Source organism: Bradyrhizobium sp. sBnM-33 (genome assembly GCF_032917945.1).
GTDB lineage: Bacteria > Pseudomonadota > Alphaproteobacteria > Rhizobiales > Xanthobacteraceae > Bradyrhizobium.
The window spans coordinates 3,604,853-3,662,523 of the sequence record NZ_CP136624.1 but is presented as its reverse complement, the minus strand read 5'-3'; the positions used below and the strand labels follow the sequence as shown (position 1 = coordinate 3,662,523).

At 60.8% G+C, this 57,671-nt stretch carries 50 protein-coding genes and 8 pseudogenes (2 of these 58 running past the window's edge); 28 read left to right on the top strand and 30 right to left on the bottom strand.

Annotation, left to right across the window (positions count from 1 at the left end; all coding sequences use genetic code 11):
- From RX328_RS16810 to RX328_RS16795, 5 genes and pseudogenes are all read right to left on the bottom strand, one after another.
- A pseudogene (locus RX328_RS16810) lies at positions 1–411 on the bottom strand (putative zinc-binding metallopeptidase); its annotated part reaches 426 nt to the left of the window's first position; the annotation flags it as partial.
- Between the two features lie 167 nt (positions 412–578).
- Positions 579–791, bottom strand: coding sequence for a hypothetical protein (locus tag RX328_RS16805; protein WP_213253575.1), 213 nt, complete (start codon positions 789–791; stop codon positions 579–581).
- Between the two features lie 379 nt (positions 792–1,170).
- Entirely contained in the window at positions 1,171–1,287 is a 117-nt protein-coding gene (locus RX328_RS43665; RefSeq protein WP_410734062.1) for a hypothetical protein, read from the bottom strand.
- A gap of 160 nt (positions 1,288–1,447) precedes the next feature.
- Positions 1,448–2,422, bottom strand: coding sequence for a hypothetical protein (locus RX328_RS16800; RefSeq protein WP_213253574.1), 975 nt, complete (start codon positions 2,420–2,422; stop codon positions 1,448–1,450).
- Positions 2,423–2,535: 113 nt separating this feature from the next.
- Positions 2,536–3,009, bottom strand: coding sequence for an ATP-binding protein (locus RX328_RS16795; protein WP_213253573.1), 474 nt, complete (start codon positions 3,007–3,009; stop codon positions 2,536–2,538).
- Between the two features lie 713 nt (positions 3,010–3,722).
- On the opposite strand from RX328_RS16795, the gene RX328_RS16790 reads away from it, so the two are divergent.
- A complete protein-coding gene (locus RX328_RS16790; RefSeq protein WP_213253572.1) occupies positions 3,723–3,968 on the top strand; it encodes a DUF2934 domain-containing protein in 246 nt (81 codons plus the stop codon).
- A gap of 241 nt (positions 3,969–4,209) precedes the next feature.
- Here the strand turns inward: RX328_RS16790 and RX328_RS16785 are convergent, their stop codons facing one another.
- From RX328_RS16785 to RX328_RS16740, 10 genes and pseudogenes are all read right to left on the bottom strand, one after another.
- Positions 4,210–4,392, bottom strand: coding sequence for a hypothetical protein (locus tag RX328_RS16785; protein WP_213253571.1), 183 nt, complete (start codon positions 4,390–4,392; stop codon positions 4,210–4,212).
- A gap of 87 nt (positions 4,393–4,479) precedes the next feature.
- Entirely contained in the window at positions 4,480–5,937 is a 1,458-nt protein-coding gene (locus RX328_RS16780; protein WP_213253570.1) for an aldehyde dehydrogenase family protein, read from the bottom strand.
- Complete coding sequence (locus tag RX328_RS16775; RefSeq protein WP_213253569.1) at positions 5,934–7,211, bottom strand: NAD(P)/FAD-dependent oxidoreductase; 1,278 nt, start codon at positions 7,209–7,211, stop codon at positions 5,934–5,936. The genes RX328_RS16780 and RX328_RS16775 overlap by 4 nt, the downstream gene beginning before the upstream one ends.
- 72 nt (positions 7,212–7,283) lie before the next feature.
- Positions 7,284–8,477, bottom strand: a complete 1,194-nt coding sequence (locus tag RX328_RS16770) for an alanine racemase (RefSeq protein ID WP_409410864.1) — start codon at positions 8,475–8,477, stop codon at positions 7,284–7,286.
- Between the two features lie 11 nt (positions 8,478–8,488).
- Positions 8,489–8,899: a hypothetical protein gene (locus tag RX328_RS16765; RefSeq protein WP_249726770.1), complete on the bottom strand. Its 411-nt coding sequence runs from the start codon at positions 8,897–8,899 to the stop codon at positions 8,489–8,491.
- Positions 8,900–9,048: 149 nt separating this feature from the next.
- Positions 9,049–9,255: pseudogene (locus RX328_RS16760) on the bottom strand (GNAT family N-acetyltransferase); the annotation flags it as partial.
- A 283-nt stretch (positions 9,256–9,538) separates the two neighbouring features.
- Positions 9,539–9,694: pseudogene (locus tag RX328_RS16755) on the bottom strand (oxidoreductase); the annotation flags it as partial.
- Between the two features lie 126 nt (positions 9,695–9,820).
- A complete protein-coding gene (locus tag RX328_RS16750; RefSeq protein ID WP_213253568.1) occupies positions 9,821–10,177 on the bottom strand; it encodes a cupin domain-containing protein in 357 nt (118 codons plus the stop codon).
- 392 nt (positions 10,178–10,569) lie between these two features.
- Positions 10,570–11,682: an alanine dehydrogenase gene (ald, locus tag RX328_RS16745; RefSeq protein WP_213253567.1), complete on the bottom strand. Its 1,113-nt coding sequence runs from the start codon at positions 11,680–11,682 to the stop codon at positions 10,570–10,572.
- Positions 11,683–11,728: 46 nt separating this feature from the next.
- On the bottom strand, positions 11,729–12,631 hold the full coding sequence (locus RX328_RS16740; RefSeq protein WP_213253582.1) for a GNAT family N-acetyltransferase: 903 nt from the start codon (positions 12,629–12,631) through the stop codon (positions 11,729–11,731).
- A 250-nt stretch (positions 12,632–12,881) separates the two neighbouring features.
- On the opposite strand from RX328_RS16740, the gene argE reads away from it, so the two are divergent.
- The 5 genes from argE (at position 12,882) to RX328_RS16715 (ending at position 17,768) form a co-directional block, all read left to right on the top strand.
- Positions 12,882–14,006: an acetylornithine deacetylase gene (gene argE, locus RX328_RS16735; protein WP_213253566.1), complete on the top strand. Its 1,125-nt coding sequence runs from the start codon at positions 12,882–12,884 to the stop codon at positions 14,004–14,006.
- Between the two features lie 16 nt (positions 14,007–14,022).
- Positions 14,023–14,946: a 2-hydroxyacid dehydrogenase gene (locus tag RX328_RS16730; RefSeq protein WP_213253565.1), complete on the top strand. Its 924-nt coding sequence runs from the start codon at positions 14,023–14,025 to the stop codon at positions 14,944–14,946.
- A 119-nt stretch (positions 14,947–15,065) separates the two neighbouring features.
- Complete coding sequence (locus RX328_RS16725; protein WP_213253587.1) at positions 15,066–15,239, top strand: hypothetical protein; 174 nt, start codon at positions 15,066–15,068, stop codon at positions 15,237–15,239.
- A 13-nt stretch (positions 15,240–15,252) separates the two neighbouring features.
- A complete protein-coding gene (locus RX328_RS16720) occupies positions 15,253–16,296 on the top strand; it encodes a tartrate dehydrogenase (protein ID WP_213253564.1) in 1,044 nt (347 codons plus the stop codon).
- Between the two features lie 14 nt (positions 16,297–16,310).
- Entirely contained in the window at positions 16,311–17,768 is a 1,458-nt protein-coding gene (locus RX328_RS16715; protein ID WP_213253563.1) for an NAD-dependent succinate-semialdehyde dehydrogenase, read from the top strand.
- Between the two features lie 67 nt (positions 17,769–17,835).
- On the opposite strand, the gene RX328_RS16710 is transcribed toward RX328_RS16715, so the two are convergent.
- Positions 17,836–19,110: an NAD(P)/FAD-dependent oxidoreductase gene (locus tag RX328_RS16710; protein WP_213253562.1), complete on the bottom strand. Its 1,275-nt coding sequence runs from the start codon at positions 19,108–19,110 to the stop codon at positions 17,836–17,838.
- A gap of 14 nt (positions 19,111–19,124) precedes the next feature.
- Entirely contained in the window at positions 19,125–19,793 is a 669-nt protein-coding gene (locus RX328_RS16705; RefSeq protein WP_213253561.1) for a haloacid dehalogenase type II, read from the bottom strand.
- Between the two features lie 302 nt (positions 19,794–20,095).
- Between RX328_RS16705 and RX328_RS16700 the strand changes: the two genes are divergently transcribed.
- From RX328_RS16700 to RX328_RS16675, 6 genes are all read left to right on the top strand, one after another.
- The gene (locus RX328_RS16700; RefSeq protein ID WP_213253560.1) at positions 20,096–20,935 is read left to right on the top strand and encodes a GNAT family N-acetyltransferase; all 840 of its coding nucleotides are present in this window, start codon (positions 20,096–20,098) and stop codon (positions 20,933–20,935) included.
- Between the two features lie 14 nt (positions 20,936–20,949).
- Complete coding sequence (locus RX328_RS16695; protein WP_213253559.1) at positions 20,950–22,323, top strand: aspartate aminotransferase family protein; 1,374 nt, start codon at positions 20,950–20,952, stop codon at positions 22,321–22,323.
- Between the two features lie 325 nt (positions 22,324–22,648).
- Complete coding sequence (locus RX328_RS16690; protein WP_213253558.1) at positions 22,649–24,259, top strand: ABC transporter substrate-binding protein; 1,611 nt, start codon at positions 22,649–22,651, stop codon at positions 24,257–24,259.
- 84 nt (positions 24,260–24,343) lie between these two features.
- Positions 24,344–25,294 (top strand): ABC transporter permease, encoded by a 951-nt coding sequence (locus tag RX328_RS16685; protein ID WP_213253557.1) that lies wholly within the window; start codon positions 24,344–24,346, stop codon positions 25,292–25,294.
- Positions 25,291–26,142, top strand: a complete 852-nt coding sequence (locus RX328_RS16680; RefSeq protein WP_213253556.1) for an ABC transporter permease — start codon at positions 25,291–25,293, stop codon at positions 26,140–26,142. The genes RX328_RS16685 and RX328_RS16680 overlap by 4 nt, the downstream gene beginning before the upstream one ends.
- 8 nt (positions 26,143–26,150) lie before the next feature.
- Positions 26,151–27,827, top strand: coding sequence for an ABC transporter ATP-binding protein (locus tag RX328_RS16675; RefSeq protein WP_213253581.1), 1,677 nt, complete (start codon positions 26,151–26,153; stop codon positions 27,825–27,827).
- On the opposite strand, the gene RX328_RS16670 is transcribed toward RX328_RS16675, so the two are convergent.
- Positions 27,824–28,303 carry an Lrp/AsnC family transcriptional regulator gene (locus RX328_RS16670; RefSeq protein ID WP_213253555.1) on the bottom strand — a complete coding sequence of 160 codons (480 nt, stop codon included), beginning with the start codon at positions 28,301–28,303 and terminating at the stop codon, positions 27,824–27,826. The genes RX328_RS16675 and RX328_RS16670 overlap by 4 nt on opposite strands.
- A 216-nt stretch (positions 28,304–28,519) precedes the next feature.
- Between RX328_RS16670 and RX328_RS16665 the strand changes: the two genes are divergently transcribed.
- Positions 28,520–29,845, top strand: coding sequence for an NAD(P)/FAD-dependent oxidoreductase (locus RX328_RS16665; RefSeq protein ID WP_213253554.1), 1,326 nt, complete (start codon positions 28,520–28,522; stop codon positions 29,843–29,845).
- Between the two features lie 590 nt (positions 29,846–30,435).
- Here RX328_RS16665 and RX328_RS16660 read toward each other — a convergent pair.
- From RX328_RS16660 to RX328_RS16650, 3 genes and pseudogenes are all read right to left on the bottom strand, one after another.
- Positions 30,436–30,582, bottom strand: a pseudogene (locus tag RX328_RS16660) (FAD-binding oxidoreductase); the annotation flags it as partial.
- 467 nt (positions 30,583–31,049) lie between these two features.
- A pseudogene (locus RX328_RS43660) lies at positions 31,050–31,446 on the bottom strand (hypothetical protein).
- Positions 31,338–31,946: a hypothetical protein gene (locus RX328_RS16650; protein WP_213253586.1), complete on the bottom strand. Its 609-nt coding sequence runs from the start codon at positions 31,944–31,946 to the stop codon at positions 31,338–31,340. The pseudogene RX328_RS43660 and the gene RX328_RS16650 overlap by 109 nt, the downstream one beginning before the upstream one ends.
- Between RX328_RS16650 and RX328_RS43655 the strand changes: the two genes are divergently transcribed.
- The 3 genes and pseudogenes from RX328_RS43655 (at position 31,915) to RX328_RS43650 (ending at position 32,805) form a co-directional block, all read left to right on the top strand.
- Positions 31,915–32,037, top strand: coding sequence for a hypothetical protein (locus RX328_RS43655; RefSeq protein WP_283772400.1), 123 nt, complete (start codon positions 31,915–31,917; stop codon positions 32,035–32,037). The genes RX328_RS16650 and RX328_RS43655 overlap by 32 nt on opposite strands.
- Complete coding sequence (locus RX328_RS16645; RefSeq protein ID WP_213253552.1) at positions 32,038–32,334, top strand: hypothetical protein; 297 nt, start codon at positions 32,038–32,040, stop codon at positions 32,332–32,334.
- Between the two features lie 160 nt (positions 32,335–32,494).
- Positions 32,495–32,805 (top strand): annotated as a pseudogene (locus tag RX328_RS43650) (DUF1304 domain-containing protein).
- 133 nt (positions 32,806–32,938) lie between these two features.
- Here RX328_RS43650 and RX328_RS16640 read toward each other — a convergent pair.
- The gene (locus RX328_RS16640) at positions 32,939–33,607 is read right to left on the bottom strand and encodes a TetR/AcrR family transcriptional regulator (RefSeq protein ID WP_213253551.1); all 669 of its coding nucleotides are present in this window, start codon (positions 33,605–33,607) and stop codon (positions 32,939–32,941) included.
- Positions 33,608–33,797: 190 nt separating this feature from the next.
- Between RX328_RS16640 and RX328_RS16635 the strand changes: the two genes are divergently transcribed.
- Positions 33,798–35,408, top strand: coding sequence for an AMP-binding protein (locus RX328_RS16635; RefSeq protein WP_213253550.1), 1,611 nt, complete (start codon positions 33,798–33,800; stop codon positions 35,406–35,408).
- Positions 35,409–35,549: 141 nt separating this feature from the next.
- Positions 35,550–36,779 (top strand): ABC transporter substrate-binding protein, encoded by a 1,230-nt coding sequence (locus tag RX328_RS16630; protein WP_213253549.1) that lies wholly within the window; start codon positions 35,550–35,552, stop codon positions 36,777–36,779.
- A gap of 159 nt (positions 36,780–36,938) precedes the next feature.
- Here the strand turns inward: RX328_RS16630 and RX328_RS16625 are convergent, their stop codons facing one another.
- Positions 36,939–37,238, bottom strand: coding sequence for a hypothetical protein (locus RX328_RS16625; RefSeq protein ID WP_317258750.1), 300 nt, complete (start codon positions 37,236–37,238; stop codon positions 36,939–36,941).
- A 146-nt stretch (positions 37,239–37,384) separates the two neighbouring features.
- Positions 37,385–38,607, bottom strand: a pseudogene (locus RX328_RS16620) (IS1182 family transposase); the annotation flags it as partial.
- Positions 38,608–38,733: 126 nt separating this feature from the next.
- On the opposite strand from RX328_RS16620, the gene RX328_RS16615 reads away from it, so the two are divergent.
- Positions 38,734–39,180 carry an SgcJ/EcaC family oxidoreductase gene (locus tag RX328_RS16615; RefSeq protein WP_213253546.1) on the top strand — a complete coding sequence of 149 codons (447 nt, stop codon included), beginning with the start codon at positions 38,734–38,736 and terminating at the stop codon, positions 39,178–39,180.
- Positions 39,181–40,138: 958 nt separating this feature from the next.
- On the opposite strand, the gene RX328_RS16610 is transcribed toward RX328_RS16615, so the two are convergent.
- Together RX328_RS16610 and RX328_RS16605 are read right to left on the bottom strand one after the other, a co-directional pair.
- Positions 40,139–40,903, bottom strand: a complete 765-nt coding sequence (locus RX328_RS16610; RefSeq protein WP_213253545.1) for a Crp/Fnr family transcriptional regulator — start codon at positions 40,901–40,903, stop codon at positions 40,139–40,141.
- A gap of 446 nt (positions 40,904–41,349) precedes the next feature.
- Positions 41,350–41,889 (bottom strand): DinB family protein, encoded by a 540-nt coding sequence (locus RX328_RS16605; RefSeq protein WP_213253544.1) that lies wholly within the window; start codon positions 41,887–41,889, stop codon positions 41,350–41,352.
- 1,106 nt (positions 41,890–42,995) lie between these two features.
- Between RX328_RS16605 and RX328_RS16600 the strand changes: the two genes are divergently transcribed.
- From RX328_RS16600 to RX328_RS16565, 8 genes are all read left to right on the top strand, one after another.
- A complete protein-coding gene (locus tag RX328_RS16600; RefSeq protein ID WP_213253543.1) occupies positions 42,996–44,780 on the top strand; it encodes a PHA/PHB synthase family protein in 1,785 nt (594 codons plus the stop codon).
- 596 nt (positions 44,781–45,376) lie between these two features.
- On the top strand, positions 45,377–45,571 hold the full coding sequence (locus RX328_RS16595) for a hypothetical protein (RefSeq protein ID WP_213253542.1): 195 nt from the start codon (positions 45,377–45,379) through the stop codon (positions 45,569–45,571).
- Positions 45,572–46,052: 481 nt separating this feature from the next.
- Positions 46,053–47,642 (top strand): ABC transporter substrate-binding protein, encoded by a 1,590-nt coding sequence (locus tag RX328_RS16590; RefSeq protein WP_213253541.1) that lies wholly within the window; start codon positions 46,053–46,055, stop codon positions 47,640–47,642.
- Between the two features lie 61 nt (positions 47,643–47,703).
- A complete protein-coding gene (locus RX328_RS16585; protein WP_213253540.1) occupies positions 47,704–48,636 on the top strand; it encodes an ABC transporter permease in 933 nt (310 codons plus the stop codon).
- A 67-nt stretch (positions 48,637–48,703) separates the two neighbouring features.
- Positions 48,704–49,525 (top strand): ABC transporter permease, encoded by an 822-nt coding sequence (locus RX328_RS16580; RefSeq protein ID WP_213253539.1) that lies wholly within the window; start codon positions 48,704–48,706, stop codon positions 49,523–49,525.
- On the top strand, positions 49,522–50,502 hold the full coding sequence (locus tag RX328_RS16575) for an ABC transporter ATP-binding protein (RefSeq protein ID WP_213253538.1): 981 nt from the start codon (positions 49,522–49,524) through the stop codon (positions 50,500–50,502). The genes RX328_RS16580 and RX328_RS16575 overlap by 4 nt, the downstream gene beginning before the upstream one ends.
- Entirely contained in the window at positions 50,495–51,532 is a 1,038-nt protein-coding gene (locus RX328_RS16570) for an ABC transporter ATP-binding protein (protein WP_213253537.1), read from the top strand. Before RX328_RS16575 ends, RX328_RS16570 begins: the two co-directional genes overlap by 8 nt.
- A 290-nt stretch (positions 51,533–51,822) precedes the next feature.
- Positions 51,823–52,305 carry a tyrosine-type recombinase/integrase gene (locus tag RX328_RS16565; protein ID WP_249726764.1) on the top strand — a complete coding sequence of 161 codons (483 nt, stop codon included), beginning with the start codon at positions 51,823–51,825 and terminating at the stop codon, positions 52,303–52,305.
- Positions 52,306–52,490: 185 nt separating this feature from the next.
- Here RX328_RS16565 and RX328_RS16560 read toward each other — a convergent pair whose 3' ends face one another.
- From RX328_RS16560 to RX328_RS16545, 4 genes are all read right to left on the bottom strand, one after another.
- A complete protein-coding gene (locus RX328_RS16560) occupies positions 52,491–53,474 on the bottom strand; it encodes a tripartite tricarboxylate transporter substrate binding protein (protein ID WP_213253536.1) in 984 nt (327 codons plus the stop codon).
- Positions 53,475–53,522: 48 nt separating this feature from the next.
- Positions 53,523–55,019, bottom strand: coding sequence for a tripartite tricarboxylate transporter permease (locus RX328_RS16555; RefSeq protein ID WP_213253535.1), 1,497 nt, complete (start codon positions 55,017–55,019; stop codon positions 53,523–53,525).
- A 13-nt stretch (positions 55,020–55,032) separates the two neighbouring features.
- Entirely contained in the window at positions 55,033–55,518 is a 486-nt protein-coding gene (locus RX328_RS16550) for a tripartite tricarboxylate transporter TctB family protein (RefSeq protein ID WP_213253534.1), read from the bottom strand.
- 318 nt (positions 55,519–55,836) lie between these two features.
- On the bottom strand, positions 55,837–56,370 hold the full coding sequence (locus RX328_RS16545) for a hypothetical protein (protein ID WP_249726762.1): 534 nt from the start codon (positions 56,368–56,370) through the stop codon (positions 55,837–55,839).
- A gap of 540 nt (positions 56,371–56,910) precedes the next feature.
- On the opposite strand from RX328_RS16545, the pseudogene lipA reads away from it, so the two are divergent.
- Positions 56,911–57,671, top strand: a pseudogene (lipA, locus tag RX328_RS16540) (lipoyl synthase); it runs 278 nt beyond the window's last position.

The window sequence follows — 57,671 nt, the reverse complement described above, 5'->3', positions numbered from 1 at the left end:
CTTGTAGTGGCGGCGTAAAGCCGCGCTGTAATCCATCGAATCGTCGCCAAAAATTCCTGAGAAGCATCCAGCTGCCCTCGATCGCGCACCAGCAGGTCCCAATAATGGTGGCCCACTTCATGTCTGAAGTGGCCGAGAAGGGTCCGGTAAGGTTCTCCCATCCGCAGCCGGCGCCGCGCTCAATGTCGCCCGCTTCCGAACCTTGCGCCTCCTTCATCAGCGAGGAAGTGGAATATCAGGCCGTGCTCCGGGTCCTCTACCGTGTCAGCGCAGTCTCCAACGCGTCAACGAATAGATCAGGCGATGCTTGGCATCCTCGATCTCGCGCCACGCCTTCAACCTCGCGGGGTCGGATAGATCGGGAATCGTCCCGTTGTGCCGACACGCTGCGCAAAGAACTTCTGCCGAGCCTGTGACGGGGACCGAGATCAGTAGCGAACCTAACAGCCCAGGCGATTCGAGAAAAAGAAGAACATGTTCGCAGTGCGGCTGCTTTAGATCCAATTTGAACCGGTATCCAAACCGGCCAATTCCGAAACTGTTCCAGAGCGATGCCAGTCGAGCCTACCTGACGCTCGTCAGTCGTTGACCAGAGTGCCGATCAACTGGAGTAGAGCCTGGTGTTCGGGACCGTTGGCGCCAGTTCGAAGGAATTTTCCGATTTCGATCAAGGACGTACGTCCCCCGGAGCTGGGGTTCGGCTGGTGCTCCACCATCGCGACACCTGATTGCGGATCGCGGACCAGCCGCCAGGCGTCACCGTTGGCGCTTTCGTAGAGAACTCTTGTCATGCTTTTCAACCACTTGATCTCCGTGGGGTTCCTGGAGGGGGCCGAAAGAACCAAAATCCCGGACGGACGTTGGATCCGCATGTCGGACGCTTTTCACTATTTCCGGGCCCATGCTGTCAGAGCCCTTTGCAAGGCTCGGGCAATGCCCGTCGGACGGATGAGGCATCTCCAGATCGTGGTAGGAAGGATTTATCACCTTCTGACGAAGGAGGCCGCATACGGCCCGAACCTGCATCACATGGATGATTTTCGGGCGGCACAAAATCTTGAGAAATCGCTCGACTGATGGGCCTGGCAAATTCGCGAATCGGAAGCACTTCGGCGCCACCCTGCTTCACGCAACAAGATCAGCGGATCACCTTGAGCAGCTTCGGGCGCGTCATTGCTCGCCAAGCACGTCGGCGGCCCAAGCGCGGTCGAACTTTGCGTCAGCCTCGCGCTGGACATTGCGTACGCTCGCCACATCCGCCGCATCGTACTCACAGACCATACACAGGCGATCGGCGGACCAGTAGCTGCGAATCCAACGTACGTTGTAGAGGTCCAGGCAGGTCCCATTCGAGCCTCGACCGCCCTTAGTTCCTCTTGGGTGAACGGCGTTTCGAAAGTTCGCTCAACAATGACGCGGGGCATGGAGTCTCCTGTTGCTTTTGTCTTCAATCCTTCGCGGTGTTGGCTAGCTGGCGCGCCTGCGTGGTCTCGTCGGCTGCGCGCCCGGCCTCGGCCGCGCGCAACGTACTTGTCTGCGCCCGCCGCACGTCGCCCGACTCCTGATGCAGCACCGAGAGCAGGTAATGCCCGGTGGCTGCCGCGGCTTGAAGGCCGAGCGCTTCAGCGGCGCTCGTCGCCTCGGCAATGGTGCCCGCCAGCGGCGGGAGCGGTCGAAGGCCCGGACCGATCGCCGCGAGCACACGTATCTTTAGCAAGGCAATACGGAGCTCCAACTTGGCTGCCCCCTCCGCAAGCCGCTCGACCTGGCGGAGGCCCCGCTCGGCGAAGCCAGTCGCTTCCGCATTTGCGAATAGCCGCAGAGCGTGCTCACCGGCGAACCTGCACGCGCGGGCTGCCATTTCGTCGTCCTCAGCAAGCGCGGCATGATGCGCCATGTCCGCTGCACGCCCGATGACAGCTTCCAAGGCGCGCGCGATACGCCGAAGCAGCAGCTTTCGCCGCGGCTGTGAGAGCGCGCGATAGGCGGTCTGTCGGACAAGGTCGTGTGTAAACTCGTAGGCATCGCCGATTGGCCGGATCAGCCCGCGCCGCTCCAGGTCTCCAAGGGCCGCCGAGAGAAGTTCAGCGTCATCGAGACGCGCAGCGCGCGCAAGGTCGTCCGGCGTGAAGGGGCGGCCATGCGCCGCCGCCCAGACGAGCGTCTCGCGTGTTTCATTCGCAAGTGGCGCAAGTTGGCCGGCAATGACGGCTTCGACGGTCCGGCCGGGACCCGCGTCCCCCCGGAGGTGCGCGCGGGCGAGCTCCAGACCGAACAGCGGATTGCCGCCGCTTTCGGCAAAGATCCCGGCGGCATCGAGCGATGGATCGACCTGCCGGACAAGTTGCGCGGTTTCCGTTGCGCTCAGGGTCGCAAGCTCGATCTCTTTTAGCCGTCCATCGCGGGCCAGTGATCGCAACACGCGCGATGCGGCCGCATTGTCTTCGATCTCCCCCGCACGCGCCGCACGATCAGCAGGCTGGAATCGATATGGCGCCCGACGTAGTGCAAAAGCGATGATGAGCCATCGTCGGTCTATTGTAAGTGACGAGTAAGATGGCCGCCGGTCGTGCCCGACACAACGTCCCGCAGCAGGCCGACGACAGCATCCAGCAGCCGGGTTCGATTTCCAGCTTCGGCCACCGTACCCGTTTCAGGGAGCAGTAAGCCCAGATCAGCCGGCAGCCCGTCATGTCGGCTTTCGCGCAGAATCTCACGAATGACATCGATCCATACGCCATAGGGTCGGGCCGCTTCGGCTTCATAGGCGCGCGCCACAAAAGCGCGCCCTCCTGCGGAGGTGAAGCGCTCGCCAATGTGGGCAAGGATACGGCTCTTGCCGATACCCGGCTCGCCGGTTACCAGCACCACATCCGGCCTATCAGCCCGCATCGCCACGATCTGGTCGATCAGCGCCCGCTCCGTCTCGCGCCCGACAAAAGCGGAGGACGACGGCACTCCTTGCGCTGGAGGGTATCCGAAGCGCGCACGGGCGGTTTGGCGGCCCATCGGGCCGTTTTGATGTGCCGTAGCGGCTCGCTTTAACCGAAACTTTGGACAATCAGGTTCAGATTGTTGGACTGATCCGCGATTTCTGGTAGCCACCTCATGGATCGAGCTCTATCGCTCGACCCATCGCATTCTGGACTCACTCCATGAAGTCCGATTTTTCGATTGGCGATCGTGTTCAAACGAGCGCCCTCGGCGCAGCACGCTGCCCTCGACACGCAGACAGGGCCGGCACTATTGTCGGGCGGAGCAACTACGTTAATTGCGCCCGCGTCCTTCTCGACGGAAACAAGTCACCAATCTCCCTTCATTGCGAATATCTTGACGCGATTCTGCTGGTCAATGCAGTGATACAACCTTGTTGATACCGTACCGCGGTTCGTTGAATGCGATGGCACTTGATAGGCGGATCACTCTTTGAGACGTTCGCCGAAGCGGAGAAGGCCTGTGAGGCCGTGCTGGAGCACCTGATCAGATAGCTTCGGATCTGGCGTAGCCCAGCCGCGGTCGTAAGTTCGAAGAGCCGATCGCGCCGCCGGGCGGCGGCAAGCGCGTCCCTCACCCGCCGCCGCGATCTTGACGCGCTTCAAGGAGACCTGCTGATCGCAGTCCGGCCAGGCAATCCAGCCCACACGAGCGGTTATGATTTCGTTAACCTTACGGGAGCAAGACTTTGCCTGCCGGGGCTGGGCGCATCATGAAAGGAGAATCCCATGCCAAATCTGGAAGAGGCCATTCGCGAACGTGCCTACCACCTCTGGATCGCCGACGGTCAACCCGAGGGCCAGGCGGACATCCATTGGCTCAATGCTCAACGCGAAATTCTTACGACATCAGTTGAAAGCTCAGGCAGTAACGCTGCCGCCGCAGCGCCCGCCGACCCGGGATTGGTTGCGACGAAATCCGCTAAAATGGCAAAGGTCGCCCGATCGGGAAAAAGCAAAACCCGCGCCGCATAGGTCCATGCGAGCATCGTCACGCGGGCGACGCTGCCCTCGTCCCGATGTGACGGCCATCGCGCGCTTCGGATAGAGCAGCCTGTCGCGCTCGTCGAATGAAAGGTTCAGCAGGTCGGCGACGCCGTCGAACTGGCGGCGCGCCATTTCGAACACTGGTCCCCGATAGATTGTCTGGCGAGTCATCGATTGCCTGTTTGGCAGGGTTGTCGGGCCAGATGAGCCGACCTTAAGGCCCACCAACTCAGGCGTCGAACCCGACTTGAGCGAGAAGGTGTTCCGCGGAGCCGACGCGTGTGCGATCACGGCCGGAAACACGTTCGCGTCGGCGGAAGCCGCCGGCGACGAGCGCCTGTCGCACGGCCCCGAAGGCCGACTCATGCGAGATGAGGCGGGTCGAGTCGCTTTCCGAGATGAATGTCACCACGGCCTTATCCAATCCTATGCAAGTTGCGCGAACAGGCCGCCAACATGCGGCAGCCTGATTTCGAACGGTTCGTCCTAGAGATGAACTTCATCGGTAAAATCCGAGAACGGCCTTGGTCTCGAGATATTCCTCCATGCCCTCGAGGCCATATTCCCGGCCGTTGCCGGAATGCTTGTATCCGCCAAAGGGTGCGTTCGGGTCCCAGTCGGGATAGTTGAGATGGACCTGACCGGACCGGATCTGCCCTGCCACCCCCCGAAGTGTCTCCACATCCGCGCCCTGCACATGGGCGCCGAGGCCGTAGACCGTGTCGTTGGCGATCTCGACCGCCTCGTCGACCGTATCGTAGGGAATGATCGACAGCACCGGGCCGAAGATCTCCTCGTGCGCAATTCTCATGTCGCGACGGACGTTCGAGAAGATCGTCGGCCGCGCGTAGAGGCCGACCTGAAGGTTGTCGGGCCGCCCCGGCCCGCCAATGACAAGCTTGGCGCCTTCCTCCAGACCGACGCCGATCATGGCCTGGATACGCTCGAACTGCGGCCGGTTGGCGATCGGACCATGGGTCGTGCTTTCCGCAAGCGGATCGCCGACCACCAGTTCGGAAGCGGTCGCCGCGGCCAGAACTTCGACCTTCGCCATCTGTGAGCGAGAAACAAGCATACGCGTCGGTGCGCTGCAGGATTGGCCGAGATTGCGGAAGGCAGCGCCGACGCCGAGTGGAACGGCCCGGCTCAGCTCGGCATCCGGCAGAATGATATTCGGCGACTTGCCGCCGAGTTCCTGGGCGACGCGTTTGACGGTGGGCGCCGCCGCTTGCGCAACGAGAACCCCCGCACGGGTCGAGCCCGTGATCGAGATCATGTCGATCTGCGGATGCGACGCCAGACCGGTCCCCACTACGGGACCTGTCCCGTTGACGAGATTGAATACGCCGGGCGGACAACCGGCATCGTCCATCACCTCGGCGAACAGCAAGGCGCTCAAGAGCGACAATTCGCTCGGCTTCAGCACCACCGTGCAGCCCGCCGCGAGCGCCGGACCGACCTTGGCTGTGATTTGATAGAGAGGCCAGTTCCAGGGGGTGATGAGACCACAGACGCCGATTGCCTCGCGCATGATGGCGGTGCTGCCGCGCGGGCTGATGAAAGAATAGGTCGCGAGATTGTCACGCGCGACGCGGATATGTTCGGCGGCCAGCGGCACCTGGGCGCGGCGCGCATAGGTGATAGCGGCCCCCATCTCGCTCGTGAGTGCCAGCGCGAAAAGTTCCAGCCGCTTGAGGATCAAACCATGGATCCGGTCGAGCAGCGCTGCCCGCTCCGCAGCCGGCTTGCAAGACCAGCCCGCGAAGGCTCGTCTGGCCGCGGCGACCGCGTATTCCACATCCTCGTCATTGCCGAGCGCGACTTCGGCGATTGGCTGCTCGGTCGCCGGGTTGACGACGACCGCCGTCGCCGATCCGGTCGGCTTCCGCCATTCTCCGTCGATGTAGAATTTGCCGAGGAAGCCGGCTTCCGTCAGGTGTCGAACGGCCGAGGTCATTGGAAGCGATCCTTGATCCGGTAATAGGCGCCGACCAGGGGAAGGAACCAGGGAGGACCGAGATGACCCGGAATGGCTGGCCAGGCGAAGTCCTTCCAGGGATTGAGCTCGGTGCGCCCGTCCATGACTTCCGCCATGATCGTCCCCATCAGGGTCGACATCTGGGTGCCGTGGCCGCTGTAGCCCATGGAATAGTAGATGCCGTTGCGTTCGCCGGCGCGTGGCAGCCGGTCGCGCGTCATGTCGACCATCCCGCCCCAACAATAGTCGATACGCACGGCGCGAAGCTCCGGAAAGACGTCGTGCAGCGCAGCCTGCAGGATCGCACCGCTCTTCTCGTCTGAGCTCGGGTTGGAGATAGCGAAGCGGGCGCGTCCCCCGAAGAGTAGCCGATTGTCTGGCGTGGTTCGGAAGTAGTTGACCAGGTTCTTTGTATCGACGGCCATTCGGCGGCGCGGCAGAAGCCGATCGAGAGTCGCGATCGGCAAGGGCTCGGTGACGATCAGGAAGGCGCCGACCGGCACGATCCGGCGGCGAATCCAACCCAGCGGCCCCGCATGCGAGATGCCGCTCGCCAACAGAACCTGCGAGGCCCGAAGCCGGCCCTTGGGTGTTTCGATCTCGTGACCTCCGCCGGCGGCGGGTAGCAGGCCCATCATCGGCGTATGCTCGTGGATCTCGACGCCGCGCCGCGCCGCCGCTTCCCCAAGACGGCGGACGAAGCGTCCGACATGCATGCCGGCGCTCTTGCGGTAGATCAGCCCGCCGTAATAGCGCTCCGATCCCACTTCGTTGGCCAGATCGGCACGGCTCACCATCGTCGTGTCGGGATCGACATTGGCGGCGAGCAATTCCTGGCTGCGCGCCAGCTTGTCATAGTGCTCAGGTTTGGCCGCAAGCTTGATCTTGCCGTTGCGGGCGAAGCTGCAATCGATCTGCTCTTCCGCCACCAGGCGCTCGACCGTATCGACCCCGGCGTCGAAGGCCCGGTAGAGCCGGTCGGCGACTTCCTTACCGAGCCTGGTCGAGAGCGTGCCGTAGTCCTGGGCGAACCCGTTGTTGCACATGCCGCCGTTCCGGCCGGACGCCGCGTGCCCGATCGTCTCGGCTTCGAGGAGCACGACGCGCGCGCCCTTCTTGGCGAGAGCCAGGGCGGCCGAAGAACCGGTCAAGCCGCCGCCGATCACCGCAACGTCGCAGGTGCCTTGCACCGGTCCTGCGGTGGCGCTCCTGAATGGCTCCGACGTGTTCAACCAATAGGATGTGAGCTTCATATCGACCTCGGAATCTCGCTATCTGAATGCTGGGCATGCACAAATCGCAACGGCGCAACTCTGTTTGAGAACCTACCAGCCGCGCATTCGCGGCCACTGAGCTTCGATTGCGTCGCTTCCCGCGGAGACGACATTGTACAGCTCGTGCTGTGACGCCGTCGCGCAGGCGTGATTGGGCAGGATCCTGACCTTCGTGCCGATCGGCAGATCCGGCAGGGTTGCAGCCGATCTGGATCTGATGGCGAGGATGCCGTGCTCCTGGCTTGCCTGCGCGACGATCAGGTCTGGGTAGAGTTTGCCGGACATATCGCAGACGAGACCGTAACCCTGGTCAACCCGCTGCGCCGCGGTGCCGCGATCACGCGACAGGGCCATCCAGCCCGCATCGACCAAAATCCAGCCCTTCTCCGGCTTCGTTCCGATGACGGTGGTGAGAACCGAGATCGCGATGTCGTCGGCGGTGCAGACACCGATACCGTGCATCACCAGATCGAAGAACATGTACACACCGGCCCGCATCTCCGTGACGCCGGTCAGGTCTTCGGCGAAATGGGCGGTCGGCGTCGAACCGACACTTACGACCAGGCATTCATGCCCCGCCGCCCGCAACGTCTCCGCGGCGGCCACAGCCACGGCCCTTTCGTTCTCCGCAGCCGCGATGAGGGCATCGGACGTGCAAAGGCTGTAGGATTCGCCGGCATGGGTGAGAATGCCGGCGAGCTTGACGCCGGCCTCGGCCAAGGCGACCGCGACGGCGATGAGCTTGGGATCGGTGGCGGTCAGACCGCCGCGGTGGCTGTCGCAGTCGATCTCGATGAAGGCGGATGGCGTCACAGCAGCGGCGCGGCCAGCCTCACCCAGCATCGTCGCCTGTTCGGGCGAATCGAGCAGCATCTTAAGGTCAACGCCGACTTTCCGGAGACGCATCGCCCTCTCAGCGGTGTGTGGTGCCACGCCCACGGCATAAGTCATGTCCCGAAAACCATGCCGCGCGAAGTACTCCGCCTCCGCCAACGTGGAGACGGTGATCGGCCCGGGCCCGGACAGATAGGCGCGTCGGGCGACCTCGATGGATTTCGCGGTTTTCATATGGGGACGCAGGACGATGCCTCGCGCGGCCATACGAGAGGACAGACGGGCGAGATTGCGATCCAGCCGGTCCTTGTCGAGCAGGAGGGCCGGCGTCGCCAACGCGCCGACCGTCGTGGCCGCCTCGACGGGTCCGGCGTTCGGGATATCCGTTCCGTGCATCTCTAAACGCAGCATCTCGATGTCTCCTAGCCGAATGACTGGTTGGCGATCGCGAACATGCGCGCCAGCCCGGTCGATGGCACCTGCGTCCCGAAGACCATGGTGGTGGCGTCGCCGACCGGCTGCAGGCCGATGCCTTCGAGCCACTCCCCGAGCTGCGGGGTGGTAGAGGTATCGATCCGGACGAAAACACTCCCGAGGCGCGCGAGCGCGGCCTCGATCAATGCGCGCGCATCGGTCGGGCTTTCGGCGACCACAGGACCGATGACATACCCGCGGCCGAAACGGCGGGAGATGGCGTAGCCGCGGGGTATGCCGTCACGCAGCAGGACATAGCCGTCACCGCTCTGGACGAGCCGATCCAGCAGCGGTCGCCTCGCCCAACCTGTGGCCTGCCGATCGAGGCGTGTGATCGCCTCGAAATCGGATGGAGCCATTGCCCTGACGAGGCACGGCCGCGGCGCCTCATAGCGTTTCCTGGGAATTCCTTGATGCTGGTGGATGACCCCGATGGGGACGAAGCGCGGCGCTGGTAAAGCGCCAAGCCTTCGGCCGTCGAATTGAGCACAATGGTCCGTGGATGCGCCGACGCCAGCAACGCATCCATGAGCTGCGCCCCGTAGCCGCGGCCTTGAGCGGCTTTCGCGACGATGATCATCCCGGCGGAAGCATGGGTCTCGCCGTACGGCCACCAGACCGCGGTCCCGATCACCACACCGGCGCACTGCAGAACAAAGCCATGGCCCAACTGCAGCGCGAAATCCCAATCCTCGACCCGATAGGGCCAAGACATCTCCTGCGAGAGCTTCACGGCGCCTTCCAGATGCGCTCTCGCGAAAGGAACCAGGACCACGTCTTCATTCTGGCGATCTCCGGCCTGGTGAGCTGCGGTTGCCATGATGGGTCGATGTCTCTTTGGGTTGCCGGACTAATCGCCAGTGCCTGACGCGGCGATATCCATCTGACGCTCGCGCGAGCTGCAGCGTATCTTGGCTCCGACAGCATTACGCAATCAGACTGAAGCAAAGGTCGGCAGGGTATTGCATTGATGATACGGTCGAAGAGACGATGTGCTGTCAGCGGCTCGCGCGCCACAGCGCGATCCGGTCCGGCATCCGATAGCCCTGAATGATGGCGAACCACGGATTGCCCCGATAGAGCGGGATGGAGGCCGGCGGACGGAAGTCAAAGGCAGAGTGCGCCCCCTCGTCGTGTCCCATGAGCTTGCGGGCCGGACCAAACGTCGCATTTTTCATCGAGATGAACCGCCAGACGGCTATGAATCGCGTCAGGCGCGACTCGGAAAGTCGATTGTCCCGGTGGCGCGCCTATATTTGGGGTGCGGCTGAGGATTGCGCTCAGTCATAAGCGCAGACGTAGATCTTTCGCACGGTCTGGATCGTGCGCCAGACGCCGACAAAGCCCGGTTTCATCACAAAGCTGTCGCCGGCGCGGTAAGTCTTCGTCTCACCATCCTTTTCCTCAATTTCGATAAGACCCGAGATGATGTGGCAAAACTCGTAGGTAGTGCCCTTGATCGAATGGGTCTCGCCGGGCGTTGCTTCCCAGACGCCGGTTAGCACCTTCTCGCCTTTCGAAACGTCCTGCGCCCAGGTCTTGAAGGATGGATTGCCCGAAATGAGTCGTTCCGGAGCAGGCAAGGCGTTCTTTGGTGCGAAGTCCGGATTGGTGTCGATAGTAATCAGAAGTGACATGGCATTAATCCTGGTTAGTAGCCGAGTGTTCGATCGACAAGGCCGATCGGATTTTTTTCCAGCGCGGTAGCGCCGGATGTTTTCTATGACGGCTTGTGCTGCCGTATGCGGTTGCGTCACGGACGCGATACGCGCGTTATCATCTCCTTCGGATGTGACGCTGACGACGCGGTCCTGATCGCGCGCTGAACGGCTCACCTATTGTGGCGTCGCTCACTCGCGTCGGACCGTTGCGCAAGGCGTTGTCATTGTGGGTTTCGGCCTATGTTCCACGACAACGACATGGCGCAGGACGCCGACACCGTCTGCTTGAGCCAGCGCGGCGGATCGAATCGGACGCCCGAGGAGACTAATTCTCTGGTGCGCCGGTTCGTGAAACGTCTAGGAAGGCATCATGCCGCCGCCCTTTCGATTGGCGAGAATGGCATGTCGAGGCTCCGGGCCACCGGTTCGCAAGTTAGCCGGCCTCGGTAGACATTCAGACCTGCGCGCAAATGCAGATTTTCGAGTGCGGCCGAAAATCCCTTGTTGGCGAGTGCCAAGCCAAAAGGCAGCGTGGCATTGTTCAGTGCCTGGCTGGAGGTGAGTGGAACGGCACCCGGCATGTTGGCGACGCAGTAGTGGATGACGCCCCCCACCTCGTAGGTGGGATCAGCGTGCGTGGTCGGGTGCGACGTCTCAAAGCAACCCCCTTGGTCGATCGCGACGTCCACGATCACGCACCCCTTGCGCATCGAACTCAACATACTTCGGCAGATCAGTTTCGGCGCGCTCGCTCCCGGCACAAGCACGGCGCCAATCACGACGTCTGCGGCAAATGCCTCCTCCTCAACAGTGTCGATCGTCGAGAACCTGGTGCGAACACGCCCCTCAAACAGTTCATCCAGCTCGCGGAGACGACCTATCGATCGGTCTAGAATGGTGACCTCGGCGCCCAGGCCAACCGCCATGCGCGCAGCATGCGTCCCGACGACTCCGCCTCCGATCACCACGATACGCGCCGGTTGGACACCCGGCACGCCTCCTATCAACAGGCCCCGGCCTCCCGCATGCCGTCGCAGTGCCGCGCCAGCCGCTTCGATCGCAAGCCTGCCCGCCACCTCGCTCATCGGCGCAAGCAATGGCAGGCCGCCATTCGCGTCCGTCACGGTCTCGTAGGCGATCGCCGCACATCCGGCATCCAGGAGGCCTTTGGCCTGGTCGGGATCTGGCGCCAAATGCAGATATGTGAAGAGGATCTGGTCTTCCCGCAGTTGCGACCATTCGGAGGCTTGGGGCTCCTTGACCTTTACGATCATCTGGCTGGACGCAAACACCTCGCGAGCAGAGTCCAGAATAACCGCACCGGCCTTGCGGTAGCTGTCGTCCGCCGCGCCGATGCCGGCGCCGGCATTGGTCTCGACCACGACGCTGTGCCCGGCTGCCACGTATTCGCGAACGGCTCCCGGCGTAAGACCAACGCGGTATTCGTGCGTCTTGATCTCTCTGGGTACACCAACCTTCATTGCAATCTCCCTTGTATGCAAGCCTCGCCAACTTGAATTCAAGCTCTCAACCCAAGGTATGGCTAGCTAGGGCGTAGGTGACCGGCGGGTTCGCCTCGTCCGGTACGAAATCGGCGAGGCGTTTGCCAAATGACATGGTCAACATGGTGTCGAACACGGACAGTCCATTCTCCATGAGAAAGGCAACAAAATCGCCGCTCTCGCGGTGAGTGTCCAGACGCAGAAACATGCCGTCATGCTCCAGAACGTGCGGCCTGACGACGGCGATTGCATCCTCGTCGTTCGCTGCGACCACAGGGCCAACAACATGGCCGCGTCCGAAGGGTCGACACAGGGCAAAGGCGCAAAGCTTGTCTTCGCGGAAAAGGCCGTAGGCTGAAGAATGCGCAAACAGCGCACTGATAACGGCGTGCCTGCTGACGCCGAACGCAAGCGCGTCACAGGCGATGACTGCCGGTACGTCTTGATCTTGCAGTTGCCTGACGACCCCGTTTACTTCCCGTTCCCTTGTGGCCACAGACAGCCGTACGGTGCCTTGGCGCTGATAAACCGTTTTCTCCGGCTGGAAATCAAGCGACAGATAGAGCCGCTGGGCTGCGCGCGTGGCGTTCAAACGAAGATTGCGGCCTCTGGTTTCGCCAAGGACATGTTGCATCAACCATTGCGCGGTCCCATTGGTCTGAAGGCGTGGCGACGTGATCACCATGCCAATGGTAGCGACGTCCTCGCCATAGGGAAACCACATCGCCGAACCAATCGGCCTTTCGATCTCGTCGAGCGCAACGATCCCCAGCCCCACTTGACGCAGAAACTGCCAGTCTTCGGCCCGGTGAGGCCAGCCAACGGCGATCGACAGGGCGTGAAGGTGACTCAAGCCAACATCATTTATGTTGCGGATGCTTGCAACGAATGCATCGATCTGCACGCTATCGGATGGCTTCAATTGCACCTCCTCAGAAGTCTCTCGTAGTTGCGATTGTCGCACGTGGTTTTTCCCGTAGGGTGAACCATCGGGGCATATTATCCGCTGTTTCTAACAGAATGCTCTCGAAAGCCGCGCCGTCGCGCAACAATCTGCTGAACCATTCCCGCTTTCAGCATGCAATGGCGCCTCTTGTGCCTAGACTTGAAGCAAGACGACCGTGACCCACGGCAATCCTGCAGTAGTCGATTCCCGGTCGGAAGCAGCAGGGACTCGGATGACAATCGTCGAAATTCTGGACCGACTGGTCAGCTTGTACTCCGTCGTCGGGACGCCGAACGGGGAGATCGTAGGCTGGATCAGCGACTATCTCAGAAGTCATGGAGCGAAGGTCTCTCTCGTGCCGGGCCCGGAGGGCGACCGGGCAAATCTCTTTGCGACTGTCGGCCCCGCCGACAAGGCCGGCTTTATCCTTTCCGGCCACATGGACGTGGTCCCCGCCGGAGAACCCGGCTGGACCTCCAATCCATTTAAGCTGCGTGTCCAAGGCGAGCGTCTCTACGGCCGTGGTACAGCCGACATGAAGGGCTTTCTCGCCGCCGCACTGGCCGCTGTTCCGGCTCTCGCCAAGCTGAGGCTGTCGCGTCCGATCCACCTTGCGTTCTCCTATGACGAAGAAGCCGGCGCTCGCGGCGTGCCGCACCTGATCGCCCGCCTCCCCCACCTTTGTGCGAAACCGTCCGCCGCGATTGTCGGCGAGCCGAGTAACATGCAGGGCATTCGCGGCCACAAGGGCAAGGTCGCCGCGCGGATCACCGTTAAGGGCATGGCCGGCCATTCCTCGCGCCCCGACTTAGGTATCAATGCAATCCATGCCATGGCCGAGGTGCTGAACGCGGTGATCCGGCAGGCGGAAAGGTTGACCGAAGGTCCGTTAAACCCGGCGTTCGAACCTCCCTATTCCTCCCTGCAGGCAGGAGTGGTTTCCGGCGGCCAGGCGATCAACATCATTCCGGATCGGTGTGTGATCGAAGTCGAGGCGCGGGCCGTCTACGGGGTCGATCCGGCCGACCTTCTTGCACCGGTCAAGGCCGCAGTCGACCGGCTCCGCGCGAAGGGGATCGAGGCAGAGTGGGCGCAGATGAGCGCATATCCGGCTCTACTGCTGCCTGAGGATGCATCCCTTGCGAGTCTCGTGCGGGATCTGACAGGCAAGGAGCCGCTTCCGGCCGTCAGCTATGGCACGGAGGCCGGGCTCTACCAGGGCGCCGGCATCGACGCGATCATTTGTGGTCCGGGCGACATCGGGCATGCCCACAAGCCCGACGAATTCATTCTCGCCAGCGACCTCGTCGCCTGCCGGCGGATGATCGAAACGCTCGGCGAGCGATGCATTGGCTGAGAAGGGACAAGTGCCGATGACGTTTTTGTTCAACTCCGACGCCAGGCGCGGTGCGATCTTCGCGGAGGCCTTCGCCAGGGATCTGCCGGACGTCCCTTTCTCGATGGACGCGTCCTCCGTGGATGCCGACGCCGTGCGCTATCTGATCACCTGGACCGTGCCCAAGGACCTGGGCCGCTACCGGAATCTTGAAATTCTCTTCTCGATCGGCGCGGGCGTCGACCAGCTAAACCTCGAAACCATTCCGGCGCATGTGAAGGTCGTGCGGATGGTCGAGGAAGGCATCGTGCGGATGATGCAGGAATATGTCGCGCTCGCCGTTCTCGCGTTGCATCGTAACCTTCCGTCCTATCTTGCTCAGCAGCGCGCCGGGACCTGGAGCGCCATTCCCCAGGTGCAGGCGGCGGAGCGACGGGTCGGCGTCCTCGGCCTCGGCTTGCTGGGACAGGCCGTTCTGGAACGCCTGAGGCCGTTCGGTTTTCCGCTCGCCGGATGGAGCCGTAGCCCGCGAGAGATCGAGGGAGTGGCATGCCATCATGGCGACACTGGCCTGAAGACGTTGGCATCGAAAACTGACATCCTCGTTTGCCTGCTGCCGCTCACCCGGGAGACGCGGGGTTTTCTCAACGCTGAACTCTTCTCGATCCTTCCCGTCGGCGCCGCGCTCGTTCACACCGGACGAGGACCCCAGCTCGATCATGAAGCTCTGCTTTCCGCGCTCGATAGCGGTCATCTCTCCGGCGCCGTCGTCGACGTGACGGATCCCGAACCACTGACGGAGGGCCATCCCTTCTGGTCGCATCCATCGATCGTGCTGACGCCGCATGTAGCGAGCGTCACCCAGCCGGCGACGGCGGTGCGGGCCGTCATCGAGGGTATCAGGCGTCACCGCACGGGCCTTGACCCGATCGGTCTCGTCGACCGAGAGCGCGGGTACTGAAGGTTCGCGTTTTCCTCAGGCGCGCCGAAGAATCGACTGCTACCCGCGCTCGAAACAGGAGAATCGTTGGCGCTCCCGCCAGAACTCAACCAATGCTTCTCGGGCACCCGGATTATCCCTTGGCGGAAGCCGTGAAAGGATATCTCGTGGGCCTCAGTTTCGATCCCGATACGCTTTCCCTGCCGGTCGGTCACTTCATCGGCGGTCGGCTGATCCCGGCTGAGGGCGTGATCTCTCGGACGCGAGGTCTATCTCGCCAACCGCAACAGCAAAGCGTTTTGATCGGTCTGTGAAGCGACGGCACCCATGAAAACCTATTCCATTGCATTGATCCCCGGTGACGGCATCGGCAAAGACGTGACCGCTGCCGCCTGGACCGTATTAGAAGCCGCGGTCAAGGGCGCGGGCCTTACCCTTAAGGGCACCGAATTCCCCTGGTCCTGCAGGTTCTACAAGGAAACCGGCGCGATGATGCCGGCGGACGGAATCGCCACCCTGAAAGGCTTCGATGCCATTCTATTCGGCGCGGTCGGCTGGCCGGCGGAGGTTCCGGACTCGGTCTCGCTGCACGGCCTGCTACTTCCGATCCGAAAGGCCTTCGTGCAATATGCCAACATCCGGCCGCATCGGTTGCTGTCGGGCGTCCAAGGCCCGCTCAAGACCGAGACGTTCGATATCCTCTGCATCCGGGAAAACACCGAGGGCGAATATTCCGGCGCCGGCGGCCGCGTTCATCAAGGTACCGAAGACGAGGTAGCGGTCGAGACCTCGATATTCACCCGTTCTGGCGTCGAACGCATCCTGCGCTTCGGCTTCGAACAAGCGCGCACACGCCGTCGCAAGCTGGCGTCGGTCACCAAGTCCAATGCGCAGAAGTACTCGATGGTCTTTTGGGACGAAATCACCCAGGAACTCGCCGCCGAGTATCCCGATGTGGAGGTCACGAGCTATCACATCGACGCCATGGCAGCGCGCATGGTGATGTCGCCCGAGAGCCTCGACGTCGTCGTCGCTTCCAACCTCTTCGGCGACATACTCACCGACCTCGGGGCAGCCATTCAAGGCGGGCTGGGTTTCGCCGCTTCCGCCAACATCAATTCCGATCGCACGTTGCCCTCGATGTTCGAGCCGGTGCACGGCTCCGCTCCAGACATCGCGCACCTCGGCATCGCCAATCCGATCGCCGCCATATGGTCCAGCGCCATGATGCTCGATCATCTCGGCGAGAAGGAAGCTGCCGGCCGCATCATGCGGGCGATAGAGGAGACTACTGCCCGCGGCATAGGCGCGGTCCCTGGAAGAGACAGGACGGAGGCGATCACGGCCGCCGTCCTCTCGGCACTATCTTGAAAAGAGGACATGAGATGGATGATTTGAAGGACGACACTCTCTTCCGGGAGAAGTGTCTCATCGGCGGTCGCTGGGTAACGGCTGCTTCCGGCAAGACCGTAGAGGTCGTCGATCCGGCGACACAGGCCGTCATCGGGACGGTCCCGGATATGGCTGGCTCCGAGACCCGCGCGGCGATCGAGGCGGCCAATGCAGCCTTTGCGCCCTGGAGGAAAAAGACCAACGCCGAACGCGCCACCCTTCTCGAGGCATGGCACCGGCTGATGCTGGAAAATCTGGACGACCTCGCTTTGCTTCTCACCGCAGAGCAGGGCAAGCCGCTCGAGGAGGCGAAAGGCGAAATCCGCTACGGCGCTTCATTCGTCAAATGGTTCGCCGAAGAGGCGCGCCGCATCAACGGCCATACGATCCCCTCTCCTACTCCCGACCGGCGCATCGTCGTCCTGAAGGAACCTGTCGGCGTCTGCGGCATCGTCACGCCGTGGAATTTTCCCAACGCCATGATCACCCGCAAGGTCGCCCCGGCGCTCGCGACAGGCTGCACCGTGGTGATCAAACCGTCGGAATTCACGCCCTTTTCGGCGCTCGCCCTCGCGGTGCTGGCCGAACGCGCCGGAATCCCCGATGGCGTGATCAACATTGTCACCGGCATGCCGGCAGAGATCGGCGCCGAGATCACGGCCAACGAAAAGGTCCGGAAGATCTCCTTCACCGGATCGACCCGCGTCGGATCGCTGCTGATGCGCGGCGCAGCCGACAGCGTAAAGCGCGTGAGCCTGGAGCTTGGCGGAAACGCCCCCTTCATCGTCTTCGACGACGCCGACCTCGACCTGGCCGTGGAGGGCGCGATCGCATCGAAATTCCGCAATGGCGGCCAGACCTGCGTTTGCGCCAACCGGATATTGGTGCAGGCCGGCATCCATGACGCCTTTGCCACAAAGCTCGCAGCGCGCGTCAACCAGATGAAGGTCGGCCCGGGTACCAAGCCGGGTGTCGCGATCGGGCCCATGATCAACATGGCCGCAGTCGAGAAGATCAACCGGCATCTTGAGGATGCACTGGCCAAGGGCGCCCAGATCGCGACGAAACCCTTCGCCCTGTCCGACGGCAGTCAGTATGTCGCGCCCGTGGTGCTCACGGGCGCGACGACCGAGATGATGCTTGCCAGCGAGGAAACCTTCGGTCCCGTTGCCCCGCTCTTCCGCTTCGAGAGCGAGCAGCAAGCCGTCGAGATCGCCAACGGCACGCCTTTCGGTCTCGCGGCTTATTTCTACACGCAAAGCCTCAATCGGGCCTGGCGCGTCGGCGAAGCGCTCGAGTTCGGTATGGTCGGCCTAAATACCGGCGCGATCTCCACTGAAGTCGCGCCCTTCGGCGGCGTCAAGCTGTCCGGCGTCGGTCGCGAAGGCGCCCAGGCGGGTATCGAGGAATATCTGGAGACGAAGAGCTTCCATATCGGGGGTCTTCTCTGAGGAACACAACAAAGAAGGGCGCACCGATTCGGCTCGCCCTTTTTTATCGTCCAGGAGGACCAGTGATCTATTGGATCTTGTCGAGAGCCTTGTAGTAGAGGCCGACAAGCGGCAGGAACCACGGCTTGCCGAAATGACCCGGGACGGATGGCCAGGCGAGTCCCTTCATCGGATTTCGGTCCTCCCGGCCGAGAATGGCGTCGGCCATCATGATACCGAGGTGGGTGGACAGCTGTGCTCCATGTCCTGACAGCCCCATGGCGTACCACACGCCGTCCTGATAGCCGGCGCGTGGGTAACGGTCCTGCGTCATGTCGAGGAGTCCGCCCCAGCAATAATCGATCTCGACATTGGCGAGCTGCGGGAACATTTCAGCGAGGGCGTTGCGAAGGATCGCGCCGCTCTTGGCATCGGAAGTATGATCAGAAACCGCCGAGAAGCGGGCCCGGCCGCCAAAAAGCAGCCGATTATCCGGCGACAGTCGGAAATAGTTTCCGATATGCATTGAGGTAACGCAGTTCCGGTTACCCGGCATCGTCTCGGCAATCTCCGCCGCGGTCAGCGGGCGCGTCGCGATGATGAAGCTGCCGACGGTCACGATACGCCGGCGGAAATAGCCAAAATTGGGTGTCGTGTAGGCCCCGGTGGCGACGAGGACGCTGTCGGCCGTCAGCGTGCCGCGCGCCGTCGTCACAGTGTGCCCGCCGTTGATCTGCCTGTGAGCTGTCACGGCGGCATTTTCGAAGATTTTACCGCCATGACGGACCACTGCCTCAGCGAGACCAGCCGCATATCGGCCCATGTGCATCATGGCGCTCTTCTTCGACAGCATCGCGCCGTGGAAGGGCGAGCCGACCTCCGATTTGAGATCGTCGGCCGACAACATTGCGGTGTCCTTGTCGACCTCGGCATGAAGCGCTTCGAAGTTGCGCGCAAGCGTGTCGAAATGCTTCGGCTTGGAAGCGAGCTTGAGCTTGCCCGAGCGCCGAAAATCGCAGTCTATGCCTTCTTCGGAGACGATGGTCTCGATCGTATCGACGGCATCGTCATACGCCTTGTAAAGGGCGATGGCGCGTTCCTTGCCGAGCTGGGTTTTCGCCGCGAGATAGCTGTGGGCTAGACCGTTGTTGAGATGTCCGCCGTTGCGGCCCGAGCCGCCCGAGCCCACCCGCTCCGCCTCCAGCACGGCAACCTTGGCGCCCGCTTTCGCAAGCTGGCGCGCCGCCGAAAGGCCGGTAAAGCCGCCGCCGATCACGGCGACATCGTAGTGATTTTCGACCGGCCCCGTCACGGCAGCGCCGAAGACGGGAGCTGTGTCGTGCCAGTACGAGACGAATTTCATCCCGCCCTCCTAGGTCACAAACCGACGACTCCGGGCAGACCCGAAATATCGGCGATTTCGACGTATCCATAATAGGGGTTCGCCGGCTCATGGCCGCGGTTTACCCAGACCTTGTTTTTGATGCCGAGATCATGGGCCGACATCAGGTCATAGCGGAAGGAGGACGAGCAATGCAGAATATCTTCCGGACCGCAGCTCAGTCTATCGAGCATGTATTCGAAGGCCTTGAAACGCGGCTTGTAGGCTTGGGCTTGCTGGGCCGTGAACACCGCGTGGAAGGGAGCACCGAGCTTTTCGACATTGGACATGATCTGCGAATTCATAGCATTCGACAAGATCACGAGCGGTATTTCCTTCGCCACCTTGGCGAGGCCGGCGGGGACGTCCGGATGCGGTCCCCAAGTTGGCACGCGCTCGTAGATCATCTGCGCGTCCTCGTCGCGAAACGCCACGCCGTTGCGCTTACACGTACGCTCGAGCGCATTGTGGACCACCTCGTGATACGGCTTCCAATCCCCGAGGATCTCGTCCCGCCGGTAGTCTGAGAAGTTCTCGATGAACTCCTGCATGTGCGTTCCATCGAGCTGGTTGCCGTAAAGGTCACGCGCGGCTTCCGCCATCGCGAAATAGGTGAGCGTACCGTAGCAGTCGAAGGTAATGTATTTGGGGCGGAAAGCAGCCATCGTTCGTCCATCCTCGGCCGTTGCGTTTCAGGTGCCACAATCATAAGAGCCCCGCGCCAGGCGACCTGATCGAATTGCGCCACGCGCGAAGCAGAATGTTCCGTATTTGCAGGACAGTTCGGCACGGCATGGCCGTCTGCCGCGGCGGGAGCCAACCTGCGACGCCTCCTTGACCCGCCGCGCCGGCACAAGGTGCGGAAAGCGCCTGGCACTACAGCGGAAGATACCGCGAGGCAGGCCGCCTTCAGACAATATGCCGACGTCCGCGCCCTAAAATTAACGGGAGGAAGACGGGAGATTCCATGAGGACGGACGAAATCGATCTGGTGATGTTCGGCCCGGAACACATAGACGGCGCAGTGAGCCTGTCGCAGCAAGCCAGTTGGCCGCACCGGCGCGAAGACTGGCAGATGATGCTTGAGCTCAGCGACGGTACGGTCGTGCTCGACGTCAACGGCCGTGTAGTCGGCACCATACTGCTGACGCGCTATGGGCAGGACTGCGCGGCGATAAACATGGTGATCGTCGATGAGGCGATGCGTGGCCACGGCCTGGGGCGCAAGCTCATGGAGCGTGCTTTTGCGTTCGCCGGCGGCCGGCCGTTGAGGCTGGTTGCGACTGCGGAGGGACTGCCCCTCTACAAAAAGCTCGGCTTTGCCGAGTGCGGCACGATCCGGCAACACCAGGGCGAGGCGCGACTTGTGGCTCCATCGCGAGGTGTCGTGCTCGCCACCGGCGATGAGATCGCAGCTATAAAGAGACTAGACCGCGAAGCATTCGGCGCCGATCGCAGTGCGCTCATCGATCACCTGGCCAGTGCCGGGAAATTCGCGATGATCCGCCGCGACGGCGTGGTCACCGGTTATGCCGCGCTACGCGCCTTCGGTCGCGGAGAGGTCATCGGACCGATCGTCGCCACCAACGCAGATGAAGCCAAGGCACTCATTGCATTCTTCGCGGCATCCCGCACGGGAGCCTTCCTTCGCATCGATACGGATAGCGACAGCGGCTTGGCTGACTGGCTGGAAACGATCGGCCTCCAGCACGTCGGCGGCGGCATAGCCATGAGCAACCACGCGTCAAAGAAGCCCGACCATCCGCGGGTGCGGACCTTCGCCCTCGCCAGCCAGGCCCTCGGCTGATCCGGAGAAAGAACATGCTCGCCAATTCCCTGATCGAACTCGATCGCGCCCATCTGATCCATCCGGTCGCCTCATATCGCGGCCACGAGAAGCACGGCGTCCGCGTGCTGAAGTCCGCAAGCGGCGCTACCGTCACCGATGCGACGGGCCGCCAGCTTCTCGACGGTTTCGCAGGGCTATGGTGTGTCAACGCCGGCTACGGTCACGAGAGCATCGTCCAGGCCGCCGCCCGGCAGATGCGGGAGCTGGCCTATGCGACAGGCTATTTCGGTCTGGGGTCGGAACCCGCGATCCGCTTGGCCGCCGAACTCGCCCAACGCGCGCCGGGAGACCTCAACCACGTCTATTTCTCGCTTGGAGGATCGGATGCCGTGGACAGCACGGTGCGCTTCATCAGGTATTACTGGCATGCCAAGGGCGAGCCGCGGCGGGACCAGTTCATTTCGATCGAACAAGGTTACCACGGATCCTCGACGGTCGGCGCGGGCCTGACCGCGCTGCCCGCCTTCCACGCCGGTTTCGGCGTGCCCTACGACTGGCAGCACAAGATCCCCTCCCCCCATCCCTATCGCAATCCTGTCGGGGAGGATGCGACGGCCATCATCGCGTCATCGCTTGCGGCACTCGAGGCGAAGATCGAGGCCATCGGCGCGGATCGGATCGCGGCTTTCTATGCCGAGCCGATTCAAGGCTCCGGTGGCGTCATCGTGCCGCCGCGAGGCTGGATCAAGGCGCTGCGCGATCTCTGTAGTCGCCATGGCATCCTCTTTATTGCGGATGAGGTCATCACCGGCTTCGGTCGAACCGGTCCGCTGTTCGCCTGCTCGGAGGACGACATCGTTCCGGATTTCATGACGACCGCAAAGGGCCTTACGTCGGGCTACGCCCCCATGGGTGCGGTGTTTATGTCCGACAAAGTGTACGATGTCATCGCCGACGGCGCCGGAAACGCTGCCGTCGGTCACGGCCAGACCTATTCCGGCCATCCGGTCAGCGCGGCGGTCGGGCTTGCGGTCCTGAAACTCTATGAAGACGGGCTTCTTGACAACGGCGTCAGGGCCGGCCGGCGTCTGATGGCCGGCCTCAAAAGCCTGCGCGATCATCCTTTGGTCGGCGACGTGCGTGGCCGCGGCATGCTCGCGGCCATCGAACTCGTGGTAGACAAGGAGAAAAAAATCCCTCTGCCGGCAGCCGCCGATCCGTCGAGGCGGATATTTGACCGCGCCTGGGAGAACGGCCTCGTCGTACGCGCCTTCGCCCAGGGCGTCATCGGCTATGCCCCGCCGCTTTGCTGCACCGAAAGCGAAATCGACGCGATGATCGAGCGCACGCGCAAGACCCTCGATCAGACCTTGGACGATCCGGATGTGCGGCGGGCGCTGCCGTGAGGGCCACCCGCAGGAGCGGCACGGCAATTCTCGAAATGCCGTGCAAGCGTGAAATTCAGAATTTTGTGCGGGCGCGCCGATAACATTTGAGAGAAATAGGAGCCGCGGAGATGGGAAACTGGATCATAAGCGAGGCCCAAACTTGCACGAAGTTCGGACTTCTCACGATCCGCTGTGACGATCGAAGCAGATATTGTTCGGCCGCTAGCCTGCATACCCACGAGCCGTGGAGACGCTTTCTGAACCTCAACCTGAACCAACACCCGAGCCTAAGTGCGCACTGAAGACGCACAACCGCCCGCACCGACCAACAGGGGAATGACACATGAACAGCAAGATCACCAATTGGGCCAATTCCGATGACGCGATGCTGGAAAATGCTGTTCGTCGCGGCGCGACACGTCGCGAACTCCTTCACATGTTGTTGGCGGGTGGCATGGCAATGTCGGCCGGCACCGTCATGCTCGGGCGCGCCTCGGATGCGGTCGCGGCAACGCCGGTGGCCGGAGGGCATCTGAAGGTAGCGGGCTTTACTTCGTCGACGGCGGACACCCTCGATCCGGCCAAAGCGTCGAACTCGACGGATTATTCGCGCTGCTGCGCCCTTTATAACCGCCTCTCCGTCCTCGACAAATCCGGTCAGACGCAAATGGAATTGGCGGAGCGCATTGATAGCGCCGACGCCAAAACCTGGACCGTCAAGCTCCGAAAGGGCGTTGTCTTTCACGACGGAAAGTCGCTCACGTCCGCGGACGTGATCTTTTCGCTGAAACGCCATCTCGACCCCAATATCGGATCAAAGGTCAACGCCATCGCCAAGCAGATATCCGATCTCAAGGCCATCGACGATCTCACCGTCGAAATCACACTCGCCGCCCCCAACGCCGACCTGCCGACGATCCTGGCGCTGCACCATTTCATGATCGTCGTTGACGGCACGACCGACTTCTCGAAGGGCAATGGCACCGGCGCCTTCGTTCTCGAAAGCTTCAAGCCCGGCGTCCGCTCCGTCATGCGCAAGAACCGCAACTACTGGAAGGCCGGCGGCCCGCACGTGGACACTTTCGAATTCTTCGCCATCAACGAAGACAATGCCCGCGTCAATGCCCTGCTTTCGGGGGACATCCATGTCGCCGGCGCGATCAATCCCCGGTCCGTCCGGCTTGTCGAAAGCCGGCCCGGCTTCGTGCTCTCCAAATCGAGCTCGAACCACTACACAAATCTCAATATGCGCCTCGATATGGCGCCCGGGCAGAACAAGGACTTCGTGACCGGCATGAAGCATCTTGTCAATCGCGACCAGATTCTCAAATCGGCGTTGCGGGGCTACGGCGACATCGGCAATGACCAACCGGTCTTTCCCGGCAACATATATCGCAACAACGATCTGCGGCCGAAGCCGTTTGATCCCGACCAGGCGAAGTTTTACTTCAAGAAGGCCGACGTTCTTGGGCAGTCCATTCCGGTGGTCGCCTCCGAGGCGGCGGGCTCGTCGATCGATATGGCTATGCTGCTTCAGGCCAACGCCGCCGCGATCGGCTTGAAATTGGACGTCCAGCGTGTCCCCTCGGACGGCTATTGGAACAACTACTGGCTCAAGGCGCCAATTCACTTCGGCAACATCAACTATCGACCGACGCCGGACATCTTGTTCTCGTTGTTGTACGCCTCGCAGGCGCCGTGGAATGAAAGCCGCTACAGGTCGGAAAAGTTCGATGCCATGCTGGTCGAAGCCCGTGGAATGCTTTACCAGACCAAGCGCAAGGACATCTACGGCCAGTTGCAGGCCATGATTGCCGAGGAGGCGGGAACGATCATTCCTGCTTACATCTCGGGCGTCGACGCCGTGACCGCCAAACTCAAGGGCATGGACATAAATCCACTCGGCGGCATGATGGGCTATTCAATGGCCGAGCACGTCTGGTTCGCGGCATGACAGCATCGGCAGCCCGGAGCGAAATCCGCTCCCGGTTGTCGTTGTAGCATATCCATCTATCAAAGGGCTCTAGGGAGCGCTTGCATGAATATCAGGGTTCTCGATCTCATCCTGAGCAGGCTCTTCGTGGCGATGATCACATTGCTGATTGTCTCCTTTGCGGTGTTCTTTGCAACCAACCTGCTGCCCGGCGACACCGCGTCAATCCTGCTCGGACAAGCCGCCACACCGGAAGCGGCCGAGGGGCTGCGGCGGGCCATGCATCTGGATGAGCCGGCGGTCCTTCGTTTTATCCATTGGTTGCTTGACTTTCTCCGCGGTGAATTCGGCACGTCCTATGCCAACAGCATGCCGGTTGTGGCGCTGATCGGTGATCGTTTCGTCAACACGATGAAACTTGCCGGCATCACGGCGCTGCTCGCTGTGCCCATTTCTTTGACACTTGGCATCACCAGCGCCGTGTTGCGCGGTTCGCTATACGACCGCGTTGTAACGGTGCTCCTGATCGGGATCATTTCCGTCCCGGAGTTCATGGTGGCGACTTGCGCCGTGCTCTTCTTCGCCGTGTACCTGAAATGGCTTCCCGCCCTCTCCTTCGCAAACGACGCGCATTCGTTCGCCGATACTCTGAAAATCTATTCCATGCCGGTCATCACACTTACTTTCGGGGTGTCGGCGCAAATGATCCGGATGACGCGCGCTGCCGTTATTGAGACTCTCGACACGCCCTATGTCGAGATGGCGCTTCTCAAGGGCGCGTCGCGTGGGCGCATGGTGCTCAAGCATGCCCTTCCGAACGCGCTTGGCCCAATCGCCAATGCGGTGGCGCTGTCGCTGTCATACCTCATCGGCGGCGTGATAATCGTTGAGACGATCTTCAACTATCCGGGCATCGCAAAACTGATGGTTGACGCGGTCGCGACCCGCGACCTTCCGCTGATCCAGACCTGCGCAATGATCTTCTGCCTTGGCTATCTGCTGTTGACCACGGCGGCGGACATTGTCGCGATCCTGTCAAATCCGAGGATCCGATGACGGCACATACCGTACATGAGCAAGTCAGAACGCATTTCGGCTACAGGTTCAATCTCGTCGGCATCGCGTCGTCTGCCGTCATTCTGGCTTGGGCCCTGGTAGCGATCCTTGCGCCGAACATCATACCCCACCCGGTGGGAGAAATCATCGACGTCGAATATTTCGGTCCGATCAGCGACACCATGTGGCTTGGGTCCGACTACCTGGGGCGCGATATGCTTTCGCGCATTCTCATGGGCGCGCGCTATACCATCGGCATTTCCCTTGCAGCCGTATCCATCTCCTGCTTCACGGGCGTGGTTCTTGGAATGACCGCCGCCGTTTCCGGCGGCTGGTTGGACGCTGCCTTGAGTCGCTTTCTGGATGCCTTGAGTTCGATACCGAGCAAGCTATTCGGTCTGCTGGTTGTCGCCGCGGTCGGCTCGTCCGTGCCCGTCCTGATCGTCACGCTTGCCGTCATCTATATCCCGGGAGCGTACCGTTTCTCGCGCGCGCTCGCCGTCAACATCAATACGATGGATTTCATGACGGTCGCTCGCATTCGAGGTGAAGGCACCCTCTATCTGATCGGCTCGGAAATCCTGCCTAATATCATTCGGCCGATACTGGCCGATCTGGGCTTGCGGTTCGTGTTCATAGTGCTGCTTCTGTCGGGTCTCTCCTTCTTGGGACTGGGATTGCAGCCGCCCCAAGCCGACTGGGGGGCGCTGGTGCGTGAGAATATCGGTGGACTGCCGTTCGGTGCTCCTGCCGTGATCGTTCCCTCACTGGCCATCGCCAGCCTTACGATCAGCGTCAATCTACTGATCGACAACCTGCCGAAGAAGATCAGAGACAGGAGCGTATGATGGCCAAATTGTCCAACCTGGTCGAAATTCGTGACCTTGAGGTTGAGGCGACGACCGATTCAGGCCGCAAGGTGGAAATCATCAAGCGCGTTACCCTGGAGGTGGGCGAAGGCGAAATCGTCGCCCTGATCGGCGAGAGCGGCTCGGGAAAAACGACGATTGCCCTCACGCTGATGGGCTATTGCCGCCCGGGATGCCGCATCTCCCGTGGGCAGGTTCTCGTGAACGGCAAAGACATGGCGTCACTTTCCGAGAAGGAACGGGCCGGAATGCGCGGCGCCGATATCGCCTATATTCCGCAAAGTGCGGCCGCCGCCTTCAATCCATCGGCAAAAATCATCGATCAAGTCATCGAGGTTACCCGCATCCATAGTCTCATGCCGGCCGAAAAAGCGCGCCGACGCGCCATCGAACTGTTCAAAGCGCTGTCTTTGCCGAACCCCGAGACCATTGGCCAACACTACCCGCATCAGGTCTCCGGCGGTCAGTTGCAGCGGCTTGCAGCCGCGATGGCGCTGATAAGCGATCCCAAGCTCGTCATCTTCGATGAGCCGACCACGGCCCTGGACGTAACCACCCAGATTGAAGTCCTGCGCGCTTTCAAATCGGTCATGCGCGCGACCGGCATTGCGGGCGTCTACGTCTCGCACGATCTTGCCGTCGTCTCGCAGATCGCCGACCGAATTGTAGTCCTGAAGGGCGGCGAGGTGCAGGAGACCGGCTCGACCGCTGAAATTCTCTCCGCAGCCAAACATCCCTATACCCGCGAGCTTCTCGCCGCGTTCGAGCCGCGCCCGCGGGAAGTGCTGGAAGAGCAGCCTGACGAGATGAAGCCGCTCCTCGAGTTCAAGGACATCAGTGCCGGGTACGGTCCGATTCAGTCAGATGGGCTGCCACTTGTGCGAGCTGTCGAGGGTATCAGCCTCATATTGGAGAAGGGCCGCAATCTCGGCATCATCGGCGAATCCGGCTCTGGCAAATCCACTCTGGCGCGCACGATTGCCGGCGTCCTGCCCGCAGCCGCAGGCCACATGACCTTCGATGGCCGGGAACTCGGTCGCTCAGTGCGAGATCGCAGCCACGATCAGTTGCGGGAAATTCAGATCGTCTTCCAGCACGCCGATACGGCGCTCAATCCGGCAAAGCTGGTCGAAGACATACTGGGCCGCCCGATGGCGTTCTACCATCGCATGGACGGCCGGGCGCGCAGTACTCGCATCGATGAGTTGCTCGACATGGTGAAGCTGCCTCGCACCGTTCGCAGCCGTCGACCGTCGGAGTTGTCCGGCGGACAGAAACAGCGCGTGAATTTCGCTCGAGCGCTCGCCGCCGATCCAAAGCTGATCCTGTGCGACGAGATCACCTCGGCACTCGACACCGTGGTCGCGGCAGCGGTCATCGATTTGTTGAAAGAGCTGCAGCGCGAACTCGGGATCTCCTACATTTTCATCAGCCATGACCTGTCCGTGGTGAAGGCCATCTGCGACGAGATCATCGTGATGTACGGCGGAATGAAGGTCGAGCAGCTATTGCCGTCGGAAATCAAGGCGGCAAAGCATCCGTACTCGCAACTGCTGTTCTCGTCGGTACCGAAGCTGGATCCGGACTGGCTCGACAGCCTCGAGCAGGATCCCTCGTCCGCTCGTATTGCTTCCTTTGAACGGCGGCAAGCGTTCGCCAACTAAACGCGAAACAGGCTGGTCAGCGGCATGTGAGCCTTTACGATTGGCGACTTCAGCACGACAAAGCTGAAATACTTGTCGATACCGATATCCATGTCAGTCAACCGCTCCATGATGGTCTGATATTCCTCGATACCGGCAGTCACGAACTTCAGGAGATAGTCGTACCCACCGGAGACGAGATGACATTCTATGATCTGGTCGGTCTTCTCGACCACCGAGAGGAAGCGTGCAAAATCCGTCTGGCGATGATTTCTCAAGGTGATCTCGGTGAAGACGGTTAAGGTTTGCCCAAGCTTGCCGACGTCGATCTGAGCCGAGTAGCCTTGAATATAGCCTTCTGCCTGCAACTTCTTCACACGCATGAGACATGGACTCGGAGACAGATTGACCAATTCCGCAAGCTCCACATTGGAGATGCGTCCATTCTTCTGGAGTTCGTTCAGGATCTTGATGTCGATCCGATCCAGTTTCGTCACGGCTGTGTCGATTCTCAAGCTGGCCGCTGCTACGGCATTATATGCTGCGCTCGATCTTACCACATTCCCCGGCAATGCCTATTGCCGGCAGAACTCGCTGCAAAGCAGGATACATTGCACCTGCCGTCCTCCGCAGAATATTGTTCGGTTACGTGGCGATTTCCGGCAGCGCTTGTGTTCAGTAAGCCGCTAGACTGAGGGCAGTCGGAGACACCCATGCCCGCGCCGCTGCATCACATCGAAAGCTCCCCCGAATTGCCCGCGTCCGCCGACGCGGTGGTGATTGGCGGCGGCATCGTCGGCGTGTTTGCCGCCTATTACCTTGCGAAGCGGGGCCTCCGGATCGCCCTGGTAGAGAAGGGAAGGGTCGGCGCGGAGCAGTCGAGCCGCAACTGGGGCTGGTGCCGGCAGCAGAACCGGGATGCCCGCGAACTGCCGATGGCGATGAAGAGCCTCGACCTCTGGGAGCAGTTTGCCGCCGAGAGCGGTGAAGATACTGGCTTTCGCCGCTGCGGTCTCTTGTACCTGAGCAATGACGAGGCCGAGCTTGTCCGCTGGGCGCGCTGGTGCGATTTTGCCAGAACGGTCGGCGTGACGACCCATGTGCTGGACAGTGCCGGAGCGACGGGGCGCGGTCGTGCAACCGGACGCGCCTGGAAGGGTGGCGTCTTTTCGCCCACCGATGGGACAGCCGATCCGGGCAAAGCCGCGCCGGCCGTGGCTTCCGCGATCCTGAAGCTGGGCGGAACGGTTCATCAGAATTGTGCCGCGCGGGGCATCGAATTGGAAGCCGGGCGATTGAGCGCCGTTGTCACGGAGCGCGGAACGATCAAGACGAAGGTCGCTGTGCTTGCCGGGGGCGCATGGGCGTCGTCCTTCTGCCGTCAGGTCGGCATCCGTTTCCCCCAAGCCTCGATCCGTTCTTCGATCCTGGCCGTCTCTCCCGGTGCCAAAGATCTGCCGGATGCCCTGCATACCGCCAGCATCTCCCTCACCCGCCGGAGCGATGGCGGCTACACTCTGGCGATCAGCGGACGTGGGCGCGTGGACGTCACCCCGCAGCAGTTGCGTTTCGCTCCGCAATTTCTGCCGATGTTCTTGAAACGTTGGCACAGCCTCCTCCCGGGCGGCCTCGAAGGAATTCGTTCCGGCCACGAGACGTTGAAGCGCTGGAGGATCGATGGGCCGACCCCGATGGAACACATGCGCATTCTCGATCCAACGCCCGATCCGGCTGCGGTGAAACTGACCCACCGCCGGGCAATCGAACTCATACCCGAACTGCGCAAGACAAAGATCGCAGCAGCCTGGGCTGGCTATATCGACAGCACCCCGGACGGTGTGCCCGGCATAGGAGAGTTGGAGAAGGTGCCCGGCCTCATTCTGGCCGCCGGCTTTTCCGGGCACGGCTTCGGCATCGGTCCGGGAGCCGGTCACCTGGTCGCCGACCTCGTCACCGGGGCGAAGCCTATGTTTGATCCAGAGCCGTATCGCCCGGGGCGGTTCTCGGCATCGGCATGGGGCAAAGTCGCGGATTTCTAACCCTGCGCCAGGAAGAGCTGCGAGCCCGTCGAGATCATTCGGCGCAACCCCATTTAAATACCAGCTCGCCCTCTCCCACGCCTGGATCGCACTACCCAACTGTCTTGGAGCGCTTCGGCTGACGATACGAGACTGGTTGATCTCATGGGCAATTGACAGGGCAAGCTTTGCCTTATCGAGCGTGGTCTGCGCCATCTGACGCATTTTGTCGGTTTTCACCGTTGCGCTGAAAAGCAGCCACGACGCCGCCAACGATACCCACGCTTGTCCGCTTGCCCATGCCGACAAACGAAATCAGCTTCTCGGTCTCAGGTGACTACACTCCTCCATTCGATGGCGTCGAGCCTCGACTGCTGCGCCATCGATAGATGTTTTTGGATTTCCCGGTGCACACGTCGCACTCTAATTCGTTGAAAGCGTTGAATTCTCCGTCCAATCCATCAGGGCAAGTTTGGGCTACCGTGAACCAGCGACGTGCGACGAGTTGGACTCAGCTCGTTGTTGGGCATGCCGCTATTTGCCCTGGCTACGCAATACCCCCAGCGGGTTGGATGCTGCCGTGGTCCGGGAGATCAGCCGAAGGCCTCGCATCAATCAAAGATGCGGCCGCGATTGAGGATGGCCTTTGGGTCCAGCGCAGCCTTCAGCCGGCGCATCGTCGCGATCTCGGCCCTACTGCGGCAGAGCTGCAGCCGCGGCTTCTTATCGAAGCCGATGCCATGCTCGGCCGAGATTCCCTCAAGGGCGGATGGATCATGCTCCAGGCAGGATGCTTCGGTGATACCGATGATAGCCGTGTTGGCTTTTGGATTGACCATGAGGGTTCGCTAGAAGTGGCAAGCACTGATGATGCTTTTGAACTGGTTATCTACGACGATGGGCTACAGTTCCGGCTTGATCTTGGGCAATGCAGGCTTGGCCCCGTGATCGCACGAATGGCTGCTTCTGACCATCGGCCCTCAATGTCGGTCGGTTCTGACATTTACGCAGAACATAGTGAGGAAATCGCTGGTGAATCGGTCCGTGTCGTGACCCGTGCAAAGCTAAACGAGATTACGCTTTGCAAAGCTGGCGCGGCTGGCGACGAAGCTCTTGCATTCGTGGTCGACAAGACGTTCACGCCGAAGCCAACTGCGTACTACCGACGCTGCCATATCGATGCTGCGGCAAATCAGGCACTCGTTGGGAGTTTCGCAGCCAGCATTCAGCGGGGGCGCGTCGGCAGTTTCGGGAGCCTGTCGGGGTTGAACGTAGGCGGCGGCGTGCTCGGCACTGGTGCGACTGGCTGCTCTTCGCTGCGTTCCTTCGAGCAGCACTCCCGGGACCTGTTCTGCCGTGCCAACGTACCTAGCTATCTTGCCGGAGCACGTTCCCTCAAGCTTCAGCGTAAGGTCATCGGCACCGAAGACGGTTGCATGTCCTTCGGTGTGCCGTTTTAGTGTCAGGATGGCGGCGAACCGTTCGCCGTTGACTTCGCAAGTGCCGCTGTAGCTCATGATGGTGTCGCGGCCCGAAATTTTGCCATCAGCGACATGGGCGCTGCCGGCGCCTTGGCCGAGCGGAGTTTTGAACCATGCCGCGTAAGTGCCGTCTTTGAGCATCGGAGGAATCCCGTCACCAGCGCCCGCATGATCGGCACGGCGAACGCTAAGACTTCGTTAATCCTGGTGCCTTTGCAAATCCGGTACTCCGATAGTCGGTGTACCACCTTGGTCTCAACCGAGCGAACCGACCACCTATACAGGCTGGTTAGCGAAACGATCGAGGCCGGGCGCCAGCGCTGCCCGGAGTGCGGTGACACCGCGCCGGGCAGCAAGGCTGTTTGTGTTCTACAGCCTGCATGGCTTGCGCCCGCACAAGCACGAAGGCGTGTTCTGCAGTCTCGAGTGCCACGACATCCACCACGGCCTGAAGCCGAGAAAGCGAACTTAAGACAATGCGCAAAATGAGCGCCGAAGAATTCCGCGACGCGCTGGAGAAGATCGGCGTCACCTAGGCCGGCTTTGCTCGCCTGGTTGACCTCGACGAACGCTCCGTGCGGCGCAAGGCCGCCAACGATCGCGACGTAGTTGATCGCGATCCTGATCACGATCATGATCAAGCGCAACATCAGCTTGGCTGAGGTGCTGAAGCTCTCATGGGCGACAAACGCCCCGGCGAGCTTCAGAGACCAGCTAGTGAAAGAACAATGAATGAAGGCAACAATGACGAAGTTTCTTTTAACCACGGTCGCTGTCGTCGCTCTTACGGCGCCGGCCAGCGCGTTCTATACCGTGTGCACAGTCGCGAAGGATATCGAACTTTCCAATCGGCTAGGCGGCCCCACGGAGCCACGCTATATGCCGGTCGCCAAGGGCGACAAAGTCGCCTTTCGTGACAAGCACCAAGGTTGGTGGTTCGTGATGCATGCCACCGATGGAAGAACCGATCACGGCTGGCTTCCAGAGAACGTTCTAACCAAGTGCAAGAAAATGGAAGGCACGCCGTAACGGCGGGAGCACAACGCCCTAGTGATCGAAGCATCGTTCATTGCAGCGTGCCTGTCTCGCGGTTTCCGGACATCATCATTTCAATGAGAATCCGCGCAGGCTTCCGCACTTTTCACGCGCGCCGTGCTAGCGTCCACCCGAATTCCGGCTGGGGGGCAACATGATCTGGATCGCCAATCTTCTGGTGGCACTGGTTGCCGTGATGCACATCTATTTTCTCGCGCTCGGTGTTCCTCTGGACCAAGCCGGTGGGGCTTGAAGACCTTCGGCAACAGCCGATGCCATGCCGGTGCTCGCCGTCAACCAGGGACACTTTCATTCGGCTCCCGCCTTCGCATTCCAGATCAAGGTGTTCTAGTGCTCTGCGTCGTCATCGCGAGCGCGTACGGCGCTTATTCCGTCAGCCGGAGAATTCTTTTTGTGCAGGCCGCGCCGGCTGCCCTTGCCTTGATCATGCTCTGGCTCGCCTGAGTTAGCTGCGCAAGGGCTCGCCTGGGCTTTCACACAGTCATGTCAGCGATGGCGGCCCGCCTTCACGCGGGGAAGTGGAAGGTCTTGTCCTGAGCATGTGCGCTGCCGCAACCGACGCGGCGACGAGCTAGTTTCATGCGCGCTTCTTGTTCGATGGGATTCGCTTTCGCTTTAGCCCGATCACGCGCCATGCGAGCTGCGCAAGTTCGCGCACTATCCGCTCGGGCGGCAAGTTTCCGTCGGGCCTGTACCAAGTGTACATGTACCCGGAAATACTGCAGGCGGCGAGCGCCGTGACCTTGGTGTTGCCGAACTCAAGCGTTCCCTCGGCACGCGCCTGCTCCATCTGCGCGCACAGCTTGTCGTAGAAGCCGTTGGCCAATTTCTTGGTCGCGGCGGCGAATTCGGGGCGGAATACCTGCGGCTCACGGAAGGCGAAGAAGGCAGAGGGGTAGTACTCGACGGTGATGCGGATGATTTCTTCGAGCGCGCTGGCCACCTTCTCGTGCGCGGGCCGCACGTCGTCGGGATCGTCCAGCACAGTGAAAACGGCGACAGTCGGCTCCCAAGAGAGCAATTCGAAGATCTCCAGTTTGTTGCGGAAGTAGTAGTAGACGAACGGCTTGGTGACCCCGAGCTCGCTGACGATCTGGTCCATCGTTGTGTCAGCATAGCCGCGCTCGTGGAACAGGCGCTCGGCCACGCGCAAGATGCGCTCGCGCTTGACATCGTTACCCGGCGTGGGTGCGCGCTGGCGACGCGGCGAGCGTGTTTTGGCAGCGGAACGAGGGAAGTCTTGCATCGGTATACCCGTCAGCAGCGATATCTGATGAGAATATTGCTCGTTGGAGCCGGAGGGGGTGGATATTGCACTATTCTACCAGCTAGTATAATTATTCTACTGATAGGTATATCATAATCTACTCGTCGGTATATGCTGGCAAGCGCCCGCCGGCCGCGCCCCTTCAGTAGACGACCTCGAAAGCGACGCCATGGAGCCAGTCTGCCCCCGGATCGAAGAGCCCCTGCACGAGCACCTGCGCCGGCACGCGAGCGAGCAGCCCGCCAAACCCGCATACGTCTGGTACGGCCGCGAGATCAGCTACGCTGAGCTGGACAGCGCCAGCGATGCGTTCGCTGCCCGGCTGGCTGAGCTGGGTGTGAAAAAGGGCGAGCCCGTTGTCCTGTTCATGAACAATTGCCCGCAATACGCCTCGGCGCACTACGGCATCCAGAAACTGGGCGCCATCGTGTGCCCCTGCAGTCCGTTGTTCAAGGAGCATGAGCTGCAATACCAGCTTGCCGACTTGAAAGCGCGCGTGGTCGTGGCCGCCGGGCCACTGCTGCAAGTAGTGAACGAGGTTCGCGCGAGATCGGCTCTGGAGCATATCTTCGTGGTGCATTATGCGGACTTGCTGCCCGATCAGCCCGACATCGAGGTACCCGCCGAGCTGCTAGCGATGCGCGGCCGGCGTGAGGTGCCCGCAGCCTGCGAGGACTTCCTGGCCGTTGCGCGGTCTGGCGCGTCGGCACCCAAGGTTTCCCTGTCCATGGATGACGTCGCGCTCATGACCTACACCTCCGGCACCACCGGCATGCCCAAGGGCGCGATGCTGAGCTACCGCAACGCGCTCTTCAAGAGCGCGGCGGCGGCCCATTGCAACGGACTGCGCGGCGACGACGTGTTGCTGGCCATTGCGCCGCTGTACCACATCGCTGGCAAGGTAATGGGCATCGACGTCACTATTTATGCGGGTGCCACCAGCGTGCTGTTGTACCGTTTCGACCCCGTGGGCGCGCTGCATGCGATTGAACGCTACCGCGTCACTTGGTGGTACAGCATTGCGCCAATGAACGTGGCGATGATGCAGGCGCCGGGCGCGGAAGGCTACGATCTGTCCAGCCTCGTGATGAATCCGGTCACCAGCTTCGGCATCACCTTTACAGAGCCGCTCGCCGCACAGTGGCGGAAATACGCGGTCAACTGCAGGTCATTCGAAGCGTCCTACGGTTTGAGCGAGACGCACTCCGTGGACACCTACATGCCGGCCGACGCGGTGCGCTGGGGCACGCATGGCAAGCCGATCCCCGGCAACGAGATCCGCATCTTGCATCCGGAAACAGATGAGCACATGCCCGTGGGTGAGCATGGCGAGATCGTGCTACGCAGTCCAGGTGTCTTCAAGGGCTACTGGAACGCGCCGGACAGTACGGCAAGGACACTGCGCGATGGTTGGGTGCATACCGGCGACATGGGCTTTCTGGACGCGGAGGGTTACCTCACATTCACAGGCCGCTTCAAGGAGATGATCAAAGTCTCAGGCTATGCAGTGTTCCCCGAGCAAGTGGAAAGCATCCTCGTTAAGCATCTGGCCGTTGCGCAGGCCGCGGTGATCGGTGTCCCGGACCCAGCCAAGGGTGAAGTGATCCGCGCGTTTGTCGTGCGCAAACCGGGCCAGGAAGTGGACGAGGCAGCGCTCATCGCCTGGGCACGTGATAACATGTCGAGCTACAAAGCGCCGCGCCAGGTGCGCTTCGTCGACCAGTTGCCCGCTACCGGAACCGGCAAGGTGCTACGGCGGCTGCTGAAAGAGCTGCCTTGATGCCACTCCACCATCACGGCCCGCAAGCGCATCGAGAAGGCAGTTACTTTCGGTTCTCGGGATGTCACTCTTCCGCCACACTCGCGGCAAGCGATTGCGACAAGACCATAGGCTCAGTCATAACAACTTGAGGAAACCCGCATGACGAGGAATGGAATTTTTCAACTGGTCACGGCAGCGGCGGTCGCCGTCGACCTGTCGGCTTCGTCGGCCTACGCGCAGAAGAAATACGATACCGGCGCATCCGATACCGAGATCAAGATCGGCCAGACCGTGCCGTTCTCCGGCGCCTATTCCGTCTACGCCAATATCGGCAAGACCCAGGCCGCCTATATGAAGATGATCAACGATCAGGGCGGCATCAACGGCCGCAAGATCAACCTGATCCAGTATGACGACGCCTATTCACCGCCGAAGACGGTCGAGCAGATCCGCAAGCTGGTGGAAGGCGATGAGGTCCTCCTCACCTTCCAGATTATCGGCACCGCCGCCAATGCCGCCGTGCAGAAATATCTCAACGGCAAGAAGGTGCCGCAGTTGTTCGCCGCCACCGGCGCCTCGAAGTTCACCGATCCCAAGAACTTCCCCTGGACCATGGGTTACAACCCGAACTATTTCGTCGAGGGCAAAATCTACGGCCAGTACATTCTGAAGGAGCACCCGAACGCCAAGATCGGCATTCTCTATCAGAACGATGATCTGGGTAAGGACTATGTCAACGGGCTGAAGGCCGGCCTTGGCGACAAGGCTTCCAAGATGATCGTGGCGGAGGCTTCCTACGAAGTCTCCGACCCCACCATCGACTCGCAGGTGCTGAAGATCAAGGACGCCGGCGCGGATCTGTTCTACAGCGCCTCGACGCCGAAGCAGGCGGCGCAGGCGATCCGAAAAATCCACGAGCTGAACTGGAAGCCCGTGCACATTCTCGACATCAACGCGAGCCCGGTGAGCGCCACGCTGCAGCCGGCCGGTCTTGAAGCGTCGAAGGGCGTGATCAGCGTCAACTACGGCAAGGATCCGGCCGATCCGACCTGGAGGGACGATCCGGGCCTGAAGAAGTATCTTGACTTCATGGCAAAATACTTCCCGGAAGGCGACAAGATGAACACGGTCAATACCTACGGCTATTCGACCGCTCAGCTGCTGGTGCAGGTGCTCAAGCAGTGCGGCGACAACCTGACGCGTGAGAACGTGATGAAGCAGGCCGCCAACCTGAAGGACGTCGTGCTCGATCTCGGCCTGCCCGGCATGAAGATCAACACCAGCCCCAACGACTATCGCGTCAACAAGCAGTTGCAGATGATGCGGTTCAACGGCGAGCGCTGGGAATTGTTCGGCCCTATCCTCGAGGACGCAGGTCCGGCGGGCTAGCCTCAGAGAAAGACGAAATGCGATCGGCGGCCCTCGGGCCGCCGATTTGTTTTTGCCTCGCGAGTCACTTCGCGCAGCCTGCAGGGAGAGGTCGATTTGCGAAGCAAATCGGATGAGGGAACTCTCCGCGAGCGTTCAGAAATTGGTGTCCCAACAAGCTCACCACGACAGCGCGGCGCTGCCGACCCATGCGCGCTCGCACCATCGTGAGCACGTCAGCACGCGGATCAGCCACAACGCACCAATGAGCAAGATCACGATCACGGCCAATAGCAGCGCGACAAGCGCCAGCGGCATGCGGTGCCCGCCCACGAAGAGACGAAACGCCAACGCCGCACCAAGCGAGATGATTGCCCCGATCTTGATTGTCAGCATCGGCATCGCAAGCAGCACGCCGAGCGGCGGATCGAACAGCGCAATGCGCCACGGCAGTCCTTTTGCTGGCAGAGTAGATCGCAAGGTGAAGCGCGACAGCGCAGAGCAGGACAACAATTGAGCCGTTTACGACCTCGACAATGAGGTTAATTCTTGCGTGCTCCACCATTCAGATTGCCGCCCATCTGCCGCCGATTGAACACCTCGTATCAATGCGACCAGCGGATCCTCAGCCGGCGCTGGACCGCCTCGAGAATTTGTTCATGCTCCCATCGGGTGATCCGTCGCTCCTTGGCGGTGGTGCAGCTGTGCTTGAGGCCGCAGCTCTGGCAGGCGTTGGTCCAGTAGCGGCGCAGGACCAATCCATTTTCTTCGTCCGTGTAGTGATAGGTGAGCCTTTCGCCGGCAGGACAAATGTAAATGTCCAGCCATGTAGCGAAAGTCTTGCTTGCCGAAGCGCCCTTCCGCCTTTGAGTTCGAGGTCATTGGCTTTGGCAGCGTAACTGTTATGCTGGCCTCCTCGCACGCCAGGATCTCCTCGCTGTTGAAGTAGCCTCGATCGGCGACCGCTTCGAGCTCCTCCGTTTGCAGAGTTGCCTTCGCCTCCTTTGCGACGGTTGCAAGCTGTGAGCGGTCCGAGCCCACATTCGTCACCTTATGCGTCACAATCAAATGGTTCTCGGTATCGACTGCGACCTGCACGTTGTACCCGACGACGCCGGAACCGCGCTCGCTCGTCGCCATCGAGCGGGAGTCAGGATCGGTGAGCGAGATCTGCTGGTCGGGCGAAGCGAGCATCTGCTTCTCGATCGCAGCGAGGCGCTGCATCTGACTTTCGAGTTTCGCGAGTTTCTCCTTGAGCCGCGTCGTATTGAGCGCGAGCGTCTCAGAAGGCTCCTGCCGATCGACCGTGTCGAGCTGGCTGAGATACCGCGCAACGCTCTCTTCAAGCTGGGCCCGGCGCCGCTCCACCTTGGCGCGTGTGAAGTTCCGATCGCGGTTGTTCACGGCTTTAAATTTGCTGCCGTCGATGGCAACGCTGGCTTTCGTCAGTAGCCCATCTCGCGGCAGAGCTCGACGAAGCGTGTGCACACTTTGCGGATCGCGGGGCCCATTGTCCTTGCGGAAATCCGCAATCGTCTTGTGATCGGGAACAAGCCGGCCCGTAAGCCAGATCACCTCAACATTGCGCCCGGCGTCATGCTCAAGCCGGCGGCTTGACTGAACCCGGTTGAGATAGCCATATATAGAGCTTCAACAGCGCCGAGGGATGATACGAAGGCCGACCGGTTCGCTCAGGATCGACCCCACTGAATCCTAGCTCGGCAAGATCGAGTCGATCGAGAAAGACGTCGATCACCCGAACCGGATTATCCCCGCCAATCCAGCCTTCCAAGCATTCGGGAAACAGCGTGCTCTGTCCGCGATCCAGCCCCTCAACGAAGCGCCTCATCCGATCCCCCGAAATCGCGTCAGAATCATATCTCGGGAATCAGTCCAAGCGAGGCATTTTCACACAGCCAGGGTCAATAGGCGACTTTGAGTGTTATGATGGCGCCTCCGTTCATGGGAGGGTTACATGAGGATACTGACGAAAGCTCTAGGCGTGGCGCTCGTGTTGGTGGCAACGCCGACTCTCGCTAGCCCTGCAGAAGAGGCCAGCGCTGTAGTCGATCAGTGGTCGGCAACATACAGCGCCAACGATCGTAATGCACTGGTAAAACTCTATGCTCCGGATGCCCTTCTTCTCGGAACGACCGACCCGGTCGCGACCCGAGGCACCGAGGCGATTCGGGAGTATTTCGCGGCGCTCGATAAGGGTGGCCGTAGGAACACGATGCAAGAGAAGAATGTAATCGTGCTCGGTGAAAACGCTGTCGTTGTCGCAGGATTTTATGACTTTGCCCGAAAGGAACAAGATTACGAACCCCGACCATCGCGTTTTACGTTTGTGGTTGTGAAGCGCGACGGTAAATGGGTGATCGCGCATCATCACTCGTCGCCACGCGCTGCTCAACGGCAGTGAGCAAACTGGCCTGAAGCTGTTGCGCCATTGGCTTGCGGTCAAAAAACGAATTGGCGGTCGGACCCGCGCCTTGAGTTCATCATTTCGTCGATTTCGGCATTGGCTTGCGTTGGCCCGGCGGTCTGCTCAGGGTCATTGGCGTCGGTTTTTCCGGAACACGGCGACTTCCGGTGCGACCGGTGAACGGACATTCTCAGAATAGACGGGGCATGTCTCAAAGCTGCCAACAGCCGACGTTGCACGTTCGATTGATCCTACCTCTGTTGGCTCGTCGCTAAATTAACCGACAGATGTTCGTGAAACGGCGCCGATCTGTTCCTACCGTGAATTTGGGAAAAAATCCGTAATTCTACGCAGGGCAAGGATCGAACTTCTTTCGCTACTCGAAGCTGGCGACGAGATTTTGCATTTGAGGGGCACCTGCTACTAGGTGACAAACCAGCCAAACTAATACATCGCTAGACGCTGCGTTTCAAACACTGTTTCAAACACTCACTTTCATCAAACTACATCTGAGAGTCTAGAAGCGAACCGACATCTTAAGGTCCGTTGGTACCTTGATGGTACGCATCTGGGGATGGCGGGACGCGTGTTGGAAGTGTTCATTACTAAGCGAAGCTCGACCAAGTGGGAATGGCGGTCTGTGACCGCTACGGGGCCACGATTATCGGCGGGTTTGAGAGCAGCCGACCAGCGGCCAAGTACCGGGGTAATCGGGCGCTGTTTCATCTGTTGTCTACGCGCTGGATTCGGTGATCGCGCAAGTCGGAACATAAGGCAGAACACGAACGCCGAACAATCGATGCGTTTCCGTCGTTCGCCAATGGAAATTGCCAAATCATCCGGCTTCCGCTGAATGAAGCAACGCGAAGCAAGGCGGCACTCGTTCTTCCGAGGATCGCGGCATGTGGGACTACTCGGAAGGCTATGCATGCTTTTACAAAGAATGATTTGGGTCCTATTCGGCCAAAACGGAGTTTTGGCTGCCGGTGCGGCCTGACTGCGAGGCTTCGTTGTGTCCACCGGGAAAAATCTGGTGATATCGGCAGCTCATGACCTTGTAGCACTCGCATGCCGCTTCTTCGAGCCTCTGTCTGTCAATCTCGACCAAGCCGCGCCGGCCAGATCGTACAGCACCCGATCCCCGTAGTTTGCGCATAACCAGCGTCACTGTCGTTCGTCGGACTCCAAGCAATTCTGAAAGCGCCTCCTGCGTTAGCAATATAGCGTCAGCGTCGATTCTATCGTGCATGTGGAGCAACCACCGGGCCATGCGGGCTTCGACAGGATGCAGCGCGTTGCAGGCGGCTACATGTTGAAGCTGCATCAACACTGCCCTTGTGTGGGTCTGGACCGCCTGTTTGATGACGCTACTCTGACCGAAGGCTGCATGAAACCTTAATGCGGAGATCTGCGATGCGATCCCCGCCACGCGCACGACAGCCGTGGTAGGAGAATGCGAGGGCCCGAGCACTGACAGCATGCCCACCGCTCCCTCAGGCCCGATTACCGAGGTTGCTACTGTTTGTCCGTTCGGCATGTCGAGCATGAACGAAATCGTCCCGCTGTGCGGAAAATAAACCTTTTCGTTCCGATCTCCCGATCGCACGAGCACCGCGTCTCGTTTGAGCGATATTTGCTCGAAGTGAGGGGCGAGTAAACCAAGGTCCGCGGACGGCAGCCCAGCTAACAGTCGATTACCAACGCTCGTAGGAAGCTTCATTGTGGCTGGTAATTCCTTCGGTGATTATGATCATTTCGGATTTAAGGAGAGCACGCGGCCTGGACCGAAATCCGGTTGGTGTCGCGCGTTACCAAGAGCACCACGGTTTGTCTTCTCGCATTTTCACTTGGGGGCTTTGCTTCTGCTTAGGGGCTCTGTCATAATTCCGTGTTATTGCGCAACCTTTAAGCCTACACCGAGCACAGCTAATACCGCGGTTTTGAAACGTCTCAGCCGCAGCGGGAAGATCCCCCGTGACAGTGGAAACAACGGCACCGTACTGTTACCGCACTCCTCCACGCGCTTGAGAAAGCCGCCAGGGTTCGCAGAGGGTGCACCTCATCGCTTCGCCCAAGCTGGCCGAAGCGCCGCGCGCGCGTCGGCGACGCCCAAAAACGTCCACTCCGATCCGTCGTTTCCTTGCGGCACACACTTCGGCAAACTCGCTACACCCGTCCGTGTCGGATCAGCGTTTTGAGATCGGGCGCTGTGCCGCCGCGCTGAAACGCCAGCAAGTCGAGCGAAGGTGGTTCGCCACCCGTCAAGATCGATAAGCACGCATGTGCTTGTCCGCGATGATGGGTCTGGTGATTGAACAGGTGCAACAGAATATCCGCGAGGACCTGAGACTGCGGCATCCCGGAGGATGTCTTGTAGCCGTGGAGACTGGCAAGTGTCACTTCGTCGTACTGATCGACAACCGCCATCAACCGATTGTCTTCATCGATACGCGCCCAGGTTAATTCGGCACGGTCTTCATACAGAATAGCGTCAAGGCGATTCGGATGGTCGCCTTCACCGGTCAGCCGTTTCAGCCAGAGGCGGTCGGTCAGCAGCAAGTAGTTTAATGTGCCGTGCAGACTGCCGAAGACGACGCCGATGTGAAGCCGATATGCCTGATCCGATAGATCAAGTGCAGCGGCATACAGGCGTGCATTGGCCCAGCGATTGTAGGCCGCAAGTTGCCGAAACTGGGAGATGGTCATGATTTTGCCTCCCGCCGTTAATTGGGGTCACTGGGCATTCTTGCCGCTGAAACGCAGGACTGAGCTTTGCAAACGAGTCGCGCTCTCGGCGGCTTAGAACTCCGTTACCGGCCGTCGGATCGCCTGGCTCGGGATTTATTTTTCTAACCATTGTGCGTCCTCCCTTTTGTTGTGAAGCGCCAACTGAAGCGGACCCCAAACGATCACATCGCATGAGGGCACGGCCTGCGCCCGAGGTGAGCTAGCAGGCTCAAAGTAAGCATTTTGCGTAATCATCGCCGTGTGCCGCGCGCGCAGCGAGTGCTCAGTGGAGAGACCGGCCAAGAAGACTGTCGGGCTGTATTGAGAGTGCGATGCCCGCTGACGGATCCCCCGCTGCCCATTCACCTCCAACGGAGACGTCGGCACGTCCCGCCTCGATGAGCAGCTCTAAAGAAGACTACCCGATCCCACGTTCATCCAAAAGAGGCCTCACATGGCCGGGGCGCGGCAGAAGCAATTCGCTCCCAGTGACCCACACGTCCGAAAGGGGTCAATCGCGTCATTCCGACGGTACGCCGAGCGCTTCCGGTTTGCCCCGAAAGCAGACAAGTTCAGAACCAGGTGGCATGTCTCAAAGGTGCCATTACGGAAATCAAGCAAGCCTCGGAGCAAACAATAGCTCTCGCGCGCCTCCGCTTCGTCAGCGCAGGGCCAAACGCAACACCACTGCCCTTGTTGGATCGCCGCTAATAGCGTGTCGACGCTTACGGCAACAAGCAATAGGTTGCAAGGGTCCCTGATGGCCCCTTGCTGGCGCTCCTTTAGGGTCGATAGAACAACAGCGCTCATGGAGAAGCCCGGTGCGACGAATGCGCGCCTGGCCCCTCCTTGGAGCGTTGCGGAGACAGACGCTCCACTCGCCCTCTATGTCCATTCAGGCGAAGTTACGGCGATCGTGCCGGGAGGGAGTCTCGCAACGCACAATTCTGATTGCATTGCAAAATGGCGACCTTGGCTGGGAAACCGAGCCGTTCATTTCTTGATCCCACCTGATCGCAAGGTGGTAGTCTTTCAGAACCAGCCAAAGCTCCTGGTACAGGTCTGATAACCACTAGGGGAAAGATATGGCCGACAAACTAGTGCAGCCCGGATGGGACCCGCTCGTCCTTGCGGCGCAATTGCAGAGAATCGCCAAACAAAGCCAGATACTGATGCAACGTTTCGTGTCGAATCAGCCGGACGCGGTCAAGCTTGGCATTGGCGACACGTCGAGCCTCGGGTTCGATTTTTTCAAACTCATGACGAAGATGATGACCAACCCCGCGGCGGTCGCGAGCGCTCAGATCGATCTATTTTACGGCGGTTTGAATGTTTGGCAAAAGACCGCCGAACGCATGCTCATGCCCCGCGCGCAAGAAGCCAATGCTCCGCAAGATAAGCGCTTCAAGCATCCGGAATGGAGCGAGAATGCCATCTTCGGTTTCGTGAAAGACGGCTATCTCGTTGCTGCCAAATCGATTCTTACGGCAATCCGCGAAGTCCAGGGCATGGACGACGCCACCGCTCGCAAGGTGGATTTCTACACTCGCCAATTCGTCGACGCTTTGTCGCCCTCCAATTTCGTCGCAACAAATCCGGAGGTCCTCGCCGAAACGCTGAATTCTGGCGGACAGAACTTGCTACGTGGCTTGGAGAATCTTCTCGTCGATCTGGAACGCGGCAACGGCCGGCTTTCGATTACGATGACCGACATGAGTGCTTTCCGCCTCGGCGAAAATATCGCCACGACTCTAGGAAAAATCGTCTACCAGACCGACCTCATGCAATTGATCCAATACAGGCCATCGACGCCGGAAGTCCGAAGGCCTCCACTGCTCATCGTGCCGCCGTGGATCAACAAGTATTATGTTCTCGATCTACAGCCGAAGAATTCCTTCATCAAATGGGCTGTCGATCAAGGCCATACGGTCTTCGTCATCTCCTGGGTAAATCCCGACGAGAAGCTCGCGGAAAAGACCTTTGAAAATTACATGATCGAGGGACCTTTGGCGGCACTGGACGTCATCGAGTCCGCAACCGGAGAGCGGAGCGTCAACACGATCGGCTATTGCCTCGGCGGAACTCTCCTCGCCTCGACGGCCGCCTACTTGGCCGCGAAGGGCGACGGCCGTATTGCAAGTGCCACGTATTTCGTGACACTCGTCGATTTTACCGACGTGGGTGAGATGGCCGTCTTCATCGACGAAGCGCAATTGGCTTCTCTCGAAAGACGGATGCGCGAGCGCGGGTATCTGGAAGCGCAAGATATGGCGACGGCGTTCCATATGTTGCGGGCGAATGACCTGATTTGGTCTTTCGTCGTCAATAATTACCTGCTCGGCAAAGAGCAAATGCCCTTTGATCTTCTGTTTTGGAATTCCGATTCGACGCGCATGCCAGCAGCGATGCATTCGTTCTATTTGCGTACGATGTATCAGCACAATCTCCTTGCAAAACCCGGCGGTATTAACCTCGCCGATACCCCGATCGACTTGTCGAAAATTTCGACGCCGACATTCATTCTATCTGCGCGCGAGGACCACATTGCGCCATGGAAATCGACCTATGCAGCGACCCGCTTCTATTCCGGTCCGGTCAAGTTCGTTTTGTCGGCGTCTGGCCATATTGCTGGCGTGATCAGCGCACCGGGCAGCAAATATGGTCACTGGACGAACGATAATTTGCCGCCGCGCCCTGACGAATGGTTTGCTGGCGCTACGCCTCATCAAGGCTCTTGGTGGCCGGTCTGGGACGAATGGGTAACGCGACTTGATTCCGACCGCGTTCCTGCGCGAGAACCCGGCGGCGGCAAGCTCACGATTATCGAAAACGCGCCGGGCTCTTACGTGCGGGTGAGATCCGCAGCGTAGAAATCCTGTTCCGACTTGTGCTTTCGGCGAACCGCATCAAGCTTGGCCCGGTGGCGGCGCCAGCACGCAAGAAATGAGCCGCACCGCTTTCGTTGGTGATCAAGTGACGCATGGCGGCCAAAAGGGTTTCGGCATGACCAAGCACGGCCGAGCGGGGCACGCGACCCGATCGCCGCGTTTCCGTTTCCTGCAGAAGCTCGAAGCACAGAAGAACGATCGCAAGGACCGCTCTCGGATCAAGGACCCGAAACAGTCCACCGAAGAGCTATTCCATCCCCGGAAGCCAACACGAACCTGACGAACTATCCTTTGATGACCTTCGGGGTGGGCACATTCGCCTTGGCAATAGCGGAACAAGTTGATGTCTGAAATACCCGGGCAGAGCGGACATGCTCTGCCCGATCTCTAATCGCCGGTTGTGCCAAAGGCGGAAGTGATCCCGACTCGCGGCGTCGCGAAACGGCGATTGTGCGACGCATCGAGAATGGCTCTGTTAAGCCACTTCCCTGCTTAAGGGGAGTGGCCGCCGCGCTGGCCCCTCCCCATTTTGGCTGCGGGGGAACGAGCGAGTCCTCGCGTGCCATCGGAGACCCGCAGTGACCATAAGAACCTTTTGCACGCTTGCCGCCGCCATCTTTGCCCTGATCGCGCTTCTGCAGTTGATCCGGATTGTGATGGGGTGGTCCGTCACCTTGAATGGCGTCGATGTGCCGTTCTGGGCGAGCTGGATTGCCGTCACCGTGGCGGGCGCGGTGAGCTTCGTCGGCTTCCGCGCCGCCATGCGCAGCTAAGGGCTGGCAGACCCGCCCGGGCCGATCTGTCGCCGGGCAGCGGAGCCACTTCCCTACTCGCGGGCATTGAGCCGTCGTGCTCCACCGCGACAGCGGTTTAGTGCAATATATGTTTTGCGACCCCAATATTTTGCGACATGACAGCCGAGGTTCATCGGAAGGGGGACTTCCGGTGTGGGTCAAACTTAGAAGTCTGAGTGCGCAACTGGGAAGTCCGCTTTGCCCTCAACAACGGGCATCGTCAGCCAGACCTGTCAGGTCCGAAAAGTGCCAAAGGCAGACTCATGCACCGCAGCAATGAGACCGTCGGCGAGCGTCTGCGAGGTTGACGGCACAGGCCCGGGTCCCGGCACCAAGGCTTACGACGGTCATTTGTCTCCGGAGCCCTGGCTTCACGAATTCAGGACGGCACCCCTTGCGCTTGATACGCTGCGAGTGGTCAACTTGCTGATCGGAATACTCCTACACTGTTGGAGAAAACATGATGCTCAAGAAGATTGCGATCGTGGCCGGTTTGGGACTGGCACTCTCCGCCACGGTGGAGGCCCAGACGCCGCGCAAGGGCGGCACCATTCGTATGACGGCGCCCTATGGCTCAAGTTTCACCAGCATGGACATTCATACGACACAGCGCGCCCAGGACGAGATATACGCCAAGGCTCTGCATCGATCGCTCTACAATTGGAACTCCGCTGATGGCAAGCCGGTTCTGGAGCTTGCCAGGGAGGTCACCGTCTCCGGCGGAGGTCTTGTTCATACCTTCAAGCTGCGCGACGACGCTTATTTCCACCATGGTCGCAAGATGACGGCCGACGACATCATCTGGAGCTACAATCGGATCATGGACGGCACCAAAGCCTATCCCGGCGCGCGTTTTGTCCGCGTGATCGAGGGCGCGTCCGAGGTCGAGAAGGGCAAAGCCAAGGAAATCTCCGGTCTAAAAAAAATCGACGACTTCACGCTCGAAATGAAGCTGACCGAAAAGGTCGATCCGGGTTTCTACTTCTTCAACGCGATAACTTCGATCTATCCCGCCGACGAGGGCGCCAAGGAGAGCTTCATCCAGAAGCCGATCGGTCTTGGGCCATTCAAATTTCTCGAGCACGTGCCGGGATCGCGCGTCGTTCTGGAGCGGTGGGACAGGTTCTACCAGTCCGGCAAGCCGTACGCTGGCAAGCTCATTGTGTCGCTCATGAGCGAAGCCGCGGCGCGCGATGTCGCCTTCCGTAACAAGGAAATCGACACCTCGGTGCTCGGGCCGGCGCAGTATGTCGCCTATCAGGCCGACCCCGGCCTCAAGGGCACCATCGTCGAGGTCGCCGAGGTCTTCACGCGTCACATGGGGATGAATCCCGGATTCAAACCGTTCGCCGACAAGCGGGTTCGGCAGGCTATCAACCATGCGATCGATACCGATCTGATCATCGCCAAACTGGTCAAGGGCAAGGCCTATCGGGCCACCAGTTGGCTGCCTCTGACTTCACCGCTTTACGACAAGACCATGAAGCCCTACGCCTTCGATCCCGCCAAGGCGAAGGCGTTGCTCGCGGACGCGGGCTATCCGACCGGCTTTGAATTCGAATGGACGACGAGTCCAAATGAAAGCTGGGGTTTGCCGATCGTCGAGGCCATTATTCCGATGCTGGATCGGGTGGGCATCAAAGTGAAGGTCAAGCAGGTCGAGACCGCGGTGCTGGCGGACGTCATTCGCAAGGGCGAGTTCCAAGCCTATGTTTATTCCATGGCGACCGGCCCCGATCCCTCGGCGGCGCTCAAATGCTTCCACTCGTCGACGCCGCCATCAGCTTGCAACTACACGAGCTTCAAGAACGCGGACTTCGACAAGATGATCGATGAGGCCGGGCAGACCGACGACGCCGCAAAGCGCGGCCAACTGCTGCAAAAGGCCAATGCTTTGCTCTATGAAGAAGCGCCGGTCTGGTTCTTCAACTACAACAAGGCGGTCATGGCGGTGCAGCCGTGGCTCAAGGGGATCCAGTTGAACGCGACGGAACTGACCCATCAAAACGCCGAAGACCTCTGGGTCGATGAGACCTCGCCCGCGAAGTGACACGCGCTCTCGCGCCTCCCTCCATCGCAGAAAATGATGGAGGGAGGGAGGAACAGTTGCAATGCTCTCGTTCGTGATCCGTCGAATCCTGCAAACCATCCCGACCGTGCTGGCTGTCGTGCTGGTGATTTTTGTGCTGTTCAGCGTCGTTCCAGGCAGCATCATGTCGAGCATGAGCGATGACGGCAGAACGACGGACCCGCAGATCGTCGAGCGCATGAAGAAGCAGCTCGGCCTCGACGATCCCGTCTACATACGCTTCGGCTCCTACATTGCCAGCCTCGCGACAGGTGATTTCGGGACCTCGTTCCGGACCCGCGAGCCGGTCACCAGCATGATCGCCAAACGAGCGTGGCCAACCCTGCAATTGATACTCGCAGCCATGACGTTCGCGATTGTGATCGGCGTACCGCTCGGTTTCATCGCAGCGCTACGGCCGGGCGGCATCATCGACACGATCTCGATGGTCGTGGCGGTGTCCGGCCTTTCAATGGCCAAATTCTGGCTCGGGCTGCTGCTGATGTATCTGTTCGCGTTGAAACTCGGCTGGTTGCCGAGTTTTGGCTATGGCGATGGCGGGCTCAGATATCTGATCCTGCCTGCGGCGACGCTCGGTGTCTCGCCGATGGCACTGCTGGCACGGACGACGCGCGCCGCGGTTCTTGAGATAATGACCGCGGATTTCGTCCGGACGGCGCGGTCGAAGGGCATGAGCGAGACCCTGGTCGTGAAGTGGCATGTGATGCGCAATGCTCTCGTCCTAATTCTCACGACCATCGGCCTGCAATTCGGCGCGTTGATGGGGCAGGCGGTCGTGGTCGAGAAATTGTTCTCCTGGCCGGGCATCGGCTCGCTGCTCGTCGACAGTGTGCTGCAGCGCGACATTCCCGCCGTGCAGGGCTCGATTCTCGTGGTGGTGCTGTTCTTTCTGACGATCAATACGGTGATTGACGTGCTCTATGCCGTGATCGACCCCAGGATCAGATACGCATGAGCGCAGGTCGACTCCATCACACCAGCGCGCGATTGACTGTACCGCCTGTCGCGTCGGGGCGGCCGCGATGAAGTTCGGAACCAGTCTCATCATCGGCGGGGCGTTGTTCGCGCTTGCGATCTTCGTCGGCCTGCTCGCGCCCTGGCTGGCGCATACGGATCCTGTGATGGATGCCAACCTGATGAATGCGGAAGAGCCACCGAGCTGGACGTGGTGGTTCGGCACCGACGCGCAGGGCCGCGACATTTACTCCCGCGTCGTGCACGGCGCGCGCATTTCGCTGACGGTCGGCATCGTCTCGCAACTGGTCAACAGCGTCATCGGCGTGACGCTGGGCCTGACCGCGGGCTATTGGGGCGGCTGGTGGGACGACTTCGTCAACGGGCTGACCAATCTCATGCTCGCGATCCCCTCGCTGATCTTCGCGCTTGCCATCATGGCGGTGCTTGGATCCGGCCTGACCAGCCTGCTGATCGCGCTCGGGTTGACCAACTGGTCGTTCACTTGCCGGATCGCACGGGCGTCGACGTTGTCGCTCAAGAGCCAAGGCTATGTGCAGGCTGCACGAGTGCTCGGCTACGGAGATCTGCGCATCATGATCACGCAGCTGCTGCCGAACATGCTCGGACCCATCATCGTCATCGGCACGCTGGGCATGGGCAGCGCGGTATTGGCCGAAGCCGCGCTTTCGTTCCTTGGCCTCGGAATCCGCCCGCCCTATCCAAGCTGGGGCAGCATGCTGTCAGAGGCCCGCGAGCAGATCACAACGGCGCCGTGGCTCTCGATTTTCCCCGGGCTCGCCATATTCCTGACGGTGCTTGGCCTGAATCTGCTCGGCGATGGCTTGCGTGACATTCTCGATCCACAGTCGCGGAGCCAGCGCGCATGACGGGCCCTCCCCTGATCGAAGTCGAGGACTTGCGCATCGATCTCAACGACCGGTCCAGCCATGTTGCGGCGGTCGAGGGCGTTTCATTCCGTATCGATCGTGGCGAGACGTTCGGCCTTGTCGGCGAGTCCGGCTGCGGCAAGAGCATTACGGCTCTCGCCCTGATCGGCCTGTTGCGCCAGCCGCTTTCGATCGGCGCCGGCGCGATACGGTTTGACGGCCGGGAGATCCAGAACCTTCCGGCGGCCGAGCAACGCGCGCTACGCGGCAATCGCATCGCCATGATCTTCCAGGAGCCGATGACGGCGCTCAATCCGGTCTCGCCTGTTGGCCAGCAGATCGCGGAGATGTTCGTGCTGCACAAGGGCAAGAACTGGCGGGAAGCAAACCAGCTGGCTGTCGAGGCGCTGGCGAGCGTCCGCGTCCCAGCACCCGAGCGACGGGTGAAGGATTACCCGCACCAGCTTTCGGGCGGCATGCGTCAACGCGTGATGATCGCCATCGCGCTGGCATGCGGGCCGGATCTGCTGATCGCCGACGAGCCGACCACCGCACTCGACGTCACGGTGCAGGCGGAGATCATCGAGCTGATGCGAAATTTATGCGCCGAGCGAGGTACGGCTATCTTGATGATCAGCCACGATCTCGGCCTGGTCGCCAACGTCTGCCGCCGCGTCGCCGTGATGTATGCCGGCCGCATTGTCGAGGAGCGCGGCTCGGCCGATATCTTCCGCGCATGCTCGCATCCCTATACGCAAGGCCTGGTCGACTCGCTGCCGCGGCTGGGCAGTCGCGCAGCACTTGGCCGGACCCGACTCCGGGAGATCGCGGGCGTCGTCCCGGCGATCGCTGATTTTCCGGACGGTTGCCGATTCAATCCGCGTTGCGCGCAGGCGACCGAGATTTGCCGGACCACCGCGCCGGAGCTGACATTGCTCGATGCGGGCGGGCTGGTCCGGTGCCATCACCATGCATGAACCTGCGGCGAGACCTGGCGACGATGTCATTCTCCGCGTGGAGGATCTCGCGGTGCATTTTCCGGTTGGTGGCGGCTTGCTGGGCGGCGGCCGGCGGCGGCTGCGTGCGGTCGACGGCATCGATCTCGAACTGAAGCGCGGTGAATGCCTCGGTCTCGTCGGCGAATCCGGTTGCGGCAAGTCGACTGTCGCACTTTCGATACTTGGCCTGCAGAAGCCGACGCGCGGCCGCATCGTGCTGGACGGGCAGGTCGTGACGGACCGGCAATCCGGCGATCGAAAGGCGTTGGCCCGTATAGTGCAAATCGTGTTTCAGGATCCCTACGCCTCGCTCAATCCACGCCAGACCGTGCGCCGCACGCTTGAAGCCCCGCTGCGCCTGCATGGCGTGACGGCCAAAAGCGAGATCGACGGACGCATCGCGGCGATGCTCAGGCATGTCGGCCTGCGGCCCGAACAAGCCGGCCGCTACCCGCATGAATTCTCGGGCGGCCAGCGTCAGCGGATCGGCATCGCTCGCGCGCTGATCCTCAATCCCAGGATTGTCATCTGTGACGAACCTGTATCGGCGCTGGATGTCTCGATCCGCGCCCAAATCATCAATCTGCTGCTGGAATTGAAGGAAACGCTCGGCCTCTCCTACATCATGATCAGCCACGACCTCGGCGTAGTCGAGCACATGAGCGACAGGGTCGCCGTGATGTATCTCGGCCGCATTGTGGAGACCGGCGACTGGCGCGAAATCTTCGAACGGCCGGCGCACCCGTATACGCGAACCCTTATCGCCGCCATTCCCGATCCACTACGTCGCGCACCGCTCGCGACGGCAAAGGGCGAGCTTCCCAATCCGCTAAGTCCGCCGGACGGATGTGCGTTCAGTCCGCGCTGTCTTTACGCCGACGCCGTGTGTCATCGCGAGCCTGGCCCATCGCTTGAAACGCGTCCCGATGGACACTCGGTTCGGTGCTGGCGAGCTGACGAGATTGCCGGTCAGACGGCGTTGGCCTCGACCGAAGGCGGATATTCCTAGGACGGAGGGCACGTCTGCTATGGGATCAATCGCTACCGGTCGCTCGCCGCCGAGGCGATTGCGACGTCCGCTGTGGCCCCAAAGCTGACCTGTTTCCGATGCTCTGGGCGCATGCTCCTCGTTCTCTCTAGCCGAGGAGTATGCCCATGAAAGATCAACCAAACTCGACACCGAGACGGGTACCTTGGAATAGGGGCAAGGTAACCGGGGCGAAGCCGCCGCTGCGACCCAAGCACGTCTAGTCGATCCGGACGAAGCTTCAGATCGAAGGCCGCGCTCGCGACCTTGCGATGTTCAATCTGGCAATCGACAGTAAGCTTCGTGGCTGCGACGTCGTAGCGATGAAGGTCGAGGATGTCGCTGCAAGCGGATACACTGCGGATCACGCAACGGTACGACAGAAGAAAACCGGACGACCGGTGAGATTTGAGTTGAGCGAACAGACCGGGCAAGCAGTCGATGATTATTTGAAGGCTGCGAACAAAAAGCCTGGCGAGTTCTTGTTCACAGGTCGCCCTGGTCCCGAACGCAGCATGACGACGCGGCAATATGCGCGCCTCGTCTCCGAGTGGATTGGCAGCGTTGGGCTAGATCCATGGCTCTTCGGAACGCGTTCGCTTCGACGCACGAAAGCAACTTTGATCTACCGGCGTGCGGGCAATCTTAGGGCTGTCCAGCTCCTGCTTGGTCACACCAAGATCGAAAGCACGGCTAGATATCTGGGCATCGACGTAGATGATGCCTTGGCAATAGTGGAGCAAGTTGATGTCTGAAATACCTGGGCAGAGCGGACCTGCTCTGCCCGACCTCCAAGAGTAGTTTGTGCCAGAAGCGGGCCTTTCGAATGAGTTGGAGATGCGGCGCGGCACTGGCGCGCCGCATACCGGCGCCACGCCCGACTCGAAGCGGTGTCCGCGGAAAGCCACGGACGACGCACCGCGAGGATCAGCCGCCAGCATCACATGGGCGGTCGGTTCTTGGCCCACTCCGTATACTTCTTCGCCTTGGCATGCGTTTCGGCGAAGTACTTTTCGTACTCATCGCCAATCATGATCTTGATGGCGAGGCCCTGCTCCTCGAGCTTCTTCACATGCTCGGGGTCTTCCATCGCCTTCTTGAGAATGTCGCGCAGCTTGGCCACGAGCGGCCCCGGCATCCCCTTCGGACCCGCGACACCGCGCGTCGAGCTCGAGATCACCGCCGGAAAGCCGAGCTCTTTCATGGTCGGCACGTCGGGCAAGAACTTGGACCGCGCATCATCCATCACGGCCAACGCCCGCACCTCGCCCGACTGTACGCGCTTGACGATGCTGCCGACATTATCGAACGCGACATCGATGTTGCCGGCCATGATCTCCTTGAACTGCGCAGCGCCACCTTCAAGATGCACGAGTCGGAATTTTGCGCCCGGCGCTGCTTCCTCGGTCATCAGGATCGCCAGGTGGTCGTCCGACAGGATGCCGGTCGTGGCAGCGCGGATCGTTCCCGGCGATTTCTTGGCCGCGTCGATGAGGTCCTGCACGGTCTTGTAGGCGCTGTCCGCCCTGACCCAGATCACGCCAGGATCCAGCACCTGGTTGATGATCGGCGTGAAGTCCTTCTCCGTGAAGGTCGCCCGGCGCTCCGGATCGAGGATCACCGTATTGGTAGCGGGCAGGTTGATGAAGCCGATGTAGTAGCCGTCGGGCTTCTGGCGCACCAATTCGGTCCACCCGATCTGGCCACCGGCGCCGCCGCGGTTGACGATCACGATCGGCTGTCCCAGCGCCTTCTCGGCGATGGATGCGACGATGCGCGCCGCAATATCGGTCGATCCTCCCGCCGGGAAGGCAACCATCAGCTGGATCGGCTTGGTGGGAAAATCCTGCTGCGCTCTCGCAGCTCCGGTCACCGCGGCGAGCACAACGGCCGCGACGGAGAGGCATTTCGTGAGCTTGGGCATTTCCTCATCCTCCTCTTATGTTTCGAAGTCTCACACTTTCGATTCCTGTCAGCTGGTAGATGCCTTCCGGAGTTCGTGCGGCGGCAGCCGTAGCGACGAGGCGACGAGCACGATACCTGCCAGCACCAGCAGCGTGAGGCAGAGCGGGCGGGTAAAGAAAATGGAGAAGTCGCCCGCCGACATCTCGAGCGACGTTCTGAGCGACTTCTCGAGGAAGGGTCCGAGAATCAGTCCCAGCACCAGGGGTGCGACCGGCATATCGATCTTGCGCATGCCATAGCCGATGATGCCGCAGACGATCATGACGCCGATATCGAACACGTTCTGCTGCAGGCTGTAAGCGCCGATGACGCAAAACGTGAGCGTACCGACGCTCACGTAAGCATAGGGCAGATGTAGGATTCGCGCCCATAAGCCGACGAAAGGCAGATTTAGAACGAGCAGCAGGATGTTGCCGAGAAAGAAGCTCGCGATCACGGCCCAGACAAGATCCGGGCGCTCCTGGAAAAGAAACGGCCCCGGGGTGAGCCCGTTGATGATGAACGCGCCCATCAGCACCGCAATCGTCGGCGAGCTTGGGATGCCGAGGGTCAGCAGCGGAATCATGGCAGCATTGGCGTAGGCGTTGTTGGCGCTCTCGGGTGCCGCCACGCCTTCGATGGCGCCGTGCCCAAACCGCTCTGGCGTCTTCGAGAGACGCTTCTCGAAGACATATGCCACGAAGGTCGGAATGATCGCGCCGACACCCGGAATAAGCCCAAGGAAAAAGCCGATGCCGGTCCCGCGTCCGATGGCGCCGATGGAGCGGCGCCACTCCTCGCGCGAAGGCAGCAATGAGGCGAGGTCGGTCTTGATGACCTGGCGACGTGGCTGCTGGACGGCGAGGAGGATTTCGGCGACGCCGAACAGGCCCATCACGACGGGAATGAAGCCGAGGCCATCATAGAGGCTCGGAATGCCGAGCGTGAAGCGCGGAGCCCCGCGTACGGGATCGATCCCGATCATGGCAATGAGAAGCCCGAGTATTGCCATCGTGAGGCCGGCGAGCAGCGAACGGCCACCGAGGCCGGTGATGAGGCAAAGGCCGACCAGCATCAGCGCGAAGAATTCCGGCGGACCGAACTTTAAGGCTACTTGCGCGAGCGGCGGGGCGACGATGACCAGCGCAATGGTCGCAACGATTCCGCCGACAAATGAGCCGATCGCCGCGATGCCAAGCGCGGTGCCGCCGCGGCCCTGTTTGGCCATCTGGTATCCGTCGATACAGGTGACCACTGACGCGGCTTCGCCCGGCACATTGATCAGCACCGAGGTCACCGTGCCCCCATACATCGCGCCATAGTAGATGGCGGAAAGCATGATCAGGGCGCCAGTCGGGTCGAGCTTGAAAGTCAGCGGTATCAAGATTGCGGTGCCGGCGGCAGGCCCGAGGCCGGGCAGCACGCCGATGAGCGTGCCAAGGACGCAGCCGATGAGCGCGAAAACGAGGTACTGCAGGCTGAGCGCCGCCGTCAGGCCAGCCATCAGGTGCGCAAGTGTGTCCATCGCATGCTCTGCCTCACACTCCGAATGCGCCGATCGGCAACGGCACCTTGAGCCAGTGGTAGAAGACGTGGAAGACGCCGAAGCTCCCCGCGAGTGCCGTCAGCGCGATTGCTATCGGGGATCGTGCGCCGAGAATGAGCAGCACTCCCAAGATGAATGGCAGCACGGTCAGCCGGTACCCGAGGGGCTCGAACAGGGCTGCCGCCGCCGTCAGGGCAATGAGTACGCCGATTGCCTGCAGCGCCGTCCGCCGGTCCGGTGCAAGGCCGATGGCGGTGCCCTCGGCCGCCTTGGCCAGTTTCACCTGCACCAGGATAGCGGCGGAGAGGGCCGCACCGATGAGGCTGAGCCAGAACGGAAAGAAGCCGGGGCCCGGGCCCAAGGCATCGGTCAGCGAGTAGCCAAGGGACGTCACGAGCGCGGGCACAAAGATGCCAAGGAGGCACACGCAGGCGACCTGCCAGCTCAATTTGAGAGCCTTGCTGCCGCTGGTCGGCATGGCTTCCTCCCTCGCCGCCGGCTATCGAGCATCCTTGGTGCGGTTTTGTCAGGCCGGCCGCTTCCTTGACGCGTTGACGCTCTTTTTAACAGGCGCCGTGGATCATCTCGCAAACCTCACGGGATTACCAGCCACATTCGGTACGGCCGCTGCCACGGCCGTGCGCTCAATCAGGTTGACCTGACTGATGTCCGGTCACACCCCGAGAGCGCCGCGCGAGCGGCTGTTCCAGAAAGGCTCGGTTTGGCGTCGATGATGCAAGCGTTGGAGTAGTCGCCGGTTCCGACTCCGCGCATGAAAGCGACGACGGCTACCTGTTCATTTGCCGAAGAAGTGTTCGCGGATATAGGCGCCGCTCTTGCTCTTGAAATTCTCCTCGCTCAACCGGCCTTCGAGGAAGGCGCGCGCGTAGATTCCGGGCGAGCAATGACCCTGAACAAAAATCAGATCGCCGCCATGCGCGTCCGTCGGCGCGTGCCAGAAATGGCCGAGGCCGATGTCGTAGAGTGTGGCCGCTGATTGAAAGCTCGCGATATGACCGCCAAGCTCTGAGCTTTCCTTGTTGGCGCGCAGAACGATGGCGAGAGCATTCCACCGGACGATCGAGCGAAGCTTGTGCTCGATCGCGCGATCACCCGGCAGCGCCGGCTGCTGATGCAGCGGGATCGTGTTGCAGTAGGGCGTTGTCAGCGACTGCTCTACCTGAAGCCCGCCACGGCGTGCGGCGTCGAGCATCGTATTGACGACGAACTCGGCCCGTTCGTTGCCGCGATGTCCTCGGACTGCCGACAAGGCATCCAGCCACTCCCGGGTTTCCTGCGGATCCAGATCTTGCGCGTCCGCGACCTTCATTACTCTCTCCCTTGCATGCCAAGCCGACGTCAAGCGTCAACGCTCATTGCGTTCCGCGCACGTGCGAAAGCGCAACGCCACACAGGCGATATCGCCTGGCGCTCTAGGTGATGAGTTGGATACTGGCTGGCATCTGAACGTCCCCTCGCGTTGTTTATTCTCGAGCTGTCGCTTCTTTTGCAGATACCCAAGCAGCATTCGTGCAAGACGACGAAAGGCGCGGCCAATCGCGCGCATGCCATTCATTTTGCTTGAGATCGCGATGCAAGCCGTCGGGTCCGCCAATGGGATCGGTCCGGATCTGTCTGAAGCTCCGGAAAACCAGCCGGAAGAGCCACCCGAAATGTCGGACAGGCGCGGCGACGGGTTCCAAATGCAAGGCTCGAAGTCGGAAACCGGCCTGCGCGCTCGAAGCGAGAGCATCCGCGCAACGCAGCGACCGGTCGTGAGAGGGTGCTGGTGAGAAGACGAAGAATCGAATTGACGAAGTTCGCTTGAACAGCTGAATGTCCGCGACGGCACATTCACGAGGTTGACCGAATGAGAGTCTTACTCGACCTCCTCAACAACGATCCGCGAGAGAAGATGCGGCCCGAGAGGCACCGCCACCCTGAAAAGGCCAACCGCCCCGACACGCCCATGCAGCGCAAGCCTGCGTGGATCCGCGTGAAGGCACCCGGCTCCGCCGAATGGGCCGAGACAAAGCGCATCGTCCGCGAGAACAAACTCGTGACCGTCTGCGAGGAAGCGAGCTGTCCCAACATTGGCGAATGCTGGGCGAAGAAGCACGCGACCTTCATGATCATGGGCGATACCTGCACTCGCGCCTGCGCATTCTGCAACGTGCGCACCGGCCTGCCCGGTCCACTCGATGCCGATGAGCCGGTCAAGGTCGCCGAAGCGGTGGCCAAGCTAGGGCTGGAGCATGTGGTCGTCACCTCGGTCGATCGCGACGACCTTGCCGACGGAGGTGCTGCACATTTCGCTGCGACGATTGCGGCCATCCGCGCGACAAGTCCGGGTACGACGATCGAAATCCTGACCCCGGATTTTCTGCGCAAAGGGGGCGCACTGGAAACGGTTGTTGCGGCAAAACCCGACGTGTTCAACCACAATCTGGAGACGGTGCCGTCGAAGTATCTGACGGTGCGGCCCGGTGCGCGCTACTTCCATTCGGTCCGGCTGCTGCAGCGGGTGAAGGAACCCGACGCACAGATCTTCACCAAGTCCGGGATCATGGTCTGCCTCGGCGAAGACAGAAGCGAGGTCCTGCAATTGATGGACGACTTGCGCTCCGCCGA

Bases quoted from the DNA above. Each gene is read 5' to 3' on its own strand.
- RX328_RS16805 (WP_213253575.1), bottom strand. From the start codon at position 791: ATGACAAGAGTTCTCTACGAAAGCGCCAACGGTGACGCCTGGCGGCTG.
- RX328_RS16795 (WP_213253573.1), bottom strand. From the start codon at position 3,009: ATGGGCCGCCAAACCGCCCGTGCGCGCTTCGGATACCCTCCAGCGCAA.
- RX328_RS16790 (WP_213253572.1), top strand. From the start codon at position 3,723: ATGCCAAATCTGGAAGAGGCCATTCGCGAACGTGCCTACCACCTCTGG.
- RX328_RS16780 (WP_213253570.1), bottom strand. From the start codon at position 5,937: ATGACCTCGGCCGTTCGACACCTGACGGAAGCCGGCTTCCTCGGCAAA.
- RX328_RS16775 (WP_213253569.1), bottom strand. From the start codon at position 7,211: ATGAAGCTCACATCCTATTGGTTGAACACGTCGGAGCCATTCAGGAGC.
- RX328_RS16770 (WP_409410864.1), bottom strand. From the start codon at position 8,477: ATGCTGCGTTTAGAGATGCACGGAACGGATATCCCGAACGCCGGACCC.
- RX328_RS16765 (WP_249726770.1), bottom strand. From the start codon at position 8,899: ATGGCTCCATCCGATTTCGAGGCGATCACACGCCTCGATCGGCAGGCC.
- RX328_RS16750 (WP_213253568.1), bottom strand. From the start codon at position 10,177: ATGTCACTTCTGATTACTATCGACACCAATCCGGACTTCGCACCAAAG.
- ald (WP_213253567.1), bottom strand. From the start codon at position 11,682: ATGAAGGTTGGTGTACCCAGAGAGATCAAGACGCACGAATACCGCGTT.
- argE (WP_213253566.1), top strand. From the start codon at position 12,882: ATGACAATCGTCGAAATTCTGGACCGACTGGTCAGCTTGTACTCCGTC.
- RX328_RS16730 (WP_213253565.1), top strand. From the start codon at position 14,023: ATGACGTTTTTGTTCAACTCCGACGCCAGGCGCGGTGCGATCTTCGCG.
- RX328_RS16720 (WP_213253564.1), top strand. From the start codon at position 15,253: ATGAAAACCTATTCCATTGCATTGATCCCCGGTGACGGCATCGGCAAA.
- RX328_RS16715 (WP_213253563.1), top strand. From the start codon at position 16,311: ATGGATGATTTGAAGGACGACACTCTCTTCCGGGAGAAGTGTCTCATC.
- RX328_RS16710 (WP_213253562.1), bottom strand. From the start codon at position 19,110: ATGAAATTCGTCTCGTACTGGCACGACACAGCTCCCGTCTTCGGCGCT.
- RX328_RS16705 (WP_213253561.1), bottom strand. From the start codon at position 19,793: ATGGCTGCTTTCCGCCCCAAATACATTACCTTCGACTGCTACGGTACG.
- RX328_RS16700 (WP_213253560.1), top strand. From the start codon at position 20,096: ATGAGGACGGACGAAATCGATCTGGTGATGTTCGGCCCGGAACACATA.
- RX328_RS16695 (WP_213253559.1), top strand. From the start codon at position 20,950: ATGCTCGCCAATTCCCTGATCGAACTCGATCGCGCCCATCTGATCCAT.
- RX328_RS16690 (WP_213253558.1), top strand. From the start codon at position 22,649: ATGAACAGCAAGATCACCAATTGGGCCAATTCCGATGACGCGATGCTG.
- RX328_RS16685 (WP_213253557.1), top strand. From the start codon at position 24,344: ATGAATATCAGGGTTCTCGATCTCATCCTGAGCAGGCTCTTCGTGGCG.
- RX328_RS16680 (WP_213253556.1), top strand. From the start codon at position 25,291: ATGACGGCACATACCGTACATGAGCAAGTCAGAACGCATTTCGGCTAC.
- RX328_RS16665 (WP_213253554.1), top strand. From the start codon at position 28,520: ATGCCCGCGCCGCTGCATCACATCGAAAGCTCCCCCGAATTGCCCGCG.
- RX328_RS16645 (WP_213253552.1), top strand. From the start codon at position 32,038: ATGAAGGCAACAATGACGAAGTTTCTTTTAACCACGGTCGCTGTCGTC.
- RX328_RS16640 (WP_213253551.1), bottom strand. From the start codon at position 33,607: ATGCAAGACTTCCCTCGTTCCGCTGCCAAAACACGCTCGCCGCGTCGC.
- RX328_RS16635 (WP_213253550.1), top strand. From the start codon at position 33,798: ATGGAGCCAGTCTGCCCCCGGATCGAAGAGCCCCTGCACGAGCACCTG.
- RX328_RS16630 (WP_213253549.1), top strand. From the start codon at position 35,550: ATGACGAGGAATGGAATTTTTCAACTGGTCACGGCAGCGGCGGTCGCC.
- RX328_RS16615 (WP_213253546.1), top strand. From the start codon at position 38,734: ATGAGGATACTGACGAAAGCTCTAGGCGTGGCGCTCGTGTTGGTGGCA.
- RX328_RS16610 (WP_213253545.1), bottom strand. From the start codon at position 40,903: ATGAAGCTTCCTACGAGCGTTGGTAATCGACTGTTAGCTGGGCTGCCG.
- RX328_RS16605 (WP_213253544.1), bottom strand. From the start codon at position 41,889: ATGACCATCTCCCAGTTTCGGCAACTTGCGGCCTACAATCGCTGGGCC.
- RX328_RS16600 (WP_213253543.1), top strand. From the start codon at position 42,996: ATGGCCGACAAACTAGTGCAGCCCGGATGGGACCCGCTCGTCCTTGCG.
- RX328_RS16590 (WP_213253541.1), top strand. From the start codon at position 46,053: ATGATGCTCAAGAAGATTGCGATCGTGGCCGGTTTGGGACTGGCACTC.
- RX328_RS16585 (WP_213253540.1), top strand. From the start codon at position 47,704: ATGCTCTCGTTCGTGATCCGTCGAATCCTGCAAACCATCCCGACCGTG.
- RX328_RS16580 (WP_213253539.1), top strand. From the start codon at position 48,704: ATGAAGTTCGGAACCAGTCTCATCATCGGCGGGGCGTTGTTCGCGCTT.
- RX328_RS16575 (WP_213253538.1), top strand. From the start codon at position 49,522: ATGACGGGCCCTCCCCTGATCGAAGTCGAGGACTTGCGCATCGATCTC.
- RX328_RS16570 (WP_213253537.1), top strand. From the start codon at position 50,495: ATGCATGAACCTGCGGCGAGACCTGGCGACGATGTCATTCTCCGCGTG.
- RX328_RS16565 (WP_249726764.1), top strand. From the start codon at position 51,823: ATGTTCAATCTGGCAATCGACAGTAAGCTTCGTGGCTGCGACGTCGTA.
- RX328_RS16560 (WP_213253536.1), bottom strand. From the start codon at position 53,474: ATGCCCAAGCTCACGAAATGCCTCTCCGTCGCGGCCGTTGTGCTCGCC.
- RX328_RS16555 (WP_213253535.1), bottom strand. From the start codon at position 55,019: ATGGACACACTTGCGCACCTGATGGCTGGCCTGACGGCGGCGCTCAGC.
- RX328_RS16550 (WP_213253534.1), bottom strand. From the start codon at position 55,518: ATGCCGACCAGCGGCAGCAAGGCTCTCAAATTGAGCTGGCAGGTCGCC.
- RX328_RS16545 (WP_249726762.1), bottom strand. From the start codon at position 56,370: ATGAAGGTCGCGGACGCGCAAGATCTGGATCCGCAGGAAACCCGGGAG.